The following is a 40660-nucleotide window of genomic DNA, read 5'->3' on the forward strand; positions in this document are numbered from 1 at the left end:
CTATTTTTTCAATATTCTTGAGGAAATCAGGGGATGCATCATCTGTGCGGTAATACCGGTCTGCCAGACGGACAGACAGGTTTTCATCGGAGTAACCCTTTGCTTTTGCCATAATGAAACCTCACGCTTCCCGTACCTTTGAGGCCTTTGGAGCCAGGAGTTTCTCTTTAATCTTTGCAAAGAGATCGGTCTCTTTGCCTTTGACCCGGATGCCGGTCCTCTTCAGGACAATAATATCCTCGCCGGGGCAGGCGTTCACGCAGGCGCCACAGAGCATGCAGAAATCAGAATTAATGGCGATTTTGCCATTATCCTGCATATGAATCGCATTGCAGGGGCAGACTTCGACACAGATGTCGCATCCGGCCGGGCACTTCTCCACAGCCGCACTGATGTCACCTTCGAATATCTTCTCGACAGTGATCGCCTCTTCAGGACAGTTCTTTGAACACCATGTGCAGGTACAGCAGTCTTCTGAGATGATGGTAACCTTGCCGGGCAGTTTCTTGGATTCAACCGTCCTCACAACGGTGATAGCCTCTTCAGGGCAGGCCTCGACACAGACCTGGCACGCATCACAGAGATCTTCATCCCATACCACTTTCCCCTCAATTACTCCGGTTTCAGGGCTGAAGGGCTTGTGTTTCACAACGATTGCAGGACATACAGCCCCACAAATGCCACAGAGATTGCATTTCTCGTCATCAACCGTAAACTCGGTCTTGGCGGTGAGCGCACTCTGGCGTAATACTCCCTGGTCATCTGCTCCTTCAAATAATGGAACGTCGCGGTCGATTGCATCGCGTGGACAGACTTCCTCACAGATAGTACATCGGACACACTTCTCGTCATCGATCGTTGTGACCATATCGTACTGTGGGAACCCTTCCTTCTCAAGAATCGGGAGTTTCTCTTCTTCGTCAATCTTCAGGTTCAGCGCATTGAACGGGCACATGATGACGCAGACGCCACAGTACGAGCATTTCTCAGCGTCGATGCTCACTTTGGCATCGTCGATGACTGCTCCTTTACCATAGCCTCCAAGCCTACCAAGGGTAATTGCCTCTTCTGGGCATGCCTCGATGCATATGCCGCATCCCGTGCAGGTCTCGCTCTTCAGGGTAAGTCTGTTTGTTGCCTGAAGGAGCTTCTGCTCCATCACAACATTCAGTCCATCCTGTGTCCTCGAGAATTTTGGAAACAAATTGCTCATAGCCATTGATGTATCCCTCTCGTCCTCTCCGTTGTTCTGTGGGCAGTGGCGCAGGAGCCCGTCATGACGTTGAGTTACATTCTCTCATTGTCAGAATGGAGGGTTCTCTCAGCCATGATCCAACCATCTCCCCGTAGCTTCAATGCGCACAATGTCCCATGTAATCTGACCAGCAATATCCAGAGCAACACCGTGGTGTCGCTCTACATTGCAAATGCGATGGTTTATTTACCGGCCTGTTATCGATATAAATCGATTGTCGAAAACTATGTAAAATAATCTAGATAAACCTTCTTAATTAATTCTGATATGGTGAAAAACGCAGAATGAAGCAGAAAGCCACGGTATTCACAGCAGGATACGTTCAGGTCAAAGGGAATGCCGGTATGGGGAAGCTGGCAGCATGAAATGCAAAAAGAAATCTTCTTTTATCCATCTCCCTCACATACACATATAGAAGGTGTTTCTATGGAATACAACGGTGTCATCATCGACAATACCTACGCAGAGGGATTCCCCACCTGGGTATCCCGTGTTATCGTAACAGCAGTCACAAAGGAATGGGCCTACAAGGCAGCCGTTGAAGCAACCGGTTTTGCCACATCAACGATCGGTTGCCCGGCTGAGGCAGGCATCGAGCGGTTCGTTCCTGCCGATGAAACTCCCGATGGACGGCCAGGGTATGCTATCCTTATCTGTGTTGGCAAGAAGAAGCTCAAAGAGCAGCTCGTCGAGCGGATCGCAGAGTGTATCCTCACCGCACCAACAACTGCCGCCTTCAACGGGCTTGTTGCTGAAGAGAAGCTTCCGGTAAAGCTCCACTTCTTTGGGGATGGATTTGAGTCCAAAATCACCGTTGATGGCCGCGAATGCTGGTCCATTCCAATTATGGGCGGCGATTTCATCATCGAAGAAGAGTACGGGGCAGTCAAGGGTGTTGCAGGTGGAAACTTCCTGATCATGGGAGAGAACCAGATGAGCGCACTCGTTGCAGCAGAAGCAGCAGTCGATGCTATCGCAGATGTCCCGGGTGTCATCACTCCATTCCCGGGCGGTGTTGTTTCCAGCGGCTCAAAAGTCGGAAGCAACAAATACAAGTTTATGGGAGCATCCACAAACGAGGCATTCTGTCCGACAATCCGTGAGAAGGTTGAAGGCACCAGTGTGCCAGCCGGAATCGGCGCAATCTATGAGATAGTCATTGATGGAGTTGACGAAACCTCGGTGAAAGCGGCAATGGCAGCTGGTGTAAAAGCCGCCTGTAAAGTGCCTGGTGTTAAACAGATTACAGCTGGAAACTACGGTGGTTCTCTTGGGCCATTCAAGTTCCAGCTCCACGAACTCTTCTAATCTTTTTTTTCTTCAGCCTGCGATCGATCACCTTATATTCTGTTGCAGCCGATTATTTTGTTAACGAAAATTTCGGCTGCATGGTATGACCGGGCTTATAATATATCCAGCAGATATCGGGGCTCCTGACTCTGGAATTGATCGTAGCTCTATGATATCAGATGGCTGGATGATCCGTGTCAGCATTGCATATACTCATGTGGGCATTATGCCGCCTGAAATAATTTCAGATAATAATGGCAGGTTGATATGAAGCATACTCATGATCCCTATTCGATCATCTATCCTGAAATCCTCGCGATAGCTTCAGACGATGGTTCAGCTGTTGAGCTTATCGAGCGATTTGAATGTATCGGAGGTGCAATGTGGGTGAAGCGACATTATGGGCAGAGCCCCCTTGTGCAGCAGGTGAGGACAGTTGGCCAGACAACCCGATATCTCCTTTCTCCCGGAGCAATCGATCTCGAACTGGTCGGATCGCGGTTCCCGGCAGGTATTGCCCGTGTTGCTGTATCTAAGGATGAAATCGGTATTACCTATCTTGGTATGGGCGGCGGTGGCGTCGGGGCTTCCATCTGCCGGGCACACGCTGCAGGTGTGATCCGATCAGAATCTGATCCATGTGGCGGTGGAAAGGTGGCTGGCTCCCGGATCGTTGTTCCTCGGCTGCAACGTCTGATCATCGGCGTGGATGATACCGATACGCCGGAAGCCGGTGCCACGTGGACACTATGCCATAATATTGCCAGGTCTATTGAAGACGATAAGACACGCTATCTCTCCCATACAATCGTCCAGCTCTATCCTGTTGCCTTCAGGACAAAGAATTGTGTTGCGGTGGCATGCGAGTTTGCAACAGCCGATCCGGCAGGATGCATCGATCGCTTCGAGGAATTATTGCGTGAACATACCCTCTCGGATGAGACCGGCATGGCTGCATACACCGGATTTGATCCCTCCCCTCTTGAACAGTATGCATGGATGGTGAAGCGGGGTGAGATCACAAGATCGGAACTGGACTCCCTCCTCCCGATGCTTGATGTCCGGCTTTCCGGAAGAGGATTAATCGGTGCTGTTGCAGCAATCCCGTTTGTGACCAGATACGAGGAGGCTTTGGAATTATGCGATGGCACGAACTGAAGGCGGAACTTCTCGCCATCGGTTCATGCAGGCTCACCGGAGCGGATGCATCCGGTTATATCGAATCTTCAGCCGCAGGTCCCGGAGCCGGGGGCGAGGGTTCGGTCTTTTTTTCTATGGATGGTAAAAGGATCCGGTTGTCAATCTCCCCAGACTCTCCTGTTGAAATAAGGCACGATGGCGATGGGCATGTGCATCTTAGTTTCGGAAAAATAGACGCAACAGGCATCCTTGAGCAGCCTGCACTTCACTGTCCACGACAGGCATATATCACCGTTTCAGGCAACTGCATCTTCTCCTGTAAGTACTGTCCGGTACCGCTCAACAAAGGGCGGGTAAAAACTCCTGACGAGATTGTGGGGATGATCGAATCCGTCATCAACCGGATTGATTCGATATCGATTACGAGTGGGGTTATTGGTTCCATCGAAGATGATGAGAAGCGGGTTATAAATGTTCTGGAACGGATTAAAGGACTGGACATTCCGGTGGGCGTCTCCATCTATCCGGGTCCGGAAACCCCCGATCGCCTTTATTCCGAAGGTGTCAGCGAGGTGAAATTCAATCTTGAAACGGCAACTTCCGCACTCTTTGAAGAGATGTGCCCCGGATTATCATGGGATGCAATTATAATGTCACTTGATCGTTCAGTTGCACTCTTCGGACGGGGCAATGTATTCTCAAATGTGATCCTCGGGCTTGGCGAGACCGACGAGGAGATGGAAGCCTGTATTCGTCTCCTGACAGGGCGTGGCGTTATTCCGGTGATCCGTCCGCTCACCCCGGCAGCAGCAGTTGCATCATACAAAAGGCCTTCTCCGGAACGCCTGCTCAGAATCGCAGCTATCCACTGGGATGCCCTGAAGAATGCTGGCCTTGACACAGGAGAAGCCAGGACGATGTGTACGTATTGCACAGGCTGTGATATCGTTCCCGGGAGGGATTGTGAATGAAAGGATATGAAGCAGTAGCAGAGGCCCTGAAACAATGTGTTGAGACCATATACACTGTACCGGGCTATCCGGTGACGGAGATTGGTGCTCTTGTCTCCGCCAAGGTGGTAACGAACGAAAAGACCGCCCTTGAATATGCTCTTGGAGATTCTCTATCCGGACGGCGGTCGTGTGTTATCGTGAAAAATGTCGGGATGAATGCCCTCTGCGATCCCCTCATCAATGCGACGACGCAGGGTCTTATCTCCGGTGTGGTGATCATTGCCGGTGATGATCCTGAAGCCCACTTCTCGCAAAATGCACAGGACTCCCGGTATTTCGGCGAGCTTGCACAATGCCCGGTAATAGAGCCTGATAACGAAACCCTCTTCGCAGCTGTTGCCTCTGCTTTTGAAGCCTCAGAACGTTTTTCACGGGTTGCTATTCTTCGCGTTACCCCGGCACTCCTGAATGATGAGGTTACCTATGTAGAAGTGGTCCAGATGATACGGCATGGCAGGCTTGCCGATCCCGATCTCACAATAGCCGGACGGGTGGCGCGGGCTGATAAAGGAACCGCAGGACTTTTTGCATGGGCAGAACGATCCCCTCTCAACCGGATCAGGGGAGGAGAGATCGGTGTCGGAGCAGTTGGGGGTGAGTCTCAGATCGCCATCGCCTATCCCCCCCCATCGTTCCCATCAGGGTCAAGGATCATCGAGATCGGCAGGCCCTTTCTAAGGGAACACCAACAGCTGCTCCCTCCCAAAGCCGGTAAATCATCAGAGCGTTTCGCAGATCGGGGTTTCTTCCGGACGTTCTGTTCTGGCTGCCCCTTCAAGCCGCTTTTCTCGCTTTTAAAAGAGCGAAAGATGAAGGTTATCCCGGATATTGGCTGCTCTCTGCTCCTGATGAACCCTCCCTACTCAATCGGTATCGCAGGTTACTGCCTCGGTTCATCGATTGCCATTGCCGCACAGAGCACAGGGGTTGCTGTGATCGGTGATGGAGCCTTACTTCATTCAGGAATAAACAGCCTGATCGACTCCAAAGAGAAGGAGCTCCCTCTTCTGGTACTTGTCCTTGCCAACAGGCGGATGGCGATGACCGGGGGACAGGATGTCCCTGATATCAAACCCTATCTATCATGGGCGGATCCTGTTGAGATCGCAGCAGAGGATACGGAAGCCCTATCAGAAGTCCTGTCTCTTCCCGAATCTGATATAAAGGTGATTATTGTCCGTGGAGTATGCCCGGAGGAAGCTGAATATGAAAAAGTGGAATGTTGAGATATGTGATGTAACCCTCCGGGATGGTGAACAAACTCCGGGCGTATCGTTCTCTCATGAAGAAAAGTGCAGTATCGCTGATATCCTTGATGAAATTGGTGTCGATGTCATCGAAGCCGGATTTCCAATTGTATCCCATAACGAGGCGGGATGCGTCCGGGATCTCTCTCATATGGGACTTGACGCACGGATATGCTGTCTGTCACGGGCACTGAAAACCGATCTTGACTGCGCAATCGGGTGCGATGTCGATATGGTCAGTATCTTCATTGCAACCTCGGATCTGCATATGCGGATCAAATACAAAAAACCGCGTGAAGAGGTTCTTGAAAAGGCGCTTTCGATGGTTGAGTATGCACATGATCACGGCATCCAGGTGCGTTTTGCCGCAGAAGATGCCTCAAGGACAAATATCGCATTCCTCCGCGAAATGTACCTGAGGGGAGCTGAGTGCGGTGCGGATTATGTCTCCTATGCAGATACTGTCGGCTGCCTCACCCCTCTTGAAATGGCAGGCATAATAGATGCTCTTCGAATTGATCTCCCAATCCCCCTCTGTATTCACTGCCATGATGATATGGGGTGTGCTGTAGCAAATACAATCACTGCCGCTGAACGGGGAGCCTATCAGCTTCATACCACGGTAAACGGCATCGGTGAGCGGGCAGGGAACGCCTCGCTTGAGGAGGTGGCATGTGCACTCAGGTTCAAGGGAGGCGTTGATCGCTATGATCTCTCTCACCTCCTGAAACTCAGTAAAGTGGTTTCAGAAGCCTCCGGGATACCTGTCCCGAAGATCAAATCAATCGTAGGCGAGCATGCATTTGCCCATGAATCCGGAATTCACATTGCCGCTCTGATCGAAGATTCATCAACGTACGAGTATATCCATCCCAATCTGGTTGGCGGGGAGCGTCATTACCTTCTCGGTAAGCATACCGGTAAAAAAGCGATTGCACATATTTTACAGTCAATGGGGCATGATCTGGGGGAAGAACAGATAATCTGGATTCTTGATCAGGTGAAAGCGAGGGGCGAGCACAAATGTTGTATCACCCATGATATCCTCCTTCAGCTGATTCATCAGGCTGAACTGGAGGTTATCGCATGAGTCAGACGCTCACTGAAAGGATTCTTGGTGGAAGTGCCGGAGAGTACATTGATCGGCGGGTGGATCGTGCGTATGTACATGATGGTACCGGTGTCCTCACCGTTGAGGCATTCCATTCGATGGGTGTACAGAGGGGGATGAATCCAGAGAAGATCTCTGTTCTCTTTGATCACATCTGCCCTGCAAATAACGGGTTGACCGCTGATCTTCAGCGTGAACTCAGGCAGTATGCCCGTTCAGGAGGAATGATATTCTCAGACTGCGGAGGAGGCATATGCCACCAGATCATGAGCGAGGGGTGTATCCTCCCCGGAGAGGTGGTGGTGGGAGCAGACTCCCACTCCTGTACGGGAGGAGCATTTGGAGCATTTGCAACCGGTGTCGGTGCAACCGACATGGCAGCCATCTGGGCCTCGGGCGAGACCTGGTTCCGTGTGCCTGAAACGATCGGCATAAAGCTTGAGGGAAGGCTTTCCGGCGCCGCAGAGGCAAAAGATCTCGCCCTCTCTGTTGTCTCGCGTCTTGGAATGGAAGGGGCGACTTACTGTGCCCTCGAGTATAGCGGAGAGGGTGCAGGGACGCTTGATATGGAGGATCGCCTCTGTATCTGCAACATGGGAGTTGAGACCGGGGCGAAGAACGCGATCTTTTATGCTGACCAAATCTGCCGGGAATACCTTGGCAGCTATGGTCATGATATAGCTCTCCAGATTCAGGATGACTGTAGTTATCTCCGTGAAATTACAATCGATCTTGATGATATAGTCCCTGTTATTGCCTCGCCGCACAGGGTCGATTCCGGCCGGCCGGTCGCAGATCTCGCGGGAACCGGGGTGGACCAGGTGCTTCTTGGGACCTGCACAAACGGACGCTACAACGATCTGCAAAGGTTCGCCGGTATTGTCAGGGGAAAGCAGGTGAAGATCCGGACAATTGTTGTTCCTGCATCACGTGATGTACTTCTCCGTGCCACGCGGGATGGTATCCTTGCCGATCTCATCGCCGCTGGTTGCACAGTGGTTTCGCCGGGATGCGGCCCCTGCCTTGGCATGCACAACGGCGTCCTCGGCGAGGGGGAGGTCTGTCTCTCCACCGCGAACCGGAACTTTAAAAACCGGATGGGAGTTGGCGGATCGATTTACCTTGCATCTCCAGGAACTGCTGCTGCAACCGCACTTGCCGGGTATATCTCTGAGCCGGAGGTGTGGGAATGATTACGGGACATGCAGTCTGCCTTGGACCTGATATCGATACTGATCTCATCATCGCCGGGAGATATCTCAGGACAAAGGATCGGTCAGTTTGGGGAGCACATGTCTTTGAAGATCTCGATCCCTCACTTGCAGGCAGGTTATCCGGTGCAGTCATTGTTGCGGGCAGGAACTTCGGGTGCGGTTCATCACGTGAACAGGCGCCGGTTGCGCTCAGGGAGGCTGGAGTTGTTGCTGTCATCTCCCCCCTCTTTGCCCGTATATTCTTCAGGAATGCGATCAATGTCGGCCTGCCGGTACTTGAGGCAGATCTCACCTGCCGAAATGGCGATCAGATCGCAATCAATCTCGATTGTGGGACACTATCGTCTGCCGGAACCATCCATCCTTTCACCCCGCTCTCGCCCCGTATGCGTGAAATCCTGAGCGCTGGTGGACTTGTCCAGTACTGGAGGGAGAAAGCATGATATTCCCGCCGGAATGTAAAGTGGTGGGGCATGCGTTTGGAAAACCTGTTGGTGACAAAGTATACTTCCTTTCAGAATATCTTGTTAAAAGAGTTGAAGACGGGTTTGAACTCATAAAAGTGACTCCTGATCCGAACGGCACCGGAATGATGCGTACTATTCTCCATGAAGAGGTATTAGCAACCGCTGACGAAACGGTGATGTATTCAGAACGGGTGAACCAGCATAACCGTGCGGGAATGGTCAGGCGTGCCCTTTCAACGGGAAAACGCTGCACCATCTTCGGGGCAATCGACGAACACATGAACTTCGTTCTTGACCCTGATATAACAACATTCGAGACTGTGCATGTCTATGATATCAGGCCCCCGAGGGCAAACCTCTCGGTGACGATTGAGAGCCTTGAGGAAGAGGGGCTTCTTGGTGAACTGAACTGTGTCTTTGATCACCATGTCAGGGATATCTCCAGAATTGAAGCAGATGTCTTTCCCTGCCGGGCAGGTGGCTTTGAAAAGACCCTTGATATGGATCATATGGATGGCGGGGAGCGGGTGGCAGGCTGCCTGACCGGCCGTCAGCTCTACCTGGAGTGCTATGGCAACAACTTCACTCCAATCGAGATCTGTCCGCTCTCCTCTGTAGCTGCGGAACCATTTATTGCTCGCTGTTGCAGGAAGGAACGGAGCGGTATTGGCATATACAATGGCTATTTTGGCGCGGTTGTTCACTGGGGTGCATCCCCGAAGATGGTTCTTGATGCGGTATATGAGATGATGGACCAGTGGAGGAACAGATGACACGGGTAGCCGTTCTCTCCGGAGATGGAATAGGGCAGGAAGTGATCCCGGTTGCATGGGATATCATCGGTTCGCTCCACCCGGAATTTGATTCTTTTGAGGTGGAGGTTGGGTACGCCAGATGGAAGAAGAGCGGTGTCGCCTGCACCGATGACGATATCACTGCATTGAAAGAGGCTGATGCTATTCTCTTTGGTGCCATCACCACGCCGCCGGATCCCTGTTACCGGTCGGTAATCCTCGGAATTCGGCAAAGACTTGATCTTTATGCAAACCTCCGACCAGTGAAAGGGAATGGGTTTGATATCATGATTGTGAGGGAGAACTCTGAAGGCCTGTACTCAGGTATCGAATGGCAGGAGAAGGATCGCGCCTGCACTGTCCGTGTCGTCTCGGTTGAAGGGAGCAGGCGGATTGCACGGGCAGCTATCCGCCTCGCAGAGGAGCGCGGCTGCCACCTGACGATCGGGAACAAGGCGAATGTGATCAAATCCGATGTACTCTTCCGTGATATCTGCTGTCATGAAGCAGCAGAAGCTGGTGTTTCCTTTGAGGCATGTTATATCGATTCGCTTGCCCTTGATCTTCTTCTTCATCCGGCCAGCTACGGGGTTATCGTGACCACAAACATCTTCGGGGATATCCTCTCGGATGTCGCCGGGTATCTGGTAGGTGGACTGGGCATGCTCCCCTCTGCAAATATCGGGGATCGATATGCCCTCTTTGAGCCGGTGCATGGATCGGCACCGGATATTGCCGGGCAGGGAATAGCAAACCCTGTGGCTGCAATCAGGAGCGGGGCAATGCTCCTTGAATATCTTGGCCACAAAGATGATGCTATACGTATCGAAGCAGCTATCCAGACTGTTATCAAACGCGGAATAAAAACGCCGGATCTTGGTGGAATGGCGACCACACAATCGTTTGGGGAAGCAGTAAAGGCAGAGCTTGGGATCTGATCTCTTCGTGCGTCTCTCTTCCCAAAACCTTTCTTTCCAGGCAGGCTGTACTGTAATACTATGGTAACAATCGGCGTTCATGTCTCGATCGCAGGTTCGATTGATCGGGCTGTATCCCGCGCAGTTGAGCGGGGGTGCGACACCTTTCAGATCTTCTCACGCAATCCGCGTGGCTGGAGCTATAAGCCTCTGGCTGAAGAATCTGCCATAACCTTCATTCGGGAATTAAAGGTCTCTGGTATTGGTCCTGCTGTTGTGCATATGCCGTATCTCCCGAATTTCGCATCAGAAAAAGAAGGGGTCTACTCCCGTTCGGTTGAGAGCCTCATCGTGGAATTATCGCGGTGCTATGCTCTTTCGGTGCCGTTTCTGGTCACGCACCTCGGGCACCATGGATCCTCAGGCAAGCAGAGTGGCAGGAGGCGGGTGGCTGACGCGATCAACTCCGCACTCGAAGATGCACCTGCTGGTGTCTTCCTTGTCCTTGAAAATACTGCCGGGGAGAAGAATTCGGTCGGAAGCGATCTTGCGGATATCGGGGATATCATTGGGAAAATTCATGAACAGAAGAGGATTAAGGTCTGCTTTGATACCTGCCATGCTTTTGCAGCAGGCTATGATCTCAGGACTCCTGAGGTTGTGGGAGAGACATTCGATATGTTTGATGCTGATATCGGACTTGATCGCCTCTCGGTCATTCATCTCAATGATACCAAAGGAACGCTTGGATCCGGCCTTGACCGGCACGAGCATATCGGGCTTGGGCAGATCGGGGAGGAGGGGATCCGATCCGTTCTCCGCCATCCCCGCCTCCGTAATCTTCCCTTCATCATGGAGACGCCGGAGGATGATACCCGGGATGACATCGGCAATATTGCCAGAGCCCGGGAACTGGCTGCTTAATCTCTCTTTCTTTTGTGGATAAGGGTGGCTGCTGCGACAGTTCCAAAAGCAGCTGCTATGATGATGCCAAAGCCCGGTGACTGGATTGGTTGTTGCTCAACAGGCTCTGCATATGGATCGAAGGTAAGGAACCATCCTTCAACCTCTCCTGTATGTCGGGACCATCCCCCAACTGCTACCCTGTTGTCGGTAAGGACTTTCACAGCGGTAAATCTTCCCTCTGCATCAAGCAGGCGTTTTGAATCGATGGTTGTGCCATCTGTTCCAATTAATGCTATCAGCGGGTTGCCCGGTCCGGTTACTCCGGCAACTATGTAGTGCTCACCATATGGTGCAACCCCATATGCTGCATACCCCTGAAGTTTTTCTTCCCAGATGAGCTCACCATCCTGTGAAACACCAAGTGCCCATGCTTCACCTTCGGAATAGCCATAGGGATGAGTTCCACCTACGATTAGATATCCGTCATTCATTGCGGACATTGCAAAGAGTGAGCGCTCATCAAATGTTTTTCTCCATGTGACTTCTCCTGATGAATCGATCTTTGTCATGTGTCCGTATCTGACATAGGGCGTCTCAATTGGATTTCCGGTGTTGCCGATTATAAGGTACCCTCCATCATCTGTCTTTCGAATATCATGAATTGATACTCCCTCATAGAGTATTGAATTCATGAATTCACCATCAAAGGTGTAATGTTCCAGAAAACCGCTGATGCCTTCCGGATCATCCACCGGTGCCCATTTCCACCCTGCAAGGAGGATATCATCATTCTGAACAATGATTGCTGCGGGTGCATTTCCAGCACTCTCTTCACACCAGATGATATTTCCTAACTGATCGGTCAGAATAAGGTATCCGGTGCCGGTAATTGCAGCAGTCGGGCTCTCCGGGTGTACCCAATCGTTAACAGAAGCAACCAGGATTCTTCCGTCATCGAGCTCATTTATTGCAACGATTCTTTTGCCCTTATACATCTGTGACCATATTTCTTCTCCATATGGATCAGTCTTCATCAGAAACGCATGTCTATCTGTATCCGGACTGTATGCATGGCCCCCGATAAGGAATCCTCCATTATATGCCTCTTCAATCACAAAGATATCCGTATATTGTGCCAGAGAGTACGTCACATTCATCTGTTCATCTGAAAAGATCGTAACGGCTGTCACCGCTCCGGATAATCCAGTGATACAGACTATAAGAAGAAGTATCCATGCAGTTTTTTTTGAAATCACTGATATTGGATTCATGCTATCACTTTTATGCAGTGTAAGTATTTACAAAATACATAGAAAGCATTTCTTGATCTGAAGTGTGTTTATCTTGGATCAACGCAAATACCAGAGGCAGTGAAGGCGATATTAGACGGAAGCACTATCCGGATCGGACCCGAAGGACTGTCTCTCTATGAGCAGGGAGGATATGGGCGGCCAGGCGAACGCGGGCTCAACCTCTCCTGTGAAGAAGCATTATATCTTATCCAGAGAGGTAAGCTTGAGGTTGAAGGCTTTGATTTCGAATCGCTCCTGATGCATTCAGTCAATCAGCCGGAGAACGGGGGGACGTTCCTCAGATCGTATATTGTATACCGTGATATCCGTGAACGCGGCTATGCAGTTCAGCGGGGTCCCCACGACTTCCGGGTCTTCAGGCGAGGCCAGAAACCAGGGAAGGGAACGACCCAGTATCTGATCCGTGTCCTCTCTGAACGTGATCCTGTTGCCTTCCCGATCCTTATCCGTGAGGTGGCAACAGCCGAGCATATGAGGAAGAACTTCGTTTATGCAGTTGTTGATGATGAAGAGGAGCTGACATATTATGATATCAGATTTCACCGCCCAAAGGCGAGGGAGAGTATATCCCTGGAAACAGGCATATCCGCGGTTCCAATGGGTTTCTCGGCAATGGTTGCGGGTGAAGGAGCAATTCTTCTCGAATCGCTCTGGTTTGGAACGCGCCTCGATCAGAACCGCCTGATACTCTCTCCACCCGAAGTGCTCTATCTCCTCGATCAGGGTCTCCTCTCTTTCAGCGGAAGTTTAATCGATCGCAACGGGTATTATGCATCTGCACTCTCCGCAGATAATGAACTGAATGAAAAACTCTCTGTTTATTCTGCACTCAGAAGGCTCGGTTTCACTCCCCGGACCGGCTACAAGTTTGGCCATCATTTCAGGGTTTATACCGAGAGTAACAGCCATTCTGCAATGCTTGTCCACGCGATCACAGAAGGAGCGGAGATTCCGATTTCCACTATATCCAGGTCGGTCAGGATGGCGCATAGCGTGAAAAAGAAGATGTTGTTTGCCTGTGTACAGAATGAAGAGATCGTGTATATCGAATTTGCACGGATAAAATTGTGAGAGAACCCTTATGGAATCCGGAATTAATCCATGGTCAAGCAGCCAGAGCATCGATATTGATCGCCTCTTTACAGAATTCGGGATAGAGGCTGTTGATGAGGAGATAAAACCGCTGACAACACAACCGCCATTTTTCCGGAGGAAGATAGTTGTCGGCCATCGCGATTATGGTCCAATCGTCGGGGCGATCAATTCAGGTTCCCCGTTTAATGTGATGACCGGGTTCATGCCATCGGGCCACCCCCATCTCGGTCACCTGATGGTGATGCGCGAAGTCGTATGGCATGTCGAGCAGGGAGGGGCCGGATATGTCGCTGTCGCAGATCGTGAGGCGCATGCCGTCCGTGGACTCTCCTGGGATGCCTGCAAACGATTTGGCAGGGAATATCTAGAATGCCTCTATGCACTGGGCTTTTCCGGAATAACATACTACCAGAGCGAAAACGAAAAACTGAAGGATCTTGCATTTGAGGCTGCAATTAAGATCAACTTCTCCGATCTCCAGGCGATCTATGGGTTTTCGCAGGAGACTGCTCTTGCTCATGCAGACTCAGTTGCCACGCAGGTTGCCGATATCCTTTATCCACAACTGATGGGGGGCCCTGCGCCAACGGTTGTCCCGGTCGGAATCGATCAGGATCCTCATATCCGGCTGACCCGTGATATTGCTCATAAGATGCGGTGGTTTACGGTGCTTGATCAGGGAGATATCATCAGTGTGAGGTCAAAAAATGCCCCTGCCCATGTGATGGATGCAATTGTTGCGGCATTTCCTGGATCGAAACGGTATGAGGGGCATGTGGATATCCATGGTGCAGACTGTCTCTTTGTATCAGAAAAAGTACGTGCAATCGAGGTTGCGGAGGGAGGTTATGGTTTTATCTCCCCGTCATCAACCTATCATTCCTTCATGCAGGGGCTGCAGGGGGGGAAGATGTCAAGCAGTGTTCCGGATTCACTTTTCTGGTTCGATGAAGCCGAATCGGATGTGAAAAGAAAGGTGATGGGAGCCCTTACCGGAGGAAGAATGACAAAAGAGGAGCAGGTCAGGCTTGGAGGCGAACCTGACTGCTGCCCGGTCTATCTCTTAAATCTCTTCCATATGGTCACAGATGATGAAGAACTCCTTCAGATCCGCACACAGTGCCTTTCCGGCACGCTGCTCTGCGGAACCTGTAAAAAAGCGACATTTGAGCGGGTAAAAGAATTCCTCTCGGATTTCAAGGAGAGGAGGGATGCAGTATCCCATAAGGTGGTGTAATAGAATGGAACTGACCGCAAATGAAAAACGTCTCCTGGCTGAGCTTGGGAAGCATGGATCGGCAGATGCATCTATCCTTGCAGATGAGCTTTCTACCGATGCCGCTGCTGTTGTGCAGTGGGCACACCTTGCCGCAGGTAGAGGGCTTGTCCAGGTCAACCGCGAGGTGAAGGAAGAATATCAGCTCACTGAAGAGGGAGAGGCCTATGCCAGAGACGGTCTTCCAGAACGGCAGGTGGTCGAGAGTATTGATGGAGAAATCCCGATGGGGGAACTCTCCCGGCACCCTCTTGCAAAGGTCGCAATTGGCTGGATGCGGAAGAACAACTGGATTGTCATCGACCATGGTATTGCACGAAAAGCTGCTGCTATTCCCGAGAGTCCCGATGAGATAGCCCTCGAAAAGATCGCCGCTGGCAGTATGGATCTCGATGATTGTGGCGAACTGAAATCCCGTGGTCTTGTCACCGTTCATGAGCAGGTCCGTTGGATCATTGAGATCACACCTGCTGGCAGGAATCTTCTAAATGCAGGAATCGATCTCCGTTCAGAAGCAGGCACCCTCACGCGTGAGCAGATTCTATCAGGTTCCTGGCGAAATGAAGTGCTCCGCCGCTATAGCCTTGCTACCCCTCCGAGAAGAATATATCCCGGCAAACCGCATCCATATCGCCTGATTCTGGATGAGGTGCGAACCCTCCTCTTAGAAATGGGATTCTCGGAGTTTTCAGGGAATATCGTCCAGAGCGTCTTCTGGAATTTTGATGCCCTCTTCCAGCCGCAGGATCACCCGGCGCGGGAGATGCAGGATACCTTCTATCTCGAACATACCTCAGAACTCCCTGATGGGTGGGAGAAGGTACGGGATATGCACGAACATGGGGGCGAAACCTCCTCAACCGGCTGGGGGGGTGCCTGGGATAAGACGAAGGCTGAAGGTTCCGTCCTCAGGACACATTCGACCGCCCTGTCAATCCAGTATCTCGCTACACACCCGGAACCGCCACTCAAGGCTTTCTCTCTCTCAAGAGTGTATAGGCGTGAATCGATTGATCCAACCCATCTTGCTGAATTCGAGCAGCTTGAAGGAATCGTGATGGATGAGGGTGTCACCTTCAGCCATCTTCTTGGTTTCCTAAAGGAGTTCTATCACCGGATGGGATTCTCTGATGTCAGGTTCCGGCCTGCGTATTTCCCGTATACCGAACCCTCAGTCGAGCCTGAGGTCTGGGTGGATGGCCTTGGATGGGTGGAGCTTGGCGGTGCAGGTGTCTTCCGTGAGGAGGTGACTTCACCTTTTGGCATTTCGTACCCGGTTCTGGCATGGGGACTTGGAATCTCGCGTGTGGCTATGCTCAGGCTCGGCTTAAAGGATCTGCGGCAGCTCTATAAGAGCGATATCGATTGGATCCGCAACACTCCGTCATACCGGAGGATCTAGGAATGGCGATTATTACATTAAATTATGAATATCTCGAACGCCTCACGAAAACTGACAGGAATACGATTCTGAAATCCCTCCCGATGATCGGATCTGATATCGAACGGGTTGAGGAAGACCATGCAGATGTCGAGTTCTTCCCTGACAGAACCGATCTTTACTCGGTTGAGGGGGTAGCACGGGCGATGCGGGGCTTCCTTGGGATTGAGACCGGACTGCCTCATTATCATGTGGCTGAATCCGGCATTTCTTTCTCAGTAGATCCGGGCCTTGCCGGGATTCGCCCAGTGCTTGGGTCAGCAGTGATCAGGAACCTCCGTTTCGATGATGCCTCAATTGAATCGGTGATGGCACTCCAGGAGGCGCTCCACTGGGCTATTGGCCGCGGGAGATCCAAGGTCGCGATCGGGGTGCATGATCTCTCCACGGTGAAACCTCCATTCAGGTACATCGCATCTCCAAGGGATCGACAGTTTGTACCACTTGATTATACCGAATCGATGACAATGGATCAGATCCTCGATGAACACCCAAAAGGAAGGGCATATGCAGGTATTGTCGAGCAATTCGACCGATTCCCATTAATCGTCGATGCAGATGACCAGGTTCTCTCGTTCCCCCCGATCATCAATGGGGAGCTGACCCGGGTTACATCCGATACAACCGATATCCTCCTCGATGTCACAGGAACAGATGAACGGGCTGTCCAGAACACCGTTGCGATCATCTGTACAGCTTTTGCAGAGGCCGGTGGGACAATTGAATCGGTTGTAATTGACGGGCAGAAGACCCCCTCGCTTGAACCGGTTGAACGGATCATTGACTCAGATGAATGTGCACGCCTGCTTGGTCTTCCCCTTACACCCGAATTAATCGTTCCACTTCTTGAAAGGATGCGGTTTGGGGCTGAACCGCTTGAAGGATCGAAGGTCAGGGTAACCATACCCTGCTACCGGGCCGATATCATGCATGACTGGGATATCTTTGAGGATGTTGCCATTGCATATGGTTTTGATCGGTTCCCGGCAACCCTTCCCCCGACATTCACGATAGGATCTGAAGATCCCGCCTGCCGCTTCATCCGTATTGTTTCAGGTGTTGCAATCGGTCTTGGATATACAGAAGTAATGCCATTTACCCTGACCAATGAACGGGTCAGTTATGACCAGATGCAGAGGCCGGAATCAGAATCTGCACTGAAGGTGCTTCACCCGATCTCAATTGAGAATACCATTATCAGAACCGATCTTCTCCCGATGCTGCTTGAGATCCTGCAGCTGAATAAACACCGCGAGCTGCCACAGCGGATCTTTACGGCAGGGGATGTAAATGATGGAACACTCACATATCAGAAGATGGCAATAGCTGCAATCCACCCGTCAGCGGACTTCTCGGAGATCTATGCAACAGTGGATGTATTTCTGAGAGAATTGGGTGCGGAAACTCTCACCATCGCCCCCTCGGATGACCCTGCATTTCTCCCTGGCAGACAGGGTGCAGTCATGAATGGATCGGAAAAAATAGGCTGTTTCGGGGAGCTTCACCCCGATGCGATCGTCGCTTTTGATCTCGAACATCCTGTGATTGGGTTTGAGATCGATATGAGACCATTTCTTTAAAAGGGTCAGAGCCGCACCGGGACACCCCGTGTGGCAAGATACTCTTTTACATCCCTGATGGTCAATTCCCCAAAGTGAAAGACGGATGCAGCAAGGCAGGCATCAGCTTTTCCTGTAACGAATCCCTCATAGAAGTGCTCAAGCGTCCCCACCCCTCCGGATGCAACAACCGGGATGTTTGTGGCAGAGGCGACTGCTTCTGTGATCGGGATATCAAAACCTTCTTTTGTGCCGTCCGTCTCCATTGACGTGAGCAGGATCTCGCCCGCACCCCGCTCTTCTGCCTCCTTTGCCCACAGGATCGCATCAATACCTGTTGGTCTGCTCCCCCCATGCGTTACGACCTCATACCAGCATGAAGATCCATCGGGGAGGGAGATCTCTGTAGTTCCATCCTGAGGTATGTAATTTCGTCTTACATCCATTGCAAGGACGATACATTGGGTTCCAAATGCAGCCGCACCCTCGGAGATGATTTTGGGGTTTTGTACAGCAGCTGTATTCATCGATACTTTATCTGCACCGGCACGGAGAATGGCGGTGATATCGGCTGTTGTGTTGATCCCGCCGCCGACTGTCAGTGGCAGGAAGAGTTGATCGGCGGCACGGGATATGAGCTCGACGATCGTCTTTCTTTTCTCTTTTGATGCGGTAATATCAAGAAAGACAACCTCGTCTGCCCCCTGCTCGTTATACCGTGCTGCCAGCTCCACCGGGTCACCTGCATCCCGGAGATCCTCAAAATGTGTGCCTTTCACTACCCTGCCATCTTTCAGGTCAAGGCATGGAATGATCCTGCGTGTCAATGCCATTACAAGAATGATATGTCGCATCCTGTTATCAAGCTCTGTTTTCTTTCGGGGTTATTAAGAGATCATGCGTTCAACTGATACAGACAGGGTTTTAGAGTATGCATACTGGTGAAGCAAAGATCCGCTGGGCGGAACAATATATGCCGGTTCTCAGGGAGATCCGGGAGAGGTTCGTGAAAGAGCAGCCGCTTGCCGGGATCGTAATCGGTATGGCACTCCATGTCGAGGCAAAGACCGCTGTCCTCGTAAGGACGCTTGTTGCCGGTGGTGCTGAGGTGCATATCACCGGCTGCAATCCGTTGTCGACGCAGGATGATGTTGTCGATGCGCTCAAGGCATCAGGTGTCCACTGCTATGCAAAGCGTGCTTGCACTCTTGAGGAGTATTATTCCGCAATTGACCAGGTACTGGATGCAAAGCCATCTATTACGATAGATGACGGAATGGATCTCATCCACCGTCTCCACACAGGCAGGCGGGATATACTTCCACTTGTGCTTGGCGGGTGCGAGGAGACGACGACCGGTATCCACCGTCTGAAGGCGATGGCAAAAGAGAAGAAACTCCTCTTCCCGGTGGTTGCTGTCAACGACACTCCGATGAAGCATTTCTTCGACAATGTCCATGGCACCGGAGAGAGTGCGCTTACTGCGATCATGGCAACGACAAACTGCCTGATCGCAGGCAAACAAGTCGTTGTTGCGGGGTACGGGTACTGCGGCAGGGGTCTCGCCACCAAGGCACGGGCACTTGGTGCACGGGTGATCGTCACAGAGATCGATCCACGCCGTGCTCTCCAGGCACACTTTGATGGATTCGAGCTGATGACGATGCGTGAGGCTGCACCGATTGGAGAGCTCTTTGTCACGACAACCGGCAATCTCAGCGTCCTCACAGCAGATGACTTTGCATTGATGAAGGATGGAGCAATTCTCTGCAATGCAGGGCACTTCAATGTCGAGATCGATATTGGATGGCTTGAGACAAATGCTGATTCTATCGGAAGGCGTGACGGAATCGATTCCTATTCATTTGGCGACCGGACACTCCATGTCCTGGCAGAAGGACGTCTTGTCAACCTGGCCGTGCCAAAAGGGATGGGTCATCCGATTGAGGTGATGGATCTCTCCTTTGCAGTTCAGGCGTTATCAACCGAGTATATGGCAAAACAGGGGCGGAATCTAACCCCTGGCGTCCACGAGGTGCCAACCGCAATCGACGAGCAGATCGCCAGGATCAAACTCGCAGCACTCGGATGCTCAATCGATACGCTCACCGAAGAACAGGCGGAATATATGTCCTCCTGGAATGTCGGAACATAATTTCACTCACTTTTTTCTTATCTCCTGAATCATCTCTCGCGCGGCGAAGAGATATTCCTGGGCATAGCCAGCATTTGGTCCGAATATTTTGCGGGCAGAATCTGCAATACTGTCATATGAATATCGTTTCCCCTCGTCAAGGTAGTGCGTACGCATGATCCGGTCAATCCAGACATCGACGGGTACTGCTTCCAAATGGTGAAAGGCAAAGAGGAGTATGCAATCGGCAACTTTCTTGCCTACACCGGGAAGCCTGATCAGTTCGGCGCGCGCCTCTCTGTAGGGGAGGGTCGCGATCTTCTCTTCCCACGTAGAATCGGCAGATAGCACTGTTGCAGTACCACAGAGATATTTATCCCGGTACCCGACGCGGCAACTCCGGATATCGCAGAGGGGAGATGCTGCGAGTATCTCCGGGGAGGGAAAGGTGTATCTCCCTTCACGAATCTCCTCTCCAAATCTCTCGCAGAGAAGTTTAATCCGGGTTTGTATTCCGGGAATGTTTGCAAATGTTGCGACTATATAGGAGGCAGTACATTCCCATGCCGGCTGCCGCACGATCCGAAGCCCATATGCCTCTAAAACTGCCTGCTGAAGGATCGGATCATCCGGAAAGCCTGTTAGTATTCCTTTTAGATCCAGATCCAGATCGAAATATCTGATAATCTCCCCTTCTGTCACTCCGAAAAAGTGAAGTTGATTGCCGTCCTGCCTGATCCTAACCGCCTTATTGTTAAGAACCCCGCACCACCATGCTCCCAGCTTCTCCCACCGGAAGACCTGCCCGCAGGATAGGGTTTTATCAAGATTGAAAGGGACCGCGTTTCCTTCCAGAACGAGGCTCATATATTCCGCCACGCTCTTTATTCACCCGTGATTAGTCCGAGATTGTTCATCATCTTATACACATCTTCGTTCTCGTCTTCGAACCCGGATTCGGCTTCGTAGTGGTAGGATACCCACCGGACCTTCTTCCCGTCAATCCGGTTATAGAAGTACCAGGCAGGTTCACCAGTTGCCTGATGGAAAACCAGGAGAAATAAGGGCAGGAGTTTCAATGGTTCTGGACTGTCACGTGAATAGAGATACAGCGATCCGGTATCCAGAGGTATGAGTGAATTGATCGTCAACCCGAGAAAACGTGGTCTTGTGCCGGTGATGGACTTAACCTGGGAGAAAAAGATACCATCATGGTATTCCGCAGCGCTGGGTTGAATCACCATTACGTCATTGAAGGTGTCCCTGATCCTCTCTCTGAACCGGGTGAGCAATCTCTCAAGAACAACAAGCTGTTCTTCCCGCTCTCTCTCTCCGGCGATGCCTCCATGACCTTTCCAGTCGTTTCTGAGATCGGCGATCTCGTCAAAGAGGGCAAAGAGCCTCTTACTTGTTATATTATCAATAAATTCACGACCCGGATATCCAAATTGCCGCTTCATCTCATCGTGCCTGCTTCCTGATGAGAACCTCTTTCGAATATGGCGGCCTGCCCTTCTGCAGATGATTATCCAGCTCCGGAATGTGGCATTTTTATAAATATCACGGAATTCCGGATCCTCATCGAGGAGGTCAATCCCTTCTCTCATAATGGCCGGCTCTAATGCAGAAAGGAGAATGCCCGCAATAAATTCAGCAGCCGCCTCAAAGAAATGGAAGAGGTGGGATACTTTTCTTGCAGGGCTTCTTTCGGCAAGATATGCCCAGAGGATGGAAGCCAGCGGATAAGGCAGGGTCTCGATCCACTCTTCGATTCTCTCTCCCTCTCTCAATGTTTCGATCTGGCTCCAGGTGGATCGTGAAGACAATGGATGCATCCAGAGTTCTTTCTGAAGCAATTTGAGCCTTCCTTGTTCAGATTCAATCAATGTGTTAATTGCGATCACCTCTGCCTGAATCTGAGGGGCGGGAAGATAGATCTCTGTCCTGGCAAGCGTATCTGAGAAATGATCAATTGTACCTGATCGCTTCCCCACAAGTTCCCGGATTGCTCTGCCCAGCTCTGTCTGTAAAAAACCAATAAGGTACTCCGGTTCAACCGTTCCGGGTCTGAGGAGGATGCATGCAGCATCGGTTGATAGATCTGACAGATCCTCGCTTGAGATCACTGGTGGTGCATCCGGTGAGAATGGGAGATAGATTCTCCTGCCTGCATCATGTAATGTTCCGCAGGCGCCGGTGATGATCGATCTGGTAATTCCGGAGAAAGGAATGCGGGGAGCTCCATGCTCTTCTGCCAGCTGTCTTACTCTCTCTTCAAGATGTATCTCATCAAGTGTTCTAAACTCTGACGACCGGATAAAAACGCCCAGTTCCGCTTTTTTCCCATTCTTCTGCTGTTTTAGATTCTGAAGGAGGATCGCATGACGCGAAGTGTCATTTAAGAGTTCTCCCACCATCATCAAACCAGCTCTTCCTTTCTTAATGATGATAAACAGCTGTTCTTCTTCTGTTCCATAGCTAGTAAGATCTCGTGGCATGGTGAGTGCTGCTTCGCAAGAGAGTCCGGATTCCAGGAAAAATCCCTCTTTTATGGCTTTTTTGAAGAGATCCCGTGGAATGATCGAGATGAGGGCGCCATTTTCAGAAAGATGGAGCGCAGATAAAATCAGGAGGTGATAGGTACCTGATTCAGATACCTGTTGCGTATCCCTCTCTTCTGCCGCTTTCCTCCGGGATTCTCTGGGTGGCATTGAGGGGGGAAAGAGGAGGATCAGATCGAATGTCCTTTTGCATCGGGAGAGGATCGTTGCCGAATCGCCTTGTATTATCCGGATGCCTTCGTGAGTCACTCTTTTATAGTCACCCAGAATAGCTGCAGCGTATTTTGCACCAGTCTCATGACTGATTGCAGCAAGGGTATCTGTCCCATCTCCACCAAGGCTGAGGATTGATTGGTATCCTTTATCTGAAGCATACAGGACGATGAAGGATCTAATCCACTCGGGATATGCCATTGATATCATATTCAATCTCTCACCTCATCAAACTCTGGCAGACGAGAATACTTATCTGCTGATACCTCTCAAAAGGCAGTATGAGTCGCATGGTTATCATAGCAATCCTTTCTCTCCTTTTTCTCTGCGCATCTGCCGGATGCACGGGGATACTCCCGGGACAGAATAATGCAGGCACTTTACCTGATCAGACACAGTACCAACCAACATATGAGCCCGCGGGGGAAACACCAGCAGTAGTACAACCACAGGCATATGCCCAGACCTCCTCCCAGTCATCCGGTGGAGTCAACTCGATCTCCCGGATGGTAATATGGGCTGAACCAATGGATATGGGTGCTTTTCATGATCTTGATGGCCTGATAATCAAGTACTGCTTCTATGATACCAATAACCGCCCGGTCAGTTTTGACGGGACCTTCATCTCAATGCAGATAAGCATTCATACCCCTGACACAAACCGTCAGAAACTGAAGATCAATCCAAGACAGATATACCGGGGTTCGACTACCATCACCCGTTCGCTGCCCGATGAAGAGTATCCGCTCCGTGGAATATGGATTCCCTATACTGAGCTGACACTCGATGCCCAGGATCGTGGAATCGGCCGTGTCCACGTAAAAGCAACCCTGCCGACAGGGGTTGTGCTTGAGGCTGAGGAGCGGTATATCTGGCCGGTTACATGAAACCGGAATCTCTTCCTCTCATTCTTTCATTATAAAGAAGCCGATTACGGCGAGGAATAAACCGATCAGGACGGCGATGATCCCAAGCGATCCTTTCAGCACCACGATCACCTCGGGGATGTACAGGTACATCCCATATCCGCCGAGAAGAATGAGGACGATCCCGGCTATAAGGCTTCCAAGCCCTGCTTTATCAACCATATGTATCATATTTTCGTTCTTTTTGTGATATATAAAAGTTATACACATATCCTCCATGTGCCATGTCAACATCTGACAAAGACTAATGCGTCATACCGCAAACAAGAATCCATACAGGGATAGCAATGTTCTGGAATAAAGAGATGGAAACCCTTCGTGGAAGAGACCTCGAAGAACTCCAGTTAAAACGGTTGAAATGGACGATTTCCCAGGCTGAAAAAGTCCCTTTCTTTAAAGACAAGCTCCGCGCGGAAGGCCTGTCGGCAGATGATATTCGTAACCTTGATGATATCAGGAAGCTCCCTTTTACTTATAAGACAGATCTTCGTGAAGGCTATCCTTTTGGTTTTTTTGCTGTGCCAAAACGTGATATTGTCAGGATTCATACGACATCGGGAACAACCGGCAAACCGACTGTCGTCGGGTATACCCGCCATGATCTTGCAGCATGGGCAGATCTGATTGCACGGAACCTGACGATGGTGGGCTTAACTCCTGAAGATACCTTCCAGAATGCAGTGAACTATGGTCTCTTTACCGGCGGGCTTGGGTTCCATTATGGCGCCGAACTGATGGGAATGATGGTGATTCCAAGCGCAACCGGAAACACCAAGCGCCAGATTGAGATGATCAATGATTTCAAAGTCACCTCAATCCACTGCACACCCGGATATGCTCTTCATATTACAGAAGTGGTCGAGCAGATGGGAACTTCCCTTCCCTCGCTTCGGATCGGGGTCTTTGGCGCCGAGGCATGGTCTGAGACCATGCGGCAGGAGCTTGAGTCACGCCTCTCGATCAATGCCTATGACAGTTATGGGATGAGCGAAATGTTTGGACCCGGTGTGGCCTTCGAGTGCCCGGAACAGAATGGCCTTCATATCTGGGAGGACTGTTTCCTCTCTGAGATCATCGATCCAAAGACCGGGGAGACGCTTGGGCCGGGTGAGAAGGGCGAGCTTGTCATAACATCTCTCTCGAAAGAGGCGATGCCGCTTCTCCGGTACAGGACAGGTGATATCACCATGATCCTTGAGGATGACTGCCCCTGCGGACGAGGGCGGCGTATCGCACGTATTATGGGGAGGAGCGATGATATGCTGGTAATACGCGGAATCAACGTTTTCCCCTCCCAGATAGAGCATGTGCTCCTAGGAATCCCCGAGGTGGGTGATCAGTATATGGTATATGTTGACCGGAAAAACCATCTTGATGAGATGACAATCGATGTTGAGATGAACCGCCAGGCGTTCTCGGGTGAGCTGGATGGTCTCGTCGGTCTCCAGGTGATGATCTCCCGGAAGCTGCATGACGCACTCTCTCTCAGGACCACTGTCAGGCTTGTGGAACCGGGGTCGCTTCCACGGTTTGAAGGAAAAGCCAAACGCGTTATTGACCGGAGAGGTGATCTCTGATGGGGTACTGGGATCCGCGCATCGAGGAGATGCCGAAAGCAGAGCTTGAGAAGATCCAGTACCGGCTCTTAAAGACGCTTGTCTACCGGTTGTACAGCTTCTCGGATTTCTACCATGCCCGTATGAAGGAGGCAAAGGTTCATCCCGATGATATCAAAACACTCGCGGATATCCGGCTCCTCCCCTTCATGTACAAGAGTGATCTCCGGGACAACTATCCCGACAAGCTCTTCTGTGCTCCACAAAGTGATCTCGTCCGCTATCACGTCTCATCGGGCACAACCGGCAAGCCGACGGTTGTCGGATATACCCAGAAAGATCTCGACCTCTGGACGACCTCCCTTGCACGTGGACTCACCTCCTGCGGAATCGGGAAAGGGGATGTGATCCAGGTTTCTTATGGCTATGGCCTCTTCACTGGCGGGCTTGGCCTCCACTATGGTGCGGAGCGGATCGGGGCAACGGTTCTTCCGACCAGTGTCGGGAACACCGAACGGCAGATCGAGCTGATGCAGGATTTAAAGGCGACCGCCATCGCCTGCACGCCATCCTATCTGATCCATATCGGCGAGGCGGCCGAGCGGATGGGGGTTTCTATACAGAAGGATACACTGCTCAGGTCGGCTATAATCGGTGCAGAACCATGGTCCGAGACGATGCGGACCCGGATCTACGAGACGATGGGTGTACGCGCCTATGATATCTATGGCACAAGCGAGATATCGGGCCCGATGTTCTCTGAATGTTCTGAACAAAAGGGAATTCATATCTGGGGCGATATTGCAATCCCTGAGATCATCGATCCAAAGACAGGAGAGCCGCTGCCACCCGGCGAACATGGAGAGCTTGTCATGACCGTCCTCCAGAAAGAGGCGCTCCCGATGATCCGGTACCGGATTGGGGATCTGACACAGATACTGGATGAGCCCTGCCCCTGCGGCAGGACACATCCCCGCATCCAGCGGATCTCCGGGCGGGTTGATGATATGCTGATCATCCGTGGCATTAATGTCTTCCCCTCAGCCGTTGAGCATGCGATCTTAGGGATACCGGAGCTATCAGGCCATTTCATGATCGAGGTTGACCGGAAGGGATCGCTTGACGATATGCTCGTCCGTGTCGAGATGGCACCGGAGGCATTATCTGATAAGATCAACGATCTCATCAATATCAAACGGAAAGTGGAGCATACCTTGAAAAACGCCCTGAATGTGGCGGTGCAGGTTGATCTCTCGGAGCCGGGCTCGCTACCCCGGTTTGAGGGGAAAGCAAAGCGGGTTATTGACAGGAGGGTATTCTGATGCAGGGAGAGTTTATCATCAAACAGATCTCCGTCTTTTCGGAGAATAAGCCCGGGCGGCTTGCGGCAATTGCCGAGGCGCTTGAGAAGAGTAATGTGAACATCTTTGCCTTTTCAATTGCAGAGGCAAACAGCTTCGGCGTTGTGAGGGCACTCGTTGATAAGCCCGATGATGCCCGATCTGTCCTTGAAAAACTCGGTTTTGCCGTCCAGTTCACTGATGTGATTGCGGTCAGGATGAAGGATGAGCCGGGCGGCCTCCACGAGGTTGCACAGATCCTCGGTGATGCCGGAATCAATATCGAGTATGCATATGCGTATTCCGGAAGGGAGGCTGCTGTTCTGATCCTGCGGGTGAGCCAGGCCGGTGAAGCAATCCTGAAGATTCAGGCTGCGGGCGGCTCTCTCCTGAGAGAGAGCGATCTCGGATAGCCCATTTACTCTTCTTCTTTTGTGAACATATGGACGCGGCCTGCGACTTTATTGAGACTGATAACAAAAGCAATTCCATTGCCGGGTTTATCAAGCTCTGCTGCCACTACAATCGCATTAAGGATAGCATCTGTCTGCTCGGGGTTGACAATGGTCAGGATAATTTCCTTCTCGGGTTCGATCCTGATTCCAAGCAGTGTCTGCATCTCATGAATGCCGGTACCCCTGCCCGGTATAATTGTTCCTCCTGATGCCCCTGCAGTTCGGGATGCCTCGATCACCTGTTGTGACCAGCCTTTTTTAACAATTGTTACAATGAGTTCTCTACAACCTTCACAGATCATGATGATTTCACCTTTTTAATTCGAAAATATATCCCAAGTATAAGTATGGAGAGGATCGGGGCAAGCGCGATTAACGCGATTAGCCCAAATCCATCAATTACCGGATCTCGTCCTTCAATTCCGGCGGCGACGCCGACAGCAAGCGCCATTAAGAAGGTGACTGCCATCGGCCCTGTTGCTACACCGCCAGAGTCAAAGGCGATCGCAACAAAATCCCTGTCAGACAGCCAGAGGAGAATGATGGCGATAATGTACCCGACGATGATGAGGGGGAGAAATGAAAACCCTATGACAATCCGCGCCATGCCAAGTGCAACAGCTCCTCCTACACCAATCGAGAGGGTGTAGAGGATAAGGGTCCCCTTGATGAACCCGCTCGATGAATGTTCAACCTGATCGCTCAGGATACGGACTGCCGGTTCAGCATACGTTGCCAGCATTCCAAGAAAGAACCCAAACGGGATGAGGATCCATGCCTTCCCGTTCATGCTGAAGAATGATCCAATCGCATTTCCCGCCGGGATGAATGCGATATGAACGCCCTGGAGAAAGAGGATCATCCCAATGAGGGTGAAGAGGATCCCTTTGAAGAGGTTGATCACATGCCCCAAAGGAAGTTTCAGGTATGTTACCTGAAAGAGGATGAAGAAGAGGGAAAGGGGTATGAGTGCGACAATTGCATCCTGGATGACAGCCGCTATACCATTAAATATGACAAGTTCTGCCATCATACGAAGATCCCAAAGAGCATGATGCCGATAATCGGCCCGATTGACGCAAGACCGATCAAACCGAATCCATCTGTCAGTGCGGATCTGCCGGCAAGAACCGAGCTCAGTCCTATGCCGAGGGCGAGGATAAATGGTACCGTCAATGGACCTGTTGTCACTCCTCCGGCATCATAGGCGATCTGTAAATAGTCTGCCGGGGTCATAATCGCAAGAAGGATCACAATCAGGTACCCTCCTGTGAAAAGCCAGGTGATCGGCACCCCGACGACGATTCGGAGCATTGCAAGTGCGACGAAGATCCCAACACCGACTGCAATTGATATGATCATCGGATCGCGTGGGATACCGCCGTTTGAGACCATCTCAACCATATTTGTCAGCACCCGGACATCCGGCTCTGCGACAGTAGCAAGGAACCCGAATAAAAAGGCAACAAAGATCACAAGGTAGATCGATCCATGTTTTGGGAGATCTGAACCGATCGCCTCACCCATCGGCAACAGGCCGTTATTCACCCCAATCAGAAAAAGGGTGATCCCGGCGGTGAGCATCAGAACTCCCAGGCTGTAGTTTACAAGATCTGTCAGAAGTGAACCGGTAAGGAAGATGAGAATGATCAGCACGATCAGGGCAATTGGTGCTACTGCCTGTATCACCTCTTTCAGTGTATCCCGTACATCACCCAGCATTCATGCACCTCCTGGCTCTCTTATTCCCTATATCTGGAAACGAATCGTCTAATGGCTCTTAAAAAGACTGTATCCGGGTATGGATGTATATATGCTTTGAATTCGTAAAAAGCAGGTGGTTGTTGATGATGAAGAGGATAGATACCTATCGCTTCTCCCACCTGAGCAGATCCATCACAACCGAGAGGGTCGATCCCCTGCGTATCTCTTCACGTATCCTCTCCTCAGTTTTAAACACCTCAAGGGCACGGCGGCTGATCTCATAGGCATGCTCCTTTGGGATGACAACGACTCCGCTTGCATCCCCTATAACCCAGTCCCCCGGCCGCACCCTCTGGCCGCAGCACTGTATCTCAGGATTGATCTCCCCAAACCCTTTTGGTTCCCCGGCATTTGGGGCTGCTGCTGTTGCATAGAGGGGAATTGTCATTTCGAGGATGTCGTCAAGGTCGCGTACCGCCCCGTCAATGATAACGCCGGCAACACCCTTGTTCTGGCAGGAGAGCGTTGCCAGTTCGCCCCAGGGAGCAACGGTTCTGTCGCGGCTGTTGTTGATCACGATCACATCTCCCGGATGTGCGTGGTCAATCGCTTCGACGGGTTTTGCCCAGTCCCCGGCAAAGGTCTGTACAGTCACCGCCTTCCCGACCATCTTCCCCTCTCCCGCATACCGTGTGAGCCCGCTCATTGCACCTTTCCTGTGCATTGCATCAGACACATTTGATGAGGAGACGATGGTCAGCATCCGCCGGATCTCCTCATTTTGATTGACTTTGTGGAAGGTGGCCTTTACGGGCGAATCGATTGCGGATCGGATCTCCCGTGTTGATCCGGATACATCGGCGGACCTGATGATTGCACCACCTATGATGACAATTGCCGCTCCATGTGCAACCGCCTGTGCCGCCCGCGCCGCATCCAGCCCGCCTGCAGCGGCAATAGGTATTGAGACTGCGCCGGTGAGCCGTTCGAGGAGTTCGAGAGAGTCCTTCCCGATCATCTGCTGGTCGATTCCTACATGGGCATTGATGATATGGATTCCCATCTCCTCAAGCTCACGGGCGCGGGCTACGGGATCTACGACATTCATCATATCGCCCATCAGGCGCACACCATAGAGATCTGCTGCCCTCACCGCTTCCCTGATGACGGAGTCGTCAGATTCGGCCAGAATACAAACGACGCTTGCGCCAGCTTTTGCCGCCATCTCAACTTCAAGCGCCCCGGTATCGCTGATCTTCATATCCGCAACGATGGGGGTGTCTTGATGGCGTTTCCGTATCTCCCTGACAGCTTCCATCCCTTCGCTCTTGATGAGAGGGGTGCCGATCTCGATCCAGTCGGCTCCTCCGGCAATTGTTTCGTCCGCAATCGCATAGGCGCGGCTGAGGTCGAGGATATCAAGTGCAACCTGAAGAACCGGGGGTTTCATACACTACATTTGTGGTCTTCATCCTGCTTAAAAGCTGTTTAAAAAAGAGAGAGGGGTGGATCAGATCACTCGGATCCAAAGCGTTCTGTGAATGTAATATCGGAGAGATTCTTCTTCTTTGCAAGGACGAACCCTTCTGTCTTTGCTTCACCCGCAGCAATCAGCGAGATAAGCTTATATTTATCAGGAACGCCGAGGAGCTTTCTGATCGGCTCTGCGTACTCTTTTCCTTCCCCCGCAACCCAGCAGGATCCGATACCATACCCTGTTAATGCGATGAGGATATTTTCGGTGGCAGCACAGCAGTCCTCGACCACAAACTGCTGATCACGCTCGCCGAAGACGGCAAAGCAGACCGGTGCCTCGGCGATGAACTTCCCGCTGGTGGTGAGGTTAGCAATCTCTTCCCTGAGTGTCTTGTCCTTGATTGTTCCAAAGATCCATGGCTGGATATTCTTTGCTGAGGGGGCACTTTTTGCACAGTCAAGGACTTTGAGGATGATCTCGTCCGGAATAGGGGTGTCCTTGAAGTGCCTGATGCTGTGTCGTGCCTGAATGATAGTGACGCCAAAATTGGCGATGTTTTTGTTCTGAATCATAGTAGATCAGAGTGCTTTTCAAAGGGTTATTTGTTACGCAACCGGAGGTGGGTGATCACTGCCAATGCTCCAAGAGATGTAGCAAACGCCAGTGGTGCCGGAGTTGGTTCCGGAGTGGGCAGTTTAGTTGGCTCGGGGGTACTGATTGGTGTTGGCTCGGGGGTTTTCGTTGTTTCAACGGTTGGTGGTGTCACGGGCGAATCTGTTCTCGGGATTACCGTTACTGGTGGTGATGTGGGTGTGGGTGTAGTTGTCCGGGAAAGTGCAATTGTCCCGCTCTTTGGTGTGACGGTCCTGCCGCTAATCTCATAATTATCCTTCATGCGGTTTGCGTTACAAAAGGCGTAAAAATCATATTCTCCACGTGAATATCCTGCATCTGGATACCAGATCGATCCAGTCATGTAGGGGTTGGTATCAACTGCAAAAAAGAGAGGTGTTGCAACCCCGGCACGATTTGTCAGGGAAGAATATTCTATACCATCCTGTTGGTTTACACGAACCTCTATCGGTGCTCCGGATACCCCTGGGCGTAATGCCATCGCATGCAGGTTCGTCTCTATACGGAACTGGAGTTCAAAATCCATCGGCACCCAGAGCCCGGTTCTGTCTATCTGCCCATATCCAACATCATAAATCCTGATAGAAAGGTTTGGGTCAGCAACCATGATTGCCGGATTTCCGGTTCTCATGGAATACCAGGTTCCGGTTTTTCCCTGGAATGTCTGGGGTGCTACATAGAATGAACTGGCATCACTTACCTGAATGGTTGCTGTCGGGTTACCTGTGGCAGGTATTCCCCCGGCTGTAAACCATCCAAGGGTATCGCCATCATTCACACCACATGCAGTGATGTTGAGGGCTTCTTCACCAATAAATACCGTGCCACCTGCAGGGATGTCTGTTATGGCGGCCATTGCCGGGTTGATTTGGAGAAATGCAAGGAAGCAGATGCCCCATATTATTGCCCAATAACGTATTATCTCTCTATTTCCCATAATCATCAATAGAATGGTTCTTCCTCATGAGTGTTTCCCTGACAGCCGGCATCCTCTTAGAATAATGTCTGGATACTGTTCCATATATTTGAGAGCCCGTCGCTGATCAGCACCGTCGGATCAATCCCAAGGAGGGGGAATATGAAGATGAAATAGAGAAACGTCCCGAGTGTGCTGCCGAGATTGGCAAGTGCTGCAACCAGCACTACCCTGAAGAGGGGGATTCTGCTCATCTCTGAGATACTCTCAGCTTTGCTGATCTCCTTAATGTCAGATACTTTCGGTTTTCTGATCTTTGCCTCTGCAATCGCAGCAAACCATCCTGCCGCGAGAAGGGGATTGAGCGACGTTATCCATGCAAGCGAAAACGCAACCCCGGCGGAGATGGGGTGTCCACGGGCGAGGAGTGTGCCGAGTGCGGCGAGTGTCCCATTAATGACGATCCACCAGAGGAATGCAGTGATAAGTACCTCGTACCCGACACCTGAGAAGAGAATCGCAGCAATGAGCGAGAGAAAAAGAACCAGCACAACAATGCCAACAATCTTTCCCCATGGTGGACGTTTAATTTCTGAGATTAGTTCCTGTCGTGGAGGGAGGGTCTCTGGATCTCTCAGGTGTCTGGTTACGCCCCCGACATGTCCCGCTCCGATTACTGCGAGGACTTTTTCTTCCCCACGAAGGAGAGGGATGAGGCTATGTGCGAGATAGGCATCACGTTCATCAATGAGTGCCTTCGCTCCGTTTGGAGAGAATTTTCTGAACTCTTCAAGCGCCAGGGTGACAATATCCTGTTCGGTCAATGAATCAATATCCAGCTCTTCCCCGGAAACGCCTGTAACCGAAACAGCGAGCGCGTATATCATCCTGAACTTTTCCCGAAGAGTCATCCCGCTCCAGAATCGGGAAAGTGTTATCCTGATATCACGATCGATCAGCGCGATCCGGATACCTCGCTCCTCGGCGAGATTGATCGCTTCTTTCATCTCGGCACCCGGTTCTATACCGACATTCATCCCGATCTTCCGCTGGACATAGGCGAGCATCCACTGGACGAGCATCTGGGTCATATTCCCCGATGAGATGATTTCAGAGATTCCGGGTCCCTCTGTCTCACTCTCCTGTTGTTTCAGTGCGGAATAGCGGGGGGGATCAAGCTCCACCGCAATAATATCCGGCTCAAACTCAGCGATGGCTGTTCTTACCTCATCGATACTCTTCTGCGAAACATGCGCAGTTCCTACAATCCTGAGTTCACCCATGAATGCTCCACATTCCTCTGCTGTCGAAGACGACTTTTGCTCCTTCTGGAATTGTATGTGAAGAGAAGATCCTCCCGACCGCACTCTCCTCCTCCTCTTCTGCCTTCTGCCTCTTCAGGAGATCAGAAGCGATTTCGTCTGCCTCTTCCGGTGTCATCGCCTCTCCGGTTCCGGGACATTCAGATACGGTTAATGTATCGCCGTCAAGGGCAAATGGATACGTCCGGCAGATCCAGGGGCGGGATGAATAGATCGCGCAGCGCCCCCCCTCTTCCTGGAAGATACAGTTTCCGTTCCCATTTTTCAGACACCATTCAAAGGTAAACGTTGCCCCATTTTCGGCTTCTATAAATTCCGGATAGGGTATAACGATCTCATCACGTGTTCGTTTCGTTGCCGATAGCATCTGATCGATCTCCGGTGGTGAAACGATTACCCTGCTCGTTGCCTCATCACCCCGGCAGCAGATCCCACACTCCCTGCACTGGAACCCGATTTTCCGGATCTGGCTGCTGAGATCTCTTATTCTTTGCATATTTCGTTGAAATTCTGATAGATCAGAGATCCATTCTCTGAATGGCTCACTTCCGGATGCCATTGGAGACCAAAGATCCTCTTTTCATGGCATGCCATCGCCTCGATTTCACAAATTGTGGATGTGGCGAGGATCGTAAACCCGTCCGGCGCCCGCTTTACTTCATCGGCATGGGATGCCCAGACATGGATGGTGTCTGGATAACCGTCAAGTATCCCTCCATGGTTTCGAATGGTCACATCGACACCACCATATCCACCGCTTTTTCCAGATCCGATCTCGCCCCCGAGTGAGTGCGCGATCAGCTGGTGGCCAAGGCATATGCCGAGCACCGGAATGCCGAGGTCAAGGTATTCGGCACAGCGGCCAATTCGATCGATACTTGGCCCACCACCGAGGATGATCCCTCGGCACCTCCCTTCTATTTCAGACGGGATGGTGGTGTTTGGGATCATCATCACAGGAATGTCGAGATCGCGGAGCATCCGATGGATGAGATGGTTGAACTGCCCATAATTATTGACGACAAAGAGGGGTAGCATATCCTGCTTATTATTGGCGCTTGCCCCTCTTATCTCTTCAGGAGTATGCTGTTATAGTCCGGAGGATCTCAGCTCTGATCTCGGATGGACTGTGGTCCATAGCCGCCGCCAGGTACATCGCACCTCCGGCTCCCATTCCTTCCTTGACCTCCCCGATGCAATATCTCGCAAGGCCGGTATGACCGAGTTCCCCAAATTCCGGATCGACATATATCGGGGCAACACCAATTGCTTCAGCTATTTCGGCAAAATTTGCTGATGGATCGTTACGGACATAAATTGTGGTAACCACACGGGGAACCCGCAGGTTCAGCCCTCTGGCAACAGCAGCAACTGCCAGCATCTGTGTTCCTCCGGCAAGAACCACATCGCCGGAGAATCCTTTGAGCATACCGCAGGCGACAGGGATCATCGGATCTCCGGTCGCCGAGACGATATCAAGCGGTTCTGTTTTCCCTTCGTCTTTTAGCCTCCTGTTCATCGCATCAGCGATATCTTCTTTCTGTGAATGTGGGTTTGTTACCATGCTGCTTGAGACGCGGGCTGGATACCCAAGAGCGCGGAGAACACAGAGTGCTGTTGTTGTTCCGCCGGGAACACACTCTCCAATTACAAGCATGTCAGAGAGTGTTGAGAGGGATGTTCCGAGATAATACCCCTTATGAAAAAGAGCGTCTGCATGAGGTACGGCATCACCGTATCTTGGATCTCCCCCGGCTGAACCATAAAGATCATAGGTGGGTACCGTTGGTGAATGTTCAAGCCCTGCATTAATGAAGAAAGGTACGAGGTTGCAGAGCTGCATCATCGCGCGGGTGATGGTTGCTGGTGTCGGGCAGCCTGTCGGGGTGTCCGGGCGGATTGGCATGCTGGTGATCCTTCCATTTACGATCAGCTCGGCATCCAGGATTGGGGTGTATATGGTCTTGTCCGGCGAAGGACCTGCGCCAGAGATTCCTGGAACTTTTGATAGTGCAGTATTTGCAAGTATCGGGGCAAATACCGGTCTTTGTGGCGAATATCTGATTTCATCTGATAGAAATGCCATATACATTAAGTATGGCATACTTCAAAGATAATGATCGTTATGTTTGAGATCGAAGAACGCCTCGCCTGTGCAGGCGTTGAGATGGATGCAATACTGGATGCAGGCATGGAGCTGTATGTCTCCCATGGCCTTTCCGCAGAAGAAGGGCGCTTCCGGCTTGAGAAGAATGTCAGGCGCGCTTTGAACGATCCGAATGTCTCTGCGCTTCTCCTTTCAGCAATCCTGCTGGAAGATGAGCTATATATGAAACGAAAAGATTCTGAGATTGCAGATGATCCGGTCTTCCTTCTGGCTGATGAGATAATCGGGATGGCGATTGCCGAGGTTATCGCAGGAACATATGCACGATTTGAATTTACCAGGTATGATCAGAAGAAGCCAGGTATCCTCTCGACTCTTGGTCCCTTTCTCGATGATGCCATTGCGGGTTTAATCGCCGGATGCACCTCAAAACTCTATAGTGATAGTCAATGAGCCTGTTTGAGGGGATACGAGCACTGCTCCAATTCACTACAATATTTCCTATCGGGAGATCGGCAGATTTCGATGCATTTGCAGAGCGGTCTTACCTCTATCCGCTTGCCGGGTACCTGATAGGGGGGCTCGCTGCGCTCCCTCTTCTATTCATTCCTCATCCGATTGCAGCCGCCGCGATTGCCCTTGGGCTCCTGCTTCTGTTTTCGGGCTGTAATCATTTCGATGGACTTCTTGATCTCGGCGATGGCCTGATGGCGCATGGGAGCAGAGAGGTGAGGATTCGTGCGCTGACCGACAGACAGGTGGGAGCGGGTGGTGTTGCTCTTGGTCTTATGATCACGCTCATTTCCTTTGGCGCGCTTTCTTCACTTCCTTTTATTCCTATGGCGGTACTAGTGGCGGAAGTGTCTGCCAAGGCATCAATGGCATCTCTGACCGCCCTTGGCCGCCCATTCCGCGAAGGGATCCACAGCTACCTCTTCTGGCGTGGGCGACCATGGTTTGTGCTTCCGGCGTGGGCGCTGACCCTCCCGCTCTTCCTGCTCCCGATTCAGCAATTGGCGATTTTCGCAGCCCTCTTTGGAGCATCAGTAACGACGCTGGTTCTGCTTTTTGGGGGTGAGCGGTTGTTTGGGGGTATTAATGGTGATATCGTCGGAGCTGCAAATGAGATAGTCAGGGCTGTGGTTTTTCTCTCACTGCTGATAGTCACTGGTTATTGAGATCTGTTTGTTAGCGTGCCCAGAGGGGATGAAAACCCTCTCCCTTTTCATCTGCACATTCAATTGCATCAGCTGAGGGTTTTGCAACAATCGTGTTGAACATCGTCTGGGCTGTCAGGAGTTCAAATTCATTTGATGATCCGCGCCGTTGCTTCTGAAACTCCTGTGCATAGGGATTTGGCACAAGTCTCTTTGCATCCCGGATACCGGCACAGTGGATGCAATGAACACAGCGTGTATGGATTGGAACTTCTCCTGTCGCGCACTCAACAGTGATGCGGTCGTTTTTGCCTCGAATGAACGGTAATGTCTTCATCAGGTGAGGATAGGTGTGGATAGTTCATCATTGTATCGCTTCTTTTGGGAATTAACCCAAATTAAGAGAAATATTTTATATAGTTCTCATTCCAATCTAGTATACTCGCATTGGACTGAATGTACGCATGATTGTCCTTATCTGAGTGGAGGATTGAGAATGGCAGCAGAAAAGCCACACATGAATTTAGCCGTTATCGGCCATATCGACCACGGGAAGTCAACCACTGTCGGTCGCCTTCTCTTTGAGACCGGCAGTGTGCCCCAGCATGTTATTGACGGATACAAGAAGGAAGCAGAGTCAAAGGGCAAGGGCTCCTTTGAGTTTGCATGGGTTATGGACAACCTCAAAGAGGAGCGAGAGCGTGGTATTACCATTGATATCGCCCATAAGAGATTCGACACAGCAAAGTTCTACTTTACCGTTGTCGACTGTCCAGGTCACCGTGACTTCGTCAAGAACATGATCACCGGTGCATCACAGGCAGACGCCGCAGTACTTGTGGTTGCAGCGCCTGATGGCCCGATGGAGCAGACAAAGGAGCACGTCTTCCTTGCACGGACACTCGGTATCAACCAGCTGATCATCGCTGTCAATAAGATGGATGCAGTAAAGTACGATCAGAGCCGGTTCGATGAAGTAAAAAAGCAGCTCTCCGACCTGATCAAGATGGTTGGATTCAAGCCTGATGAGACTATTTTCATCCCGATGAGCTCATTCACCGGTGTGAACGTATCCAAGAAGTCTCCGGAGACTCCATGGTACACCGGCCCGACGCTTCTTGAAGCACTTGACACCCTGAAAGAACCCGAAAAGCCAACCGACAAGCCTCTCCGGCTTCCAATCCAGGATGTCTATACTATCTCCGGTATCGGAACTGTCCCTGTCGGCCGTATTGAGACCGGTATCCTGAAGAAGGGAATGAAAGTCTCATTCATGCCCGCAAACAAGGAAGGAGAGGTAAAGTCCATCGAGATGCATCACGAAGAGCACCCCCAGGCTCTCCCAGGTGACAATGTCGGCTTTAACGTCCGTGGTATCGCGAAGAATGATATCCGCCGTGGTGATGTATGTGGCCCGGTTGATGTACCGCCGACGGTTGCAGAGGAATTCACTGCACAGGTTGTTGTTCTTCAGCACCCAAGCGTCCTCTCAGTTGGATACACTCCGGTATTCCACTGCCACACAGCACAGGTTGCATGCACGTTCCTTGAGCTTCAGAAGAAGCTTGACCCGAGAAGCGGTCAGGTTAAAGAGGAGAACCCGGCATTCCTTAAAGCGGGCGATGCTGCAATCGTAAAGATCGTCCCCACACGCCCACTCGTTATCGAGAAGGCAAAAGAGCTTCCGCAGCTCGGCCGTTTCGCGGTCCGTGATATGGGATCCACCATTGCTGCTGGTATTGTCCTCGACATCAAAGCAAAGCAGATGAGATAATTTTCTCATCTTTTACGGTGACTCCCTATGCAAAAAGCCAGAATACGCCTTACCGGGACTGACTATAACAAACTTGAATCAGTCTGTTCCCGGATCCGTGAGATCGCCGAACGAACCGGTGTGAATCTTGCAGGTCCGATATCGCTTCCAACAAAGCGGCTCGTCGTTCCTATCAGGAAAAGCCCTGATGGTGAAGGAACAGCAACCTGGGATCGCTGGCAGATGCGTGTTCACAAACGCCTCATCGATATCGATGCAGACGAGCGTGCACTCCGCCAGCTTATGCGAATTCAGGTACCCAAGGACATCGGCATCGAAATCGTCCTTGAGGGCTGATCATCGTGAGATAGCGGCATGAAAGCCGCATCGGATACCTTATTTTACAAATGGCTCCTGAAACCGGAGTCGTTATTCATTTACATTCTTCTGGCTACTGTTGTTCTGCGATTTGCCTTTTTAGACTTAAAGCTCTTTCATCATGATGAAGCGGTGCATGCATGGTTTGCGTACCAGCTGCTGACAAAAGGCACCTATATCTATAATCCCGTCTTTCATGGCCCGTTCCTCTTCTATGCAACAGCTGGTCTCTTCTCGATCTTTGGAGATTCTGATCTTGTCGGGAGGCTTCTCCCGGCATTCCTTGGCACCCTGCTTGTTGCCCTCGTTTATCCGCTCTATAGAATGGGATATCTTGATAAAAATCAGATGCTTGTTGCGGCATTATTTCTGGCCCTCTCTCCGAGCATGGTCTATTTCTCAAGGTTTCTTAGAAATGACATCTTCATTGTGTTCTTCTCTCTTCTGCTTCTGGTTGCCGCTCTCGCGTACTTCAACTCCGGCAGGCTAAGGTTTGCCCTTCTTGCAGGTCTTGCGGCGGCTCTGGGGATGTCTGCCAAGGAGAATATGCCGATTGTGCTTGTGATCTTTGGCACCTACCTCATCTATTGCCTCTGGACACGGCGTCTTTCTCTCCCTCCCACGTGGAAGCGCGATATTCTTCTTGCATCCGTTCTTGCAGGGGGTGTCATTGCACTCTTCTACTCCTCATTTGGAGTCCATCCTGAGATTGTACTCAAAGCTGGCCAGATGGCAATCTCACACTGGACTGAGATGCATGGGATACAGCGGCTCGGCGGACCGTGGTTCTTCTACCTGATACTTTTTGTCCTCTATGAGGTGCCGATTATCCTGCTTGCAGGAATGGGTCTTTGCGGTTTCATAGCAGCAAATACATCGTCCCTGAAACAGCGTTTGAATAATGTGGAAATTCAGGATGATATACCGGTATCTTCATCACCATCCTCTATGAGGGATTGGCTTTTTTCCCGGTATCGACGTCCTGAACCCGGCATTGTCTATGATCCGAAGACAGAATTCATCAGGTTCTCTATCTGGTGGATGTTTGCATCTCTTACAATCTATGCGTATATTGGTGAGAAAGTACCCTGGCTCATCCTTCACCAGCTGCTCCCGATGATCTTTGTTGCAACCTTCAGGCTTGATCGCCTCAAGATGGTTATCGTCGTAGTTGGTACACTCATCCTCCTTGGGATGACCATGCATGTGGCGTTTACTCCGGCTGATATTGCAGAGCCGATTGTGCAGGTGCAGAACTCTGAAGATCTCCGGTTGGTAATGAAGTGGATTGATGCATCAGATCGGATTGGTATTGCGACTGACACCATATGGCCGCTCAACTGGTATTATCGTGGAGATGATCGCTGGTCAAAGATCACCTACTATGGCGGAAAGTCGAATGAAGGGGCCCTCCTTGCCGGCAACTTTGATCTGATCATAACTCATGATATGGATAGTTATGAAGAACTCCGTGGTTTCAATAAAACAACTCTGAAACATAGCTACTGGGTTACCTATTACGAGGTACAGGGAAAGATCCTTTGGTATTACGTAACCCGTCAGACGGAGGTAGGGAGTAAAAAATATGATGTGTTCAGATCCAACACGCCTGTTATAAATTAAAATGACGACATATGTCAGAGGCTCTTGAAATCTGTTCAACTAACATGATTAACTTCCTCCTTTTTATGCTCTTGCTCTTCAATGAGATGGATGTACTCTTGAACCAATCGCTCGCTCATTTCCAGTGTTCGAGCAATTTCTACCTGTTTCATCTTCCCATACAACATCCTCACCTTCTTAAATGACTTGATATATCGGTCACAGGCCTCCTCAGTATGCTGAGTCATCCGTGCAATATCTGGTGTTGGAATGTTCTGGAGGAACTTCTCGATAATCACTTTCTTATGCGTGAGCGATGGACCGATATCATGGATTGTCCCACGATAGGGCAGGATAACCCCATGTTCAGCCTGATATTCCCGGATAT

Annotated in this window: 43 protein-coding genes; 25 read left to right on the plus strand and 18 right to left on the minus strand. The window is 51.0% G+C overall.

The genetic code is table 11. From position 1 onward, the window contains the following. Positions 1–121: 121 nt before the first annotated feature. Positions 122–1213: a 4Fe-4S binding protein gene (locus FTO68_RS09735; protein ID WP_255333251.1), complete on the minus strand. Its 1092-nt coding sequence runs from the start codon at positions 1211–1213 to the stop codon at positions 122–124. 468 nt (positions 1214–1681) lie between these two features. On the opposite strand from FTO68_RS09735, the gene fhcD reads away from it, so the two are divergent. From fhcD to FTO68_RS09790, 11 genes are all read left to right on the plus strand, one after another. Next, positions 1682–2563: a formylmethanofuran--tetrahydromethanopterin N-formyltransferase gene (gene fhcD, locus FTO68_RS09740; RefSeq protein WP_255333210.1), complete on the plus strand. Its 882-nt coding sequence runs from the start codon at positions 1682–1684 to the stop codon at positions 2561–2563. An 85-nt stretch (positions 2564–2648) separates the two neighbouring features. After that, positions 2649–2816, plus strand: a complete 168-nt coding sequence (locus tag FTO68_RS09745; protein ID WP_255333211.1) for a hypothetical protein — start codon at positions 2649–2651, stop codon at positions 2814–2816. After that, a complete protein-coding gene (mmp11, locus tag FTO68_RS09750; RefSeq protein ID WP_255333212.1) occupies positions 2813–3703 on the plus strand; it encodes a methanogenesis marker protein 11 in 891 nt (296 codons plus the stop codon). Before FTO68_RS09745 ends, mmp11 begins: the two co-directional genes overlap by 4 nt. Further along, positions 3685–4656, plus strand: coding sequence for a radical SAM protein (locus FTO68_RS09755; RefSeq protein ID WP_255333213.1), 972 nt, complete (start codon positions 3685–3687; stop codon positions 4654–4656). Before mmp11 ends, FTO68_RS09755 begins: the two co-directional genes overlap by 19 nt. Further along, positions 4653–5924 (plus strand): thiamine pyrophosphate-dependent enzyme, encoded by a 1272-nt coding sequence (locus tag FTO68_RS09760; RefSeq protein WP_255333214.1) that lies wholly within the window; start codon positions 4653–4655, stop codon positions 5922–5924. The genes FTO68_RS09755 and FTO68_RS09760 overlap by 4 nt, the downstream gene beginning before the upstream one ends. Next, on the plus strand, positions 5905–7035 hold the full coding sequence (locus tag FTO68_RS09765) for a homocitrate synthase family protein (RefSeq protein WP_255333216.1): 1131 nt from the start codon (positions 5905–5907) through the stop codon (positions 7033–7035). The genes FTO68_RS09760 and FTO68_RS09765 overlap by 20 nt, the downstream gene beginning before the upstream one ends. Beyond that, positions 7032–8249, plus strand: a complete 1218-nt coding sequence (locus FTO68_RS09770) for a 3-isopropylmalate dehydratase/homoaconitate hydratase family large subunit (protein ID WP_255333218.1) — start codon at positions 7032–7034, stop codon at positions 8247–8249. The genes FTO68_RS09765 and FTO68_RS09770 overlap by 4 nt, the downstream gene beginning before the upstream one ends. Continuing rightward, positions 8246–8713, plus strand: coding sequence for a LeuD/DmdB family oxidoreductase small subunit (locus FTO68_RS09775; protein ID WP_255333219.1), 468 nt, complete (start codon positions 8246–8248; stop codon positions 8711–8713). Before FTO68_RS09770 ends, FTO68_RS09775 begins: the two co-directional genes overlap by 4 nt. Then, entirely contained in the window at positions 8710–9510 is an 801-nt protein-coding gene (locus FTO68_RS09780; protein WP_255333220.1) for a DUF7714 family protein, read from the plus strand. Before FTO68_RS09775 ends, FTO68_RS09780 begins: the two co-directional genes overlap by 4 nt. Beyond that, a complete protein-coding gene (locus FTO68_RS09785) occupies positions 9507–10469 on the plus strand; it encodes an isocitrate/isopropylmalate dehydrogenase family protein (protein WP_255333221.1) in 963 nt (320 codons plus the stop codon). Before FTO68_RS09780 ends, FTO68_RS09785 begins: the two co-directional genes overlap by 4 nt. A 60-nt stretch (positions 10470–10529) precedes the next feature. Then, positions 10530–11372, plus strand: a complete 843-nt coding sequence (locus FTO68_RS09790; RefSeq protein ID WP_255333222.1) for a deoxyribonuclease IV — start codon at positions 10530–10532, stop codon at positions 11370–11372. On the opposite strand, the gene FTO68_RS09795 is transcribed toward FTO68_RS09790, so the two are convergent. Continuing rightward, positions 11369–12625, minus strand: a complete 1257-nt coding sequence (locus FTO68_RS09795; protein WP_255333223.1) for a hypothetical protein — start codon at positions 12623–12625, stop codon at positions 11369–11371. The two genes, FTO68_RS09790 and FTO68_RS09795, sit on opposite strands and share 4 nt — an antisense overlap. A 99-nt stretch (positions 12626–12724) precedes the next feature. On the opposite strand from FTO68_RS09795, the gene endA reads away from it, so the two are divergent. From endA to pheT, 4 genes are read left to right on the plus strand one after another with little or no spacing between them, the layout of a single operon-like run. Beyond that, complete coding sequence (gene endA / locus FTO68_RS09800; RefSeq protein ID WP_255333224.1) at positions 12725–13738, plus strand: tRNA-intron lyase; 1014 nt, start codon at positions 12725–12727, stop codon at positions 13736–13738. Between the two features lie 10 nt (positions 13739–13748). Beyond that, the gene (locus FTO68_RS09805; RefSeq protein ID WP_255333225.1) at positions 13749–14999 is read left to right on the plus strand and encodes a tryptophan--tRNA ligase; all 1251 of its coding nucleotides are present in this window, start codon (positions 13749–13751) and stop codon (positions 14997–14999) included. 4 nt (positions 15000–15003) lie between these two features. Further along, positions 15004–16440: a phenylalanine--tRNA ligase subunit alpha gene (pheS, locus tag FTO68_RS09810; protein WP_255333226.1), complete on the plus strand. Its 1437-nt coding sequence runs from the start codon at positions 15004–15006 to the stop codon at positions 16438–16440. Between the two features lie 2 nt (positions 16441–16442). Continuing rightward, the gene (pheT, locus tag FTO68_RS09815; RefSeq protein ID WP_255333227.1) at positions 16443–18059 is read left to right on the plus strand and encodes a phenylalanine--tRNA ligase subunit beta; all 1617 of its coding nucleotides are present in this window, start codon (positions 16443–16445) and stop codon (positions 18057–18059) included. 5 nt (positions 18060–18064) lie between these two features. Here pheT and hisF read toward each other — a convergent pair whose 3' ends face one another. After that, positions 18065–18871 carry an imidazole glycerol phosphate synthase subunit HisF gene (gene hisF, locus FTO68_RS09820; protein WP_255333252.1) on the minus strand — a complete coding sequence of 269 codons (807 nt, stop codon included), beginning with the start codon at positions 18869–18871 and terminating at the stop codon, positions 18065–18067. A 98-nt stretch (positions 18872–18969) separates the two neighbouring features. Here hisF and FTO68_RS09825 point away from each other — a divergent pair, with 98 nt between their 5' ends. Beyond that, a complete protein-coding gene (locus FTO68_RS09825) occupies positions 18970–20193 on the plus strand; it encodes an adenosylhomocysteinase (protein ID WP_255333228.1) in 1224 nt (407 codons plus the stop codon). 6 nt (positions 20194–20199) lie between these two features. On the opposite strand, the gene FTO68_RS09830 is transcribed toward FTO68_RS09825, so the two are convergent. Further along, positions 20200–21051 (minus strand): DNA-3-methyladenine glycosylase family protein, encoded by an 852-nt coding sequence (locus FTO68_RS09830; protein ID WP_255333229.1) that lies wholly within the window; start codon positions 21049–21051, stop codon positions 20200–20202. 5 nt (positions 21052–21056) lie between these two features. Further along, complete coding sequence (locus tag FTO68_RS09835) at positions 21057–23147, minus strand: restriction endonuclease subunit S domain-containing protein (protein WP_255333230.1); 2091 nt, start codon at positions 23145–23147, stop codon at positions 21057–21059. 80 nt (positions 23148–23227) lie between these two features. Here FTO68_RS09835 and FTO68_RS09840 point away from each other — a divergent pair, with 80 nt between their 5' ends. Next, positions 23228–23833, plus strand: coding sequence for a hypothetical protein (locus tag FTO68_RS09840; protein ID WP_255333231.1), 606 nt, complete (start codon positions 23228–23230; stop codon positions 23831–23833). Between the two features lie 18 nt (positions 23834–23851). Here FTO68_RS09840 and FTO68_RS09845 read toward each other — a convergent pair whose 3' ends face one another. Continuing rightward, entirely contained in the window at positions 23852–24034 is a 183-nt protein-coding gene (locus tag FTO68_RS09845; protein ID WP_255333232.1) for a hypothetical protein, read from the minus strand. Positions 24035–24159: 125 nt separating this feature from the next. Between FTO68_RS09845 and FTO68_RS09850 the strand changes: the two genes are divergently transcribed. The 3 genes from FTO68_RS09850 to FTO68_RS09860 are packed head-to-tail and all read left to right on the plus strand — an operon-like array spanning position 24160 to position 27181. Then, a complete protein-coding gene (locus FTO68_RS09850; RefSeq protein ID WP_255333233.1) occupies positions 24160–25449 on the plus strand; it encodes a phenylacetate--CoA ligase family protein in 1290 nt (429 codons plus the stop codon). Then, the gene (locus tag FTO68_RS09855; RefSeq protein ID WP_255333234.1) at positions 25449–26750 is read left to right on the plus strand and encodes a phenylacetate--CoA ligase family protein; all 1302 of its coding nucleotides are present in this window, start codon (positions 25449–25451) and stop codon (positions 26748–26750) included. The genes FTO68_RS09850 and FTO68_RS09855 overlap by 1 nt, the downstream gene beginning before the upstream one ends. Continuing rightward, on the plus strand, positions 26750–27181 hold the full coding sequence (locus tag FTO68_RS09860) for an ACT domain-containing protein (RefSeq protein ID WP_438362306.1): 432 nt from the start codon (positions 26750–26752) through the stop codon (positions 27179–27181). The genes FTO68_RS09855 and FTO68_RS09860 overlap by 1 nt, the downstream gene beginning before the upstream one ends. A gap of 5 nt (positions 27182–27186) precedes the next feature. On the opposite strand, the gene FTO68_RS09865 is transcribed toward FTO68_RS09860, so the two are convergent. The 10 genes from FTO68_RS09865 to cobT all read right to left on the minus strand — a co-directional run bounded on the left by FTO68_RS09865 (position 27187) and on the right by cobT (position 35361). After that, positions 27187–27525, minus strand: a complete 339-nt coding sequence (locus tag FTO68_RS09865) for a P-II family nitrogen regulator (RefSeq protein WP_255333235.1) — start codon at positions 27523–27525, stop codon at positions 27187–27189. After that, positions 27522–28256, minus strand: coding sequence for a DUF1538 domain-containing protein (locus FTO68_RS09870; protein WP_255333236.1), 735 nt, complete (start codon positions 28254–28256; stop codon positions 27522–27524). Before FTO68_RS09870 ends, FTO68_RS09865 begins: the two co-directional genes overlap by 4 nt. Beyond that, entirely contained in the window at positions 28253–28945 is a 693-nt protein-coding gene (locus FTO68_RS09875; RefSeq protein WP_255333237.1) for a DUF1538 domain-containing protein, read from the minus strand. Before FTO68_RS09875 ends, FTO68_RS09870 begins: the two co-directional genes overlap by 4 nt. 145 nt (positions 28946–29090) lie before the next feature. Next, complete coding sequence (locus tag FTO68_RS09880; RefSeq protein WP_255333238.1) at positions 29091–30377, minus strand: orotidine 5'-phosphate decarboxylase / HUMPS family protein; 1287 nt, start codon at positions 30375–30377, stop codon at positions 29091–29093. 65 nt (positions 30378–30442) lie between these two features. Further along, positions 30443–30976 carry a nitroreductase family protein gene (locus FTO68_RS09885; protein WP_255333239.1) on the minus strand — a complete coding sequence of 178 codons (534 nt, stop codon included), beginning with the start codon at positions 30974–30976 and terminating at the stop codon, positions 30443–30445. Positions 30977–31002: 26 nt separating this feature from the next. After that, positions 31003–31974, minus strand: coding sequence for a DUF3821 domain-containing protein (locus tag FTO68_RS09890; RefSeq protein WP_255333240.1), 972 nt, complete (start codon positions 31972–31974; stop codon positions 31003–31005). A gap of 56 nt (positions 31975–32030) precedes the next feature. Further along, positions 32031–33236, minus strand: coding sequence for a TraB/GumN family protein (locus FTO68_RS09895; protein ID WP_255333241.1), 1206 nt, complete (start codon positions 33234–33236; stop codon positions 32031–32033). Then, positions 33229–33771, minus strand: coding sequence for a YkgJ family cysteine cluster protein (locus FTO68_RS09900; RefSeq protein WP_255333242.1), 543 nt, complete (start codon positions 33769–33771; stop codon positions 33229–33231). Before FTO68_RS09900 ends, FTO68_RS09895 begins: the two co-directional genes overlap by 8 nt. Continuing rightward, positions 33759–34313, minus strand: a complete 555-nt coding sequence (locus FTO68_RS09905; RefSeq protein WP_255333243.1) for a GMP synthase subunit A — start codon at positions 34311–34313, stop codon at positions 33759–33761. The genes FTO68_RS09900 and FTO68_RS09905 overlap by 13 nt, the downstream gene beginning before the upstream one ends. Before the next feature lie 37 nt (positions 34314–34350). After that, positions 34351–35361 (minus strand): nicotinate mononucleotide-dependent phosphoribosyltransferase CobT, encoded by a 1011-nt coding sequence (gene cobT / locus FTO68_RS09910; protein WP_255333244.1) that lies wholly within the window; start codon positions 35359–35361, stop codon positions 34351–34353. A 39-nt stretch (positions 35362–35400) separates the two neighbouring features. On the opposite strand from cobT, the gene FTO68_RS09915 reads away from it, so the two are divergent. Together FTO68_RS09915 and cobS are read left to right on the plus strand one after the other, a co-directional pair. Continuing rightward, complete coding sequence (locus FTO68_RS09915) at positions 35401–35835, plus strand: phosphatidylglycerophosphatase A (protein WP_255333254.1); 435 nt, start codon at positions 35401–35403, stop codon at positions 35833–35835. Further along, positions 35832–36560, plus strand: coding sequence for an adenosylcobinamide-GDP ribazoletransferase (gene cobS, locus FTO68_RS09920; RefSeq protein ID WP_255333245.1), 729 nt, complete (start codon positions 35832–35834; stop codon positions 36558–36560). Before FTO68_RS09915 ends, cobS begins: the two co-directional genes overlap by 4 nt. A 10-nt stretch (positions 36561–36570) precedes the next feature. Here cobS and FTO68_RS09925 read toward each other — a convergent pair whose 3' ends face one another. Further along, a complete protein-coding gene (locus FTO68_RS09925) occupies positions 36571–36876 on the minus strand; it encodes a hypothetical protein (protein ID WP_255333246.1) in 306 nt (101 codons plus the stop codon). A 159-nt stretch (positions 36877–37035) separates the two neighbouring features. Between FTO68_RS09925 and tuf the strand changes: the two genes are divergently transcribed. The 3 genes from tuf to FTO68_RS09940 are packed head-to-tail and all read left to right on the plus strand — an operon-like array spanning position 37036 to position 40293. Further along, complete coding sequence (gene tuf, locus FTO68_RS09930) at positions 37036–38313, plus strand: translation elongation factor EF-1 subunit alpha (RefSeq protein WP_255333247.1); 1278 nt, start codon at positions 37036–37038, stop codon at positions 38311–38313. A gap of 27 nt (positions 38314–38340) precedes the next feature. Next, positions 38341–38649: a 30S ribosomal protein S10 gene (gene rpsJ / locus FTO68_RS09935; protein WP_255333248.1), complete on the plus strand. Its 309-nt coding sequence runs from the start codon at positions 38341–38343 to the stop codon at positions 38647–38649. 18 nt (positions 38650–38667) lie between these two features. Continuing rightward, on the plus strand, positions 38668–40293 hold the full coding sequence (locus tag FTO68_RS09940; RefSeq protein WP_255333249.1) for a flippase activity-associated protein Agl23: 1626 nt from the start codon (positions 38668–38670) through the stop codon (positions 40291–40293). Between the two features lie 35 nt (positions 40294–40328). Here the strand turns inward: FTO68_RS09940 and FTO68_RS09945 are convergent. Continuing rightward, positions 40329–40660: DUF1670 domain-containing protein (locus tag FTO68_RS09945; protein ID WP_255333250.1), on the minus strand; the 332-nt coding region annotated here is incomplete at its 5' end.

It is taken from the genome of Methanocalculus taiwanensis, assembly GCF_024372745.1.
GTDB lineage: Archaea > Halobacteriota > Methanomicrobia > Methanomicrobiales > Methanocorpusculaceae > Methanocalculus > Methanocalculus taiwanensis.

Bases quoted from the DNA above. Each gene is read 5' to 3' on its own strand.
- FTO68_RS09735 (WP_255333251.1), bottom strand. From the start codon at position 1,213: ATGAGCAATTTGTTTCCAAAATTCTCGAGGACACAGGATGGACTGAAT.
- fhcD (WP_255333210.1), top strand. From the start codon at position 1,682: ATGGAATACAACGGTGTCATCATCGACAATACCTACGCAGAGGGATTC.
- FTO68_RS09745 (WP_255333211.1), top strand. From the start codon at position 2,649: ATGACCGGGCTTATAATATATCCAGCAGATATCGGGGCTCCTGACTCT.
- mmp11 (WP_255333212.1), top strand. From the start codon at position 2,813: ATGAAGCATACTCATGATCCCTATTCGATCATCTATCCTGAAATCCTC.
- FTO68_RS09755 (WP_255333213.1), top strand. From the start codon at position 3,685: ATGCGATGGCACGAACTGAAGGCGGAACTTCTCGCCATCGGTTCATGC.
- FTO68_RS09760 (WP_255333214.1), top strand. From the start codon at position 4,653: ATGAAAGGATATGAAGCAGTAGCAGAGGCCCTGAAACAATGTGTTGAG.
- FTO68_RS09765 (WP_255333216.1), top strand. From the start codon at position 5,905: ATGAAAAAGTGGAATGTTGAGATATGTGATGTAACCCTCCGGGATGGT.
- FTO68_RS09770 (WP_255333218.1), top strand. From the start codon at position 7,032: ATGAGTCAGACGCTCACTGAAAGGATTCTTGGTGGAAGTGCCGGAGAG.
- FTO68_RS09775 (WP_255333219.1), top strand. From the start codon at position 8,246: ATGATTACGGGACATGCAGTCTGCCTTGGACCTGATATCGATACTGAT.
- FTO68_RS09780 (WP_255333220.1), top strand. From the start codon at position 8,710: ATGATATTCCCGCCGGAATGTAAAGTGGTGGGGCATGCGTTTGGAAAA.
- FTO68_RS09785 (WP_255333221.1), top strand. From the start codon at position 9,507: ATGACACGGGTAGCCGTTCTCTCCGGAGATGGAATAGGGCAGGAAGTG.
- FTO68_RS09790 (WP_255333222.1), top strand. From the start codon at position 10,530: ATGGTAACAATCGGCGTTCATGTCTCGATCGCAGGTTCGATTGATCGG.
- FTO68_RS09795 (WP_255333223.1), bottom strand. From the start codon at position 12,625: ATGAATCCAATATCAGTGATTTCAAAAAAAACTGCATGGATACTTCTT.
- FTO68_RS09805 (WP_255333225.1), top strand. From the start codon at position 13,749: ATGGAATCCGGAATTAATCCATGGTCAAGCAGCCAGAGCATCGATATT.
- pheS (WP_255333226.1), top strand. From the start codon at position 15,004: ATGGAACTGACCGCAAATGAAAAACGTCTCCTGGCTGAGCTTGGGAAG.
- pheT (WP_255333227.1), top strand. From the start codon at position 16,443: ATGGCGATTATTACATTAAATTATGAATATCTCGAACGCCTCACGAAA.
- hisF (WP_255333252.1), bottom strand. From the start codon at position 18,871: ATGGCATTGACACGCAGGATCATTCCATGCCTTGACCTGAAAGATGGC.
- FTO68_RS09825 (WP_255333228.1), top strand. From the start codon at position 18,970: ATGCATACTGGTGAAGCAAAGATCCGCTGGGCGGAACAATATATGCCG.
- FTO68_RS09835 (WP_255333230.1), bottom strand. From the start codon at position 23,147: ATGGCATATCCCGAGTGGATTAGATCCTTCATCGTCCTGTATGCTTCA.
- FTO68_RS09840 (WP_255333231.1), top strand. From the start codon at position 23,228: ATGAGTCGCATGGTTATCATAGCAATCCTTTCTCTCCTTTTTCTCTGC.
- FTO68_RS09845 (WP_255333232.1), bottom strand. From the start codon at position 24,034: ATGGTTGATAAAGCAGGGCTTGGAAGCCTTATAGCCGGGATCGTCCTC.
- FTO68_RS09850 (WP_255333233.1), top strand. From the start codon at position 24,160: ATGTTCTGGAATAAAGAGATGGAAACCCTTCGTGGAAGAGACCTCGAA.
- FTO68_RS09855 (WP_255333234.1), top strand. From the start codon at position 25,449: ATGGGGTACTGGGATCCGCGCATCGAGGAGATGCCGAAAGCAGAGCTT.
- FTO68_RS09860 (WP_438362306.1), top strand. From the start codon at position 26,750: ATGCAGGGAGAGTTTATCATCAAACAGATCTCCGTCTTTTCGGAGAAT.
- FTO68_RS09865 (WP_255333235.1), bottom strand. From the start codon at position 27,525: ATGATCTGTGAAGGTTGTAGAGAACTCATTGTAACAATTGTTAAAAAA.
- FTO68_RS09870 (WP_255333236.1), bottom strand. From the start codon at position 28,256: ATGATGGCAGAACTTGTCATATTTAATGGTATAGCGGCTGTCATCCAG.
- FTO68_RS09875 (WP_255333237.1), bottom strand. From the start codon at position 28,945: ATGCTGGGTGATGTACGGGATACACTGAAAGAGGTGATACAGGCAGTA.
- FTO68_RS09880 (WP_255333238.1), bottom strand. From the start codon at position 30,377: ATGAAACCCCCGGTTCTTCAGGTTGCACTTGATATCCTCGACCTCAGC.
- FTO68_RS09885 (WP_255333239.1), bottom strand. From the start codon at position 30,976: ATGATTCAGAACAAAAACATCGCCAATTTTGGCGTCACTATCATTCAG.
- FTO68_RS09890 (WP_255333240.1), bottom strand. From the start codon at position 31,974: ATGGGAAATAGAGAGATAATACGTTATTGGGCAATAATATGGGGCATC.
- FTO68_RS09895 (WP_255333241.1), bottom strand. From the start codon at position 33,236: ATGGGTGAACTCAGGATTGTAGGAACTGCGCATGTTTCGCAGAAGAGT.
- FTO68_RS09900 (WP_255333242.1), bottom strand. From the start codon at position 33,771: ATGCAAAGAATAAGAGATCTCAGCAGCCAGATCCGGAAAATCGGGTTC.
- FTO68_RS09905 (WP_255333243.1), bottom strand. From the start codon at position 34,313: ATGCTACCCCTCTTTGTCGTCAATAATTATGGGCAGTTCAACCATCTC.
- cobT (WP_255333244.1), bottom strand. From the start codon at position 35,361: ATGGCATTTCTATCAGATGAAATCAGATATTCGCCACAAAGACCGGTA.
- FTO68_RS09915 (WP_255333254.1), top strand. From the start codon at position 35,401: ATGTTTGAGATCGAAGAACGCCTCGCCTGTGCAGGCGTTGAGATGGAT.
- cobS (WP_255333245.1), top strand. From the start codon at position 35,832: ATGAGCCTGTTTGAGGGGATACGAGCACTGCTCCAATTCACTACAATA.
- FTO68_RS09925 (WP_255333246.1), bottom strand. From the start codon at position 36,876: ATGAAGACATTACCGTTCATTCGAGGCAAAAACGACCGCATCACTGTT.
- tuf (WP_255333247.1), top strand. From the start codon at position 37,036: ATGGCAGCAGAAAAGCCACACATGAATTTAGCCGTTATCGGCCATATC.
- rpsJ (WP_255333248.1), top strand. From the start codon at position 38,341: ATGCAAAAAGCCAGAATACGCCTTACCGGGACTGACTATAACAAACTT.
- FTO68_RS09940 (WP_255333249.1), top strand. From the start codon at position 38,668: ATGAAAGCCGCATCGGATACCTTATTTTACAAATGGCTCCTGAAACCG.